Raw genomic sequence first — 56,030 nt, forward strand, 5'->3', positions numbered from 1 at the left:
AGCGCCCGCCGGATCACCTGCCGCAGCGCCCCCAGCGCGTCCGCGCTCCCCGGCTCGGCGACCGCGTCCGCCACCGCCTCCGCCAGCGACTGACGCCCCCGCTCGTCGGCCCGGTGGTGCGTGGCCCACAGGATGCGCCGCCCCACCTCGGCCGGCCCGCTCCCGAGCGGCACCCCCTCGCTGTCCAGCACCCGCTCCCCGTGCACCCCCAGACCCTCCCGCAGATAGGGCGTCATCCCGTCCACGAACCCGGCGTCCGCCATCCCGGCCCCCACTCCCTCGTCCATGACTCTCCTCGCTCCTACGAGGATGCCGTCATCCCGGCAGTAATACAGGCAGTGGTGCAGGCCCGGGCGGGAAGAGCCCAATCCGCACGGTTCCGTTACGACAGGCACCCTTGACAGCGTGCGTACTGTTTCGCGACGTTTGAGCCCCACCGCACAATGGGCACGGGAGCCGACGGGCACATGGCGGAGGAAGTGGCGGGACGCGGCCGGCGCGTCATGGGGGAACTGGGGGGAGCGATCGCCCATGCGATCCACGAGCAACTCCATGAGAAACCAGATCACGATCCACAGACCGGAGGAGCTCAGCGGCACGCTCCGCGCTGCCTGGCACCGGGTGATGGACGAGTCGCCCGACTTCGGAAACCCCTTCCTGGCCCCGGAGTTCGCCGCCGGGGTGGGCCGGTACCGGGGCGGGGCGCGGGTCGCGGTGCTGCACGACGGCGTGGAGCCGGTCGGCTTCTTTCCGTACGAGAGGGGGGCGTTCGGCGTCGGGCGGGCCATCGGGCTCGGGCTCTCCGACTGCCAGGCCCTCGTCCACCGTTCCGGAGTCACCTGGGACACCGGCGAGCTGCTGAAGGCCTGCGGGCTGTCCGTGTTCGAGTTCGATCACCTCGTCGACGAGCAGAAGCCTTTCGGCCGTTATGTCACGGGGACGTTCGCCTCGCCGGTCGTCGATCTGAAGGCTGCCGAGGGCAGTTACCCGGAGTGGCTGCGCGCCACCTACCCGGGCCTGGCCAAGACGGTCCTGAAGAAGGAGCGCCGGCTCGCGCGCGACCACGGCGAGGTGCGGTTCGTCTTCGACGAGCGGGACCCTGAGGTGTTGCGGCAGCTGATGCGCTGGAAGTCCGCCCAGTACCGGCGCACGGGCCGTATGGACCGGTTCGCCCGCCCCTGGATCGTCGACCTCACCGAACACCTCTTCCGGGTCCGCGAGGACCACTTCACCGGCGTGCTGTCCGTCGTCTACGCCGGTGACCGCCCGGTCGCCGCCCACTTCGGCCCGACCTCGCGCACCGTCTTCGCCGCCTGGTTCACGGCGTACGACCCCGAACTGCGCTACTACTCCCCGGGCCTGCTCATGCATCTGCGGATGGCCGAGGCGGCGGGGCGAGAAGGGGTGCAGGTGCTCGATCTGGGGCGCGGCGACAAGGAGTACAAGGACTGGCTCAAGACCCGCGAACTGCGGGTCGGCGAGGGCTTCGCGGTCCGCCCGCACCCGGTGGCCGCCGCCCACCGCATGTGGCGCCGGCCGGTCCGCGGCCTGCGCAACACGGTCAACGCCCACCCCTGGCTCCGCGATCCGGCCGACCGCCTGCTGAAGACGATCGGCGGCCTGCGTACGTCATCACCGGTCAGGTAAGACCCCTCCGCCCCTCCACACACGAGGTGACGATGCCGTACGGATCGCGGCTCGCCGCGACGATGACGCGGCGGCTCGGCCGGGAGTGCGTCTACACGCCCTCGGCCCGGCTGGCCCTGTACCTGGCCCTGCGGCGCTGGTGCCGCCCCGGCGGCCGGGTCCTGATGTCCCCGGTCAACGACGACGTGATCCTCTTCGTCGTCCTCGCCGCCGGCCTGCGCCCCGTGACCGCTCCGGTCTCCCCCTGGGACGGCAACATCGACCCGGCGGCCGTACCGGAGTCCACCTGGCGCTCCCTGGACGCCGTCCTGACCACGAACCTCTACGGCATCCCCGACCGCGCCGGCGAACTCCGCCGCCGCTGCGACCAGTTGGGGATCCCGCTGATCGAGGACGCGGCCCACGCCATCGGCACGCATGTCGCCGGGCAGCCCGTGGGCACCTTCGGCGAGGCCGCCGCCTTCAGCCTCTCCAAGCACGTGGCGGCGATGGCCGGCGGCTTCCTGGCGGTCCAGGACGCCCGTACCAGGCGGGAGCTGGAGAGCCTGCGCGACGACCTCCTCACCCCGGCCCGGCTCCGCGCCGACCTGTCCGTCACCCTGCGCCCCCTGGCCCGTTCGACGGTGAAGGCCCTGCATCTCGTACGCCCCACCTGGCGGGCCATGCAACGCCTCGGCCTGCTCGAACGCGACCCCGGCTCCTACCGGATGCCCCTGCACGCGCCGCGGCTGTCCCTGGCCGCGCGCGAGGCACCGAGCCTGCCGCCGTACGACCCCTGGATACGCGTCGACCTGAACGACTACCGCGTCCGCCACGGGGCTTTCGTACGGGCCCAGTTGACCCTCCGCCTCAACCGCCTGGACACCGGCCTCGCCCACCGCAGGGCGGGCGTCACGCTGCTCGCGGGCACCCCCTGGGCCTCCCCGGCGGTGCGTGATCACGGCGGCCCCTTGCCGCTCTTCCGGGTGCCGTTGCTGGTGGACGACCGGGACGTGCTCGTGGACCGTCTCGTCGGACACGGCGTGGTCTCCGGGTATCTCTACGACCCGCCGCTCGACGACTACGCGGGCGCCGAGTTCGTGGACCCGGCCCCGGACCCGGAACCCGCCCGCTGGTTCGCCTCCCATGTGCTGCCGGTGGACCCGCTGCTGGCCCGCCGGGTCACCAAGGCGCTGACGAAGGAGCGGACCCGGGCGGCCGAGCCGGGGGCGTCGCTCACGGCACGAGCGGCGTGGCGCGACCGTCGTACCCGACCTGTATGACTACTCACTGTCATGGGTGACGTCGGTGGTCCTCGCGCTTGTCCAGGTCAGGGCGGGGAAGGCAGCGTGAGCATCCTCCAGCCGCCGTCCCCAGAGGTCCCCCTTGCGACGCTCCGTCACCCTTGCCCTCGCCCTGTCCGCCGCGCTCACGGCGCTCACCCCCACCCCGTCCGCCTCCGCCGCCGCCCTGCCGGGCCATGTGTGCTTCTGGCCGCAGCCGGGGGAGATGGGCGGCGGCTGGTGCTACGACGCGGGCCGCGGCGGATACGCCGAACTCGACGCCACCGTCCGCAGAAACGCGAAGTCCTTCAGCTCCCAGGTCGACCGGACCACCTACGTCCTGCACTTCCCCCGCTCGGGCGGCTGTCTGCAGCGCACGGTCTACGGCGGTGACTACTCGGAGAACTGGGAGTGGGCCGACAAGGCCGACGCGATCGACGCCGTCCCGCACTCCGACTGCCAGCCGGGATGAGCCGCCGCACCCGGCGCGCACTGGCCGCGCTGTGTCTGGCCGCGTGGGCGACCGGTTGCGGCGGGCCGCGTGAACCGGCGGTGTCGCTCAGCCCCGACGACACCCTCAAGGCGGCCCAGGTCCTGCTCACCGACCGCTGCCTGACCCGGCAGGGCCTCACCCCGCCGCGTCCGGGCGGGCCGCCCGCCTCCACCGCCGTGGACCACGCCCTGTTCGGCACCGGCCGCGCCGAGCTCACCCTCGAACTGCCCGGCGGCCATGTCGTCGGGCAGCACACCGACGGCTGTCTCGCCGCCGCCGAGCGCCGCCTCTACGGCGACCAGCGGCGCTGGTTCCGAGCCGCCACGCTCGTGAACAACCTCAAGTCCCGGGCGCCGCGCGAGGAGCGCGCCGCCTACCGCGAGCTGCGCGCCCACGGCCTCACCGAGGCACGGGCGTTGCTCAGCGCGTCGTACAACCACCTTTAGAAAGGCCCTGATTGTGAAGCAGTACGTCTCCCTGCTCGTCGCCGCCCTGCTCGCCACCGGTACCGGGCTTGCGACCGCCTCGCCCGCGGCGGCGGCCGAGTGTCCGAGCGGCAACTTCTGCGTCTGGACGGACGCGAACTTCGGCGGGCAGCGGATGAACGCGTCCGGTGACGACGAGTGGTGGGAGAGCTGGATCGCCGACAGCGACTCGTCGTGGGCCAACCACGGCATCACCGGCCCCGGCATCAAGGATCACGTCAAGGTCTACGAGTCCGCCATCCAGTTCCCGTCCACGGGCGGGGCCGTGACCATCTGCCTGTCACCGGGCCAGGAGGTCGGCTACAACGGCGTCGCCAACGACCGCGGCGACGCCCATGTGTGGGCGATGGGCTGCTAGGGCCGTCCGGGGAGAAAGAGGAAGGCGCGGCGACCGTCGGCGTGGTCGCCGCGCCTTCGGGCGTCAGGCCGTACTGCAGGTGACCGTCGGCCAGGTGGTGTTGCCGTTGTGCTGGATGGTGACGCCCCAGTTGTTGCCGCTGCCGTTCGGTCTGGCCGTCAGCACCTGGGGGCTGGGGTAACTGGCGGCGATGTTCCAGGTGGAGAGGATCTTCGCGGGCGAGGGCACGGTCATCGTCACGGTCCAGGTGCTCGACCCGGACACCGAGACGTTGAGGTTGTACCGGTCGCTCCACGAGGACCCGGCGGACAGGGTGGCGGTGCACGAGCTGCCGCTGCCGCCGCCCGGTGCCACGGCCCGGCCCGTGGCCGGCGAGATCATCCCGGCGCACAGTCCGCGCGCCGCCAGCCCCTGCGCTATCCGCGGGATCGCGGCGAGCGTGTTGGCGGACCAGTCGTGCAGGAGGATGACCTGGCCGTCGGTGAGCCGTCCGGCGGCCGCCACGATGGCGTCCGTACTGGCGCCGTTCCAGTCCTGCGAGTCCACGTTCCACAGGACCTCGGTCAGCCCGTACTTGGCCTCGACCGCCTTCACGGTCGCGTTGGTCTCGCCGTACGGCGGCCGGAACAGCTTCGGCGTGCCACCGCCGGCCGCGGCGATCGCCGACTGCGTGCGGGAGATCTCCGACTCGATCTGGGCCTGGGAGAGCGAGGTCAGGTGGGGGTGGGTGTAGCTGTGGTTCCCGACCCACATCCCGGCGCTGACCTGGGCCTTCACGAGCGACGGATTGGCTGCGGCGTACTGGCCCTCGTTGAACATGGTGGCCCGCAGCCCGTTCTGGGTGAGGGCGTTCAGCAGGGCCGAGGTGTTGCTCGACGGCCCGTCGTCGAAGGTGAGGCCGACGTATCCGGTGCAGGCGGCGGCGTGCGCCGGGGCGGCGGCCTGGACGGTGAGGGTGCTCGCTGCTGCCATGGCGAGGACGGCCAATCTGCTGAACAGGGAACGGACGGAACGGCAAGCCTTGCGGCCCATCCCGTCACCCGCTCACGGTGATGTTGGAGCTGCCGCTGCTCTGGTAGCCCTCCGTCGCCATGATCATGTAGTACTTGAAGCTGCCGAGCGGCATCCCGGCGCGCGACCAGGCGTCGAAGTGGTTGCCGGTGGTGATGGTGCCGCCGGTGCGCCGCTGCTGGCGCACGCTCCAGTACTGGTTGAAGGTCTTGTTGCCTTCCACGGACGGGGCGTTGTAGCGGGTGGTCTGGTAGATGTCGTACGTGCCGCCGTCGCTGTAGACCGTGCCCCGGTAGTTGCCGGTGGGCCGATAGGTGCCCCAGTTGTCGACGATGTAGTACTCGACGAGCGGGTTCGAGGTCCAGCCGTAGAGCGCGAGGTAGGCGTTGCCGGACGGGTTGAAGCTGCCCGAGTACGTCACGTTCCGGCGGGAGCCGTTGCCCCAGCCCTTGCCGGCCACGAAGTTGCCGGTGTTGCGCCAGGAAGTGCTGTAGTTCCCACCGGAGTTCAGGGTCATCGAGACGGTGCCCTGGGCGTCGGTCCAGAAGGAGTAGTAGAAGCCGTTGTCGTAGCCGGTCTGGTTCGTGGTGACGACCGTGGCGGCGTGCGCGGTGCCGACGGCTCCCGGCAGCGCGAGCGCGGCGCCGGTACCGAGCAGCAGGGCGCAGACGTTGCGGCGGGTGGGTGCGGGGGTGTTGCTGGGTGCGGGTGCGTCGTTCATGGACGTGTTCCTCCTCGTCCTCGCAGAGGGCGGTGGGGGGCCGGAGGGGGGGAGCCCCGTCAACGCATGCAGTGTTGGTCTGTCCCCGACAAGTGTCAACAGTTTCGGCAGGGTTGACGAAACAATCGCAGGTGGCTGAAGTGCGACGGGTTGAAACAAACGGCTGCTAAGGGAGATCAACTTTCGATCGATGGCGTCGAATGTTTCGGTCTCTCCTTTCACGCCTTTCTGTAACCATCCCTGTTCGCACCGTTGACACCATGCGCACCTCCCCTTAACGTCACGCCAACATTCCGCACATCTGTCGAGATTTCGAACGCTCGAAAGGCGCGTGCCCTGTGCATTGCCGGGATCGGCCCGTAGGTGACCTGAACGCCGTGGCGCCGTCAGACGTACGGGTGGGTGCACACCCGTCGGCACTTCAACCGGCAACGGGAGCAAGGGAGTTGACGACCCCCCTCCGCTCCGCCGCGGCCCGGCACTGATCGGCGGCCCGCAGGGCGCCGAGGCACCAGAGCACCGACTCGGGCGACGTCCCGGCGGACCGGCCTGCCCCGCACCTCCGGGCCTGCCCGGCCAGTTGTGCACCACCTTGGAACCCGCGCACCAGCACCCCGACGACCTCGGCGGCGGTGCGCGGCTCGGCGAGGGCTCGGCCCAGGCGCCCGCACCACACCCCCCTCGACACCTGATACGCCGTCATCCCCTCAACGACGAGAAGGACAAGGAACCCTCACCGTGTTGGATCGAAGAGCCCTGCTGGCCGGAGTAGCCTCCCTGGCCCTCACCTTGTCCGCCTGCGGCCTCGAGAGCGATGCCTCCGAGGCCGGCTCGGGAAGCGCTGCCGAGGGCGCCACCGTCGGCGTCGCGATGCCGACCCGGTCCTCCGATCGCTGGCTCACCGACGGCAAGAGCGTCGTCAACGACCTGAAGACCAAGGGGTACAAGGCCAAGCTGGTCTACGGCAACGACGACCCGAAGACCCAGGTCGCCCAGATCGAGACACTGATCGAGCAGGGTGTCTCCGCGCTGATCATCGCGGCCATCGACAACAGGTCCCTGAACGGCGTGCTGCAGAAGGCCGCCGACGCGAAGATCCCGGTGATCGCCTACGACCGTCTGATCCTCGGCACCAAGAACGTCGACTACTACGTGTCGTTCGACAACGAGATGGTCGGCCGGATGCAGGCCCACTACATCATCGAAAAGCTCGGTCTGGAGGACGGCAAGAAGGGCCCGTTCACCATCGAGCTGTTCGCCGGTTCTCCCGACGACAACAACACCAAGTACTTCTTCGCCGGTTCGATGGCGCTCCTGCAGCCGTTCCTGGACAACAAGCAGCTGGTGGTCCCCTCCGGCCAGACGGGGCTGGACAAGATAACCACCCTGCGCTGGGACGGCCCCACCGCCGAGAAGCGCATGAGCAAGATCCTCGCCCAGTACGGCAGCCGGCGGCTCGACGCGGTCCTCTCCCCGTACGACGGCATCTCGCGCGGCGTCCTGGCCGCGCTGCACTCCGACGGCTACGGCACCGCCGTCAAGCCCCTCCCGATCGTCACCGGTCAGGACGCCGAACTCGAGTCCGTGAAGTCGATCATCGCGGGCCAGCAGGCGCAGACCGTCTACAAGGACGTCCGCCGGCTCGCCGACGCGGCCGTGACCGTGGTCGACGACATCCTCAACGACCGGCTGCCGTGGGTGGACAACTCCGTCGGCTACAAGAACGGCGTCAAGGCCGTCCCCGCCGTCCTCCTCCAGCCCACGAGCGTCGACAAGTCCAACTACGACGTCCTCATCAAGGACGACTACTTCACCGAGGACGAGCTGAAGTAACGGCACGGCATCCGCGTACGACGCCGAAGAGCGCCCACGACCTCCGTGGGCGCTCTTCCCGTGCGTGCGGTCACCGCCCCGGCGGCCTGTGCGAGGGCTGTGACGTGTCTCACCGGAACTCGACCGCACCGAACGTCAGTGCAAGACGTGACCACAGATATGCGAACCCGGGTGCGAAACGGAGATCCGGACGCCTTCGCGGAACTCTTCGACGCGTGCGCCCGCGCGGTGTACAACCACGCCTTCCGGCTGACCGCCGACTGGGCGCTGGCCGAGGACGTGATGGCGACGACCTTCATGGAGGCGTGGCGGCGCCGCGCCTCGGTCGAGGCCGAAGGCGGCTCGCTGCGGCCGTGGCTGCTGGGCATCGCCACCAACGTCGCCCGCTCCCACCACCGCAGCAACCGCCGCTACCGCAACGCGGCGAGCGCCGCGGCCGCCGCGCACGCCGCCGAGGAACAGGTCGAGGACCACGCCGAGGAGACCGCCGGACGCCTGGACGACCGTCGCCGTATCGCCGCCACGCTCGCCGCCCTCAGCCTGCTCAAGCGCCCCGAGCGCGAGGTCCTGACGCTGTGCCTGTGGGAGGGGATGGAGTACGCCGAGGCGGCCCGCGCCCTCGGCATCCCGGTCGGCACCGTCCGCTCCCGCCTCTCCCGGGCCCGCGCGAGGCTGCGCAAACTCACCGACGCCCAACTGCTCGCAGAAAAACGGGAACCCACCCGCACGAACCGGCAGATAACAGGTGATCGCGGATACGCGGTCCGGTCCGCACAGGAAGGAAACCGATGAACGCCAGCCCCTCCCACCGGCCCCACCCGGCCGAGTGGACGGAGACGCAGAGTCTGCTGCCCTCCGCCGAGCGGGATCTGCCGGCGGGCCGCCACCAGTTCCACAAGGAGCAGATGATGGCCCGGATCCACGAAGACCTCCGCACCTCCTCCCGTACGTCCGCCACCTCTCCGGGCGCGCCCGTGCAGCGCTACAACCCGTTCCTGCGCCGTGCGGTCCTGCTGCCCGCCGCGGCCTTCGCCCTGGCCGGCGCCGTCGTGGGCGGCCTCGCCCTCACCGGCGGCGGGACCGACGGCGGCAAGACCGCCCTGGCCACCGGCCCCGCACTGACCACCAGCATCGGCGTCGCCGACCCCAAGGGCGCCCCCCAGCTCCTCGACCGCATCTCCCTGGCCGCCGCCGACACCTCCGCGCCCACCCCGCGCAAGGGCCAGTACATCTACATCGCCTCGAAGGTGGCCGACACCTACATCAAGACCGTCGGCGACAAGAGCGAGGCGGTCAGCAACGAGCTGCACTCCCGCCAGGTCTGGAACTCCCTCGACGGCAGGGACGGCTGGCTGATCGAGGCCGGTGAGACCGGTGACAAGGGCATCACCCTGAAGAGCGACGTCCCGTTCAGCGGCGCCTACAACGCCCTGGCCGGGCTGCCGACCGACCCCGACGCGCTGCTGCGGAAGATCTACCAGGAGTCGGACGCCGTCCGGGACCCCGAAGTCCCGCGCGACCAGGCCGCCTTCGTCGCGATCGGCGATCTGCTGTTCGAGAGCTACCCGCCCGCCGAGGTCGGTGCCGCGCTCTACAAGGCCGCGGCCAAGATCCCCGGAGTCGTCTCGGTGGATGACGCGGTCGACGCCACGGGCCGGCACGGGGTCGCGATCGCGCGGGAGAACGACGGTGAGCGCACCGAGTGGATCTTCGACAAGAAGACGCTGCGGTTCCTCGGCGAGCGCATCGTGGTGGTCAAGGCCACGGCGGGCGACCCCCTCAAGGTCGGTACAGTCACGCACACCAGCGCGATCACCGAGCGCGCGGTCGTCGACGCCGCCCAGCAGGTCCCCGGGCAGGCGAGCTGAATGCGCGACAGAACCACGAGCGCCTCGCTGGCCGCCCTGCTGGTGGCGGGGCTGATGACGGGCGTCTCGGTGGCCGCCACGGGATCCGGCCTGGGCGTACGGACGCAGGACACCGCCACGGTCGCGTCGCCCGGCAGCCCCGGCCTCGGTGTACGGACGCAGGACACCGCCACCGTCGCGTCGCCCGGCAGCCCCAGCCTCGGCGCGCGGACCGCCGGCTCCGCCTCCGCGGCCGGCCGGTACGTCACCCTCCTCACCGGCGACCGGGTCCGGCTGGACGCCCGGGGCCGGGTGACGGGTGTTCAGCGTGCCCCGGGCCGTGAGCACGTCCCGGTGTCCGTGCGCGGCGTCGGGGGCGATCAGTACGTCGTGCCCGCCGACGCCGCCGCCCTGATCGGCCAAGGCGTCCTGGACATGCGGCTGTTCGACGTCAGCGGCCTGATACGCGCAGGCTACGACGACTCCCGGCGCCGCACGCTCCCGCTGATCGTGTCGTACGAGGGGAAGTCCGCCCAGCGCGGCAGCACCCAGAAGTCACTGGTCGCGGACAGCGACGCCATCGTGCGCCGGGAGCTGCCCAGCGTGGCGGGCGCGGCCATCACCCTGCCCAAGGCCGGGGCCGACGACATGTGGCAGACCCTCACCGAGGGGAAGGGAGTCGCGCGGGTCTGGCTGGACGGCCGCTTCAAGGCGCCGGCGGACGAAGACGGGGCGAACGCCGGGGAATTGGGCGGCAGCGTCACTCAGATCGGCGCCCCGGCCGCCTGGGCTGCCGGATACGACGGCAAGGGCGTCAAGGTCGCCGTCCTGGACACCGGCATCGACACCACCCACCCGGACCTCGCCTCGGCGGTGACGGCGGCGAAGGACTTCAGCGGCACCGGCAGCACCGACGACAAGGCCGGCCACGGCACGCATGTCGCGGCGACGGTGGCGGGCTCGGGGGCCCGCTCCGGCGGGCGCTACAAGGGTGTCGCACCCGGTGCGGAGATCCTCGACGCGAAGGTGCTGAACGACGACGGCGAGGGCACCGACTCGTCCGTCATCGCCGGCCTGGAGTGGGCCGCCGGGCAGGGCGCCAAGGTGGCCAACCTCAGCCTGGGCCAGACCGACACCCCGGGGGAGGACCCGGTCGAGGCGGCGGTGAACGCCCTCTCTAGGAGCACCGGCATGCTCACCGTCGCCGCGGCCGGCAACGAGGGCCCCGACGCCGGAACCGTCGGCTCCCCGGGGGCCGCGGAGTCGGCGCTCACCGTGGGCGCCGTCGACGGCGAGGACCGGCTCGCCGAATTCTCCAGCACCGGCCCGACCGCCGACAACGCACTGAAACCGGACCTCACGGCGCCGGGCGTGGACATCGTCTCGGCGAGGGCGGCGCACGGCCACATGGGCGACCCGGCGGCCGACGGCTACGTCTCCATGTCCGGTACGTCGATGGCGACGCCGCATGCCGCGGGTGCGGCCGCGATCCTCGCCCAGCGGCACCCCGACTGGACCGGAGCCCGGATCAAGCAGGCGCTCACCGCGTCCACCACCCCGACCACCGGCGCGACCGGCTACCAGCAGGGGACGGGCCGGCTCGACGTGTCCCGGGCACTTCAGGGGGAGGTGGCGAGCGAACAGACCTCCGTCTCCTTCGGCAAGCAGCTGTGGCCCCACACCGACGACCGGCCGCTCACCCGGCACATCACCTACCGCAACGACGGCGACCACCCCGTCACCCTGGACCTGACGGCCGGCGCGACCGGCCCCGGAGGCAGCACGGCCCCCGAAGGCATGTTCACGCTGAGCACCACACAGCTCACCGTCCCGGCGGGCGGCACCGCCGGCGTCGACCTCACCGCGGACACCCGCGTCGAGGCGGCGAACGGCACCTACTCGGGCACGCTGGTCGCCACCGCGCGGAACGGCACTGACCCCACGACCGCCGCCCCTACGGCCGTACGGACCGCCTTCGGTGTCATACGCGAGGCCGAGGCACACGACCTCACCCTGAAGTTCCTCGACCGCGGCGGCCGGCCCGTGAGCGCGCCGCTGACCGAGATCCTCGCCTACTCGGGCACGTACTGGACCACGAACCTCAGGGACTCCGAGCAGATCTCCAAGGGCGTGTACCGGGTGCGGGTCCCGCGCGGCGACTACGTCGTGGACACCGTGCTGGAAGGCGCCGAGGGCACCTCCGCGCTGGTCCGGCCCCGGCTCTCCGTCACCGGGGACACCACGGTCGTCTTCGACGCGCGCAGGGCGAAGCCGGTCGGGATCACCGCGCCGCGGGGCGCGAAGATGTCGGACGGCCAGCTCAACGTCGCCGTGGGCACCGGAAGCGGTTCGCACAACAGCACCCTGTTCTGGGGGACGTTCAAGAACCTGCGCACCGCGACCCTGGGACCGGCCGCCCCGGCCGGGAGGCTCAGCACGCAGCTCGGCGGCCTGTGGCAGAAGGACAGCACCACCTACCACCTGCTGTACAACCTGCCCGACCGCTTCCCCACCGGCTACCGGCACACCACGCGCATGGCCGAACTGGCCCTGCTGAAGCGGAACTTCGGCTCGTCCGCCGCCCACCGCAAGGGCATCGTCAACGTCCTGTGGAGCGGCCCCACCCTGTCGCTGGGAACGGTGAGCGACCCCTTCCCGCTGCCGACGACCGCGAAGATCTACGTCACCACGCCCAAGGGCTTCCAATGGACGGCCAACCTGGGCCAGCGAAACGCCTCCGGAGACGAGGATGACGTCTTCTACGGCACGGAGCGCGCGAGGTCGTACCGGGCGGGCCGGACCTACGCGGCCACGTACAACGTCGGTGTCTTCAGTCCGGTCACCGGCGGCCCGTACGGCGCACGGCGCGACGGCGACACCCTGGAGCTGTGCGTCCCCGACCTCGCCGACGGGGCCGGTCATCCCGCCTCCTCCGTCGCCGAACGCCGCACCACGGTCACCGCGGACGGCGGCACCCTGCTCGACAACGACGGCGACCTCTGCCAGACCGCGGAGAAGCTCCCGCCCGCCCCGGCCCGCTACACGCTCCGCACGGACCTGACCCGCCCGCCGGGCGTGGCCACGACCACGACCCGCCTGACAGCGGCCTGGACCTTCACGTCCAGCCCGTCCGACTCCGGCTCGCTGCCCCTCTCCACGGTCCGCTTCCATCCGAAGCTGACCCCGACCGGCACGGCCCCCGCGGGCCGCCGCATCACGATCCCCCTCTCCCTCCAGGGCCCGGCGGCCACCCACCTGAAGTCCCTGACGGTGAAGGTCTCCTACGACGCCGGCAGGACCTGGTCCCCCGCCCCGGTGACCACGACCCACGGCAAGAGGACCCTCACCCTGACCCACCCGGAAGACGCCCGCTCGGTCTCCCTCGCATCCACCCTGACCGACACCACCGGCAACACCTACGCGGTGACGATCCTGAAGGCGTACCTCCTGACCTGACACGGTCCGGCACGCGCGCGGCACGACGCCCGAACGGCCAAGGGCCGGCCCGGGAGGAAAACCTCCTGAGCCGGCCCTTCAGTCTGTGCCCCCGGCAGGATTCGAACCTGCGACACCCGCTTTAGGAGTCCGTACGGGGCAATGATCTGACCTGCGATCTTGGGCTCATAGGCCGATTGACCTGCGGAAACGGCATCTTGCCGTATCCCAAGTTATCCCGGCCTCTCCCGTCCTCATGTGTACGGCATACGTACGAGAAACGGGGCGGCGCCGCCGCATGCGGAGACATGGTGGCGGCGCCTACGGCCGGACCCTTCCATACAAGGAGTCCAGACCGTGAACCACACCGTATCCGCGATCGATTGGCCCGTCGACCAGCCGATTCCCTACACCGTGACCCCGCTCGCGCTCGACGGCATCCCGTCGCCCCGCAGCGCCTGCCCGTCCTGGTGCAGCGCCGAGGCGCGCATCGAGCTCGGCGGCGCGGCCGCACTCGGCGTGATGCTGTTCAACGGGGACGACGGCCCGTCCGTCGGCGTGTTCAGCGACGACGCGACCGGCGCCGACCTCGACGTCGACGGCGTCGACCAACTGATCGAGGACGTCGAGGCGTTCCTGCCGAAGCTGCGCGGCATGCGCAGGCGGCTCGCCAAGAGCAGCCGGCAGGCAGACGAGACTCGTGTGCCCCTGTATGGCGCGGCCGCCGAGAGCGTGCGCGATCGGCTGCGTGAGCCGAGCGACCTCGACGTCGCCGCCCGCATCGCCCGACGTCTGCTCGCCGATTACGCCGACGTCGACCACGGCGACTCGTTCGCCCTCAACCAGGCGCACGGCGCCATCCGCGAGGCTCTGCGCATTCTGCTGCGGGCCGTCGACGTCGAGGCGGGTGAGCGCTCGTGAGCGTCGACGACTCCCGCACGTGGATCCGGCGGATGTCGACCGCGGCCGGGCTCGCGTACACCGCGATCGCCGAGTACGAACTCGCGCGCCGGCTCGGCGCGCGGCCGCCGATCGCCGTCATGCTGCCGCTGTCGATCGACTGCTACGTGATCGCCGCGCTCAAGTGGTTCCGGGCACTCGACGTCGCCCTGTCGCTGGTGCTCATGGGTGCCGCGCAGGTCGCCGCACACGCGCTTGAGGCGGGCGTCGTGCACGTGACCCTGCGGCTCGTCACGGTCGTCTCGCTGCTCGTGCCGGTCGCCCTGTGGCGCACTCACGCACTGGCCCGCAGCGAGCACGACGTGCCCGAGCCCGTCGTCGAGCGGGTCGTCGAGTACGCCGAGCCGGTCGAGGTCGAGCGCGTACCCGAGGCGCGACCGGAGCGTGCCGCGCTGCCCCGTCCCGTACCCGAGGTCGTACCCGACGGGGTGCGGCTGCTGCCGATCGTCACCCGGCCCGAGCCGGTCGAGGTACGGCAGGCGTTCGCCGCCGAGCGGCCGCGTACCCGCGCCGAGGTGCACGCCGAGTACGTGCCCGAGGCGCCCGAGCCGGGCGTACCCGACGTCGAGCCCGACCCGCTCGCAGCGTTCGGGCTCGGCGAGAGCGCACAGCAGTTCCGCGCCGAGCTGCTCGCCGGCGACGTGCCGTCGATCCGCAGCATCAAGGCTGGACTCCGGTGCGGGCAGGCGCGCGCCGAGGCGCTGCAGAACGCGTTCCGCGCGTTCGTCGACGACCAGGCGCGGCAGGGGGTGCGGGCATGAAGCCGCTGTTCCTGGGGGCCCTGCTCGGGCTGCTGCTCGCCTTCCCGCCGCTGCTCGCGCTCGTCGGCGACCTGGTCGCCGTCGTCGCGCAGCCGGTCGTCGTCGCGGTCAGCGCCGGACTCATGGCCCGCCGGGTACGCCGCGGCGTGCGGAGGTGGGCGCGGTGAACGAGGACCTCGTGAAAGCGGCCCGCGACGCCGTCGAGGCGGCCGACAACACCGAGTTGACCCGACAGATCGCCGCGATCCTCGCCGCGCAGCAGCTCCTCAACCAGCAGCCGCAGCAGCCGCCAGCCGCACCGCCGCAGCCGTTCGACGCCCGCAAGTGGCTCGTGATCGGCGGCGTCGTGGTCGCCGGCGGCGCCGCGGCCGCGTTGTTCGCCGCGGCCCTCGCACTCGTCGCCGTGGCGGTCGCCGTCGGCGGTGTCTGCGCAACCGCCTGCCTGCTCATCCTGCGCGGCCTGTACCGCGACTACCTGAGGGGGAAGTGACCATGCCGGTCTCTAAGCACGACCCGTACAGCGCCCGCGAGTTGGCGCAGATCATCGCGCTCGGTCTCCGTATCGAGCGGCGCCGCGCCTACGGCAAGTCGACCGCGGCCCTGGAGCGGCAGGCCGACCGCATCCGCGAGCGGGCAGAAGCCCGCGAGGCTGCCCGCAGCAAGCGCAAGTAGGTACGCCACGGGGCGGCCGTACCCGGCAAGGTACAGCGGCCGCCCCGTGTCCTCCGATCACCCATGACAGCAACCGGAGTGACCAGCATGACGGATATTGAGGTACCCACGACAGACACCCGATCGAGTACACCCGTACCCGAGTCGCGCGAGGCACCGAGTACACCGAGTACGCCCGCGGTCGAGACCGGACCGCAGCCGACCGCCGGCCGGGTACGCGCCCGCCGTCGGATACGCGTCGACTCGCTGCGCCGGGTCGTCGTCGAGGCGCGCGAACACACCGCATATCGGGTCGTCGTCCGCCACGGCGCCTATGTCGTCGGCGGCGCCCGCATCCTCGGCCGCCGTACCTGGGACGGCCGCACCGCCGCCCGGTACGAGCGGCTGCTGCGCATCGCCGAGGCCGCGGGCAACGAGGACGCGATGCGGGAGTGGGAGGCGCGCGGGCACGCCTACCGGGCCGCGCGGCACAAGCGGCGTATGGAGCTGCTGCAGCTCGTGCTTACCGCACCGAAGGCGATCGCCTCGGCACTCGCGTCCGCGGCCGCGCTGCTGCTGTTCGCCGGCGCTCTGCTCGCCTACGCCAACCACGACGTGCACGACGTGCTGACGCCGATCAACGGCGTGATCGAACTCGTGCAGTGGGTCGCGTTCATCGCCGGCGTGGTCTGGGAACCGCTGCTCGTGTCGCTGCCGTGGCTCGCCCTCACCGCGGTGTGGGCGACCGGCCGGGCACGGAACACCGCGCCCCTGTGGGCGCTGCCCGCGGATGCAGCGCAGCGCGACGTCGTGCCAGACGAGGGCGCGATCCTCACGGCCCTGCAGCACCTCGGCGTCGCCCCGCTGAACAAGGCATTCAAGGAAGGGTGGCAGGCGCGATGGGTGTCGCCGACAACCCGGCTCGGCAACGGGTGGCACTCGCAGCTGCAGCTTCCCCTCGGCGTCACGGTCGAAATGGTCAACGACAGGAAGAACGTGCTTGCGCACAACTTGCTGCGTAAGCCGATCGAGGTATGGCCGACCGAGCCGAAGAACCAACCCGGCGTCCTCGATCTGTGGGTCGCCGATCAGGGCTCGCTCTCGGGTGCTGTGCCGCCGTGGCCACTGCTCGCCGAGGGAACGACCGACTACTTCAAGGGCGTGCCGCTCGCCGTGTCGCAGCGCGGCGACCAGGTCGTCGGCAAGCTCATGGCCGCGAACTACCTGGTCGGCGGCATCATGGGCTCGGGTAAGTCGTCGCTGGTCATCGCCCTACTGCTCGGCGCGATCCTCGACCCGCTCGTCGACATCGAGGCGTACGTCATGGCGTACAACGTCGACTACGACCCGCTGCGCCCGCGGCTGCGGACGCTGGTCAAGGGCGACGAAGACGAACAGATCGAGGCGGCGCTGCACGCGCTGCGGAACCTGCGCGACGACGTCACCGAGCGCGGCAAGCTGCTCGAATCACTCGGCGGCGACTCGGTGCGGCTCACCCGCGAACTCGCCCAGCGCGACCCGCGGATGCGGCCGAAGGTCGTCGTATTCGACGAGTGCCACGAGCTGTTCATGCACAAGAAGTACGGCGCCGAGGCGGCCGAACTCGCCGTCAAGGTGATGAAGAAAGCGCGCAAGGTCGGGATCACCCTGATCTGGGTCACGGTGTCGCCGACCGCCGACAGCATCCCGCGCGACGTCACCCGCAACACCTCGCACCGCGTCGCGTTCGCCGTCGGCGACCACGTCGCCAATGACGGGCTGCTCGGCTCGGGCAAGCACAAGGCCGGCATCACCGCGACCACGCTGATTCCCGGCGAGGACATCGGCACGGCCGTGACGGTCGGCTTCACCAAGAACCCGTTCGAGGTCGTGCGCTCGTACTACGTCCGCAAGGACGAGAGCGCCGACGAGGTGACGCCGGTCGTCGCGCGAGCGATGGAGCTGTACGCCGGCGTCGACCACGCACCGCAGCGCACGTTCGAGCCCGTCGACCAGCTCGCCGACGTCGCCGCGGTGCTCGGCGACGAGACACGCGTGCGGACGCAAGAAGTGCTGCAGCGGCTCGTCGAGCGCAACCCGGCCGCCTACCGCGGGTGGACGTTCGCCGACCTCAAGAGCGCACTTGAGCCGTACGGCGCACAGCCGTACAAGTCCAACGGGGTGCAGGTCGTCTCACGCGAACGAGTCCAGGACGCCATCCTTGAGCGGCTCGCCGAGGACGTCGACGAGCCCGACGACGAGTAGGGAGGCACCTCGACCTCGGGGAGTTCTCCCCGACGGCATCCCTGCCCCTGCCTCCCCCGGCCGACCTGCGGCAACGGTGCCGTAGGGAGTCCAGGGAGGCGGGGGAGCAGCGGGCGTCGACACCCTCAATCGGCGGCCGATCGCCCACCGCCTCGCCTCCCTCCCCGGACACACGAACGGCCCCCGTCCACCATCGGACGGGGGCCGTCGTCATGCTCAGCCCTCGGGCCGCCGGCTGTACTCCGCCAACGTCGCCTTGCTCGTCGACGCGTCCATCAGCCGCAGTTCCCACGGCCCCGTGTTCACGTCGAATTCCTTGCCGAACCCGACCCACTTCCCGGCCATACGCCGGCCCGTCGGCTCGACGAGCATCTGCAGCGCGCCGAAGTAGCGGGCGCCCCGGTAGTAGCCGTCCGCGGCCGTCTGCTCGGTCCACGTGCCCGTGACCGTGTTGCCGTCGAGCTGCAGATCGAGCGACAGCGGGCTGTCAGGGTTGAGAGACGCGCCCGGCAGGCTCTGCGCCGTGAGCCGGTTGCCGTGCTGCAGCAACACGACGTAGTGCTTCCCGACGAACGTGTCGCCCCGACCCGACGAGTAGAACTCGTACGTCGACAGCCATACGCCCGAGTAATTCCCGCGCGCAGACGCAGGCTGTGCCGTCGGGGCGCCGGCCGCGGCCGGGACGCCGACGGGTGAGTCTTCGAGGTCGTGCCCGCCGTGGCCGTCGTCGGCGACGCGAGCGACCGGCACGGGCAGGGTGAAGCCGAGCGCCTCGATCGGCAGGCCCGTGACCGCCTGCAGAGCGCGGGCGTACACCGGCCGAGGCGCGGCCGTGTCGCCGCTCTCCCAGCGCTGCACAAGCCGCTTCGACGCGTCGTTGGGCTGCCCGGCCTGGTCTCCCGCCTCGCGGATGGCTCGGGCGAACTCGTCCTGTGACATGAGCAGCCCCATGCGGACCGCCCGAAGGGTGCTGTTCGGTGTGGACATGCGATCAACGGTAGACCTTCCGCCTGCGGAATGACACCGGAATGTCGTCCTGTCGGACGCCGAAATGACACCGCGTACGACGCCGCGCAGGGCGACGTTGCGGCGACATTCTGTGACCATGACCACACGTCAGATCGTGAGCGACCGGGTCGCAAGTCTCTTCCCGCTCGAAGAACCGGAGCCGCCGACCGGCTGCGACGTCTGCGGAGCGCTCGCCCGGCAACGAACCGAGGCGCGAGCAGCGGGCGACCTGTCGAGAGTGAGCGACCTCAACGTCGAGATCCGCAGCCATCACGGCAGGGGCAGGACGTCGTGAGCGAACAGCGGAGCACACTCGACGAGCTTGGCGTCGACTGGACCGAGGTCTACCGAGCCATCCTCGACCACGGCTCGCAGTGCGCCGTCTGCGCCACGGCCGCCGCCGGCTGCGGCGTGCATCGTGTGCTGTGGCGCCTCTGCCGCGCGCTTCGCAGGTACAGGGCATCAGCCGGTTGACCGTGCTCACCGTGACCCGCAAGTGCGCCGAGAGGGGTGGGGGGTGACTCCCCCCGCCCCCCGATCTTCGCCCCGGGAGGTGCTGTGGGCGTCGTTCTGTACGGGTCTGGGGAAACCGGCGCAGCGCCCTTTCCCGCTGCGTAGCGCCCTGCTGTGGCCTTGATCGCCGCCGTCCGGAGTGATTCGAACCCCCAACCCGGCAGGCGCCCGCCTATCACTTCGGCGTGTCGCCGATTCGCATCGTGCCTGGTCAGGGACCTAAAAGCGTTCCACGCACAGCAGAGCGCCCCGCCGGCCGGGATGGCGACGGGGCGCTCGGGGTGGCGCTGGACAGTCAGGGCACCATGCGCAGTGCTCGTGTCCATGGCTCCCAGCTCGCCGGAACTGACCGAACAGCGGGCGGGGTGACTTTGACGCCTGGTCTGTCAGGCGGCCGACGAGTCGCCGGCCTCCCACTTGTCGAGCTGGGCACGGGCCGCTCGGCCGCGTTCGCCGCCGCGCGCGGCCGCGTTCGCGAGGACCATGCGGTTCACGCGGGTGTCGTCGAGCCTGGCGAACTCTTCGGCCGGGCCGTCGCCGGCGAGCGGGCCGATGTACTTGCGGTACAGGGCCCTGCCGTCGGCGAGGCTCCGGGGCGTGCGCTCTGCGTTGCTCATGGGTGTATCCCTTCCTGGTCGTGAGCGCCGTGGTCAGGCGCTGCGGTACTCGCTCCACTCGGAGCCGTCGCCGCCGCGGACGCGCACCGGGCGCTTGCCGCGATGCTCGACTCGCTCGCTGTCGCCGGCGTCGCCGCGGGCCGCGGCGTCCTCGCGCTGCGTGGTCCACGCCTTCTTGAGTTCGCCGATGGTGGGCACCCACAGCCGAACCTGCGGGGTGGACAGCAGCCACATGACCCACTCGCGGTCGTGGCGCACCTCGAACGGGCGCTGCTGGTAGACGACCGGCCACGGCGGTCGGACGGTCGAGTCGCCGCCGGGCGTCCACTCGGGCCACAGCTCGGCGACGTTCTCGATCTCGGACCAGACGTTGAACACAGAGGCGAACCCGACGCTGCCGAACTTCGTGCCGAGGCTCTCGCCGATCGCCATACGAGCGACTGTCTTCTGTGCGTCCCGGATGGCTTTGTAGCGCGTCACGATGGCGGCCATCCCCGACCAGGCGGCGACGGCATCCGGGCCGCGATCGATGGCGCCTTGTGCGTCGTGCACGCCGTGCAGCGCTGCCACCATCGGCCGCGCCTGGTCGAGCAGCTCGTCGAGGACGGGGCGCAGAGCGCGCAGGCCCTCGTCGGCACCTGCCTTGACCGTGTTCTCGCCGTGGTTCTGCAGCCGGCGTTCGATGCCCGTGAGGATCTGCAGCTCGGCCGCACGGAACTCGCCGGCCTGCTGCGCTTCCCACGCGCGGCGCCCGAGGTCGTCGGGTACGGGCTTGCCAGAAATGAGCGCGGCGAACGCGTCGGCGCCGAGGTCGACCGGCTGCGCGCCGCTCCCCGAGCGCAGTTCCTTGAGACGCTGCTGCAGCGCGGCGTCCGCGGCCTGTACGGCGCGGAATCCGGGGATGGCTTCGCGCGTGATGTCGAGCGGGTCGCGCTCGGCGTTGGTCTCGGTCATGGTCGTGCCTTCCGTAGTCAGGCTGCGGCCGGGCCGCAGGTGGGATGTGTGGTCTGTCCGGGCTCGATCCGAGCCATAGGGAACCCGCACTCGTCGCACAGGGCGGTCAAGGAATCAGAGAGTGGCTGCGAACTAGCGCCCGCAGCGCCCGTAGCGCCCGCAGGCCCGTGTTCGGGCACGTCAGGCAGGGTGTCGGCTGCGGGTGCTGCGCTGAGGTGAGCGCCCGCACGAGCGCCCGCAGCGCCCGCCGAGCGCCCGCTGCGGGTGCTGCGTTCGCTGCTGCGGGTGCTCGCGTTGACCGCAGCGCCCGCGCGTTCCTGCTGATCAGACCCGGTTGCGGGTGCTGTGGGCGCTGCGGGTGCTGTCTTGCGCCTACTCTCTGATGACGTGAGCCGGTAGAGACGCGATCGGTTACCCCTCGGCTGTCGCTGCGAGTCGTCGACGTTGACGCCGATCGTCCGCAGCGCGGGGGCGAGCCGCTTGAGTTGGCCGGCCGCGCGGGTCGAGTCCTTCGGCCACTTCTTCGGCAGCCGCTCGGGCGTCTGCACCGCATCGAGCAGTTCCTGCGCCGTCAAGGTCACGCCGTCCGCCCCGGCCGTGTCGACCAGGGCGACGACCGCCTGCGCGAACGGCTCGCCGTCGAGGACGTCGGCGACGGCGTCACGGGCGCTCGACTTGTACGAGTGAAGGGTGTCCCAGCCCTGCACCTGGTCGACTGCGGCGAGGATCCGCGCGAAGTCCGCCATGCGCGGGCGCTCCGTGAGGTGCACCTCAGGCAGCACCTTGAGCACCTGCGCGAGCAGATCGAACAGCGACGCAAGGATCGAGGCGTGAGCCTCGGCGTACACCGCGTCCAACTCAGCTTCCTCGCGCCGCTTGTGGTCGGGAATCAGGTTCAACTCGATCGTCAGCAGCCGCTCGGCGAGGTCGCCCGCGAGCGCGCCGGCGTCGATCGTCGTCATCGCCAGGACGCGCCGGAACTCCAGCACGACGACGTCGTCGTCGGTGTAGAGCGCGCGGTCGACGATGCCGTCGCCGGTCACCGCCCGACACAGCGCGTCGGACAGCCAATCGGCGATGATCGAGACGTTGTCGAGGCACAGCGCCCACGAGTTGAACGCCTGCGTCGCCCATGCCTTCACGTCGCGCGGCGCCGTCCGCTTCGGGGCGCCGGACGGGTCGATGATTCCGATCACCATCGCCGCGCCCTTCGACTTCCCGGTGCCCTGCTCGCCGCGGAACGTCAGGATCGGGTGCGGCAGATCGGGAATGAACGAGGCGACCAGCCATGCGACGAGCAGCCGGAACCCCTCCTCACTGGTGTTGAGCAGCTCGCGCAACTTCGTGAGGCCGTCGCCGTCGGCGAGCGGCTCGGGCAGCGGTTTCATGGCACCCGACCGGCGGAACAGAATCGGCGAGCGCGGCTCACGGCGCCATCCGTCCGGCCCGATGATGACGCAACGGCCGTCCGACGTCGCCAGGTCGACGACGATCTCGTCGCCGTGCCGGGCAACCCGCAGGTGGGGCACTCGCGGGTCGGCGGCCGCCGCGACACCCTCAAGCACGGTCATCGCGTCGGCGAGCGCCGACTGCGACGGCACCGAACCGTCGTTCTCGTCGGTGTAGATACGGGCGAGCTGCGAACGCAGGCCAGCTTTCCCGCGCAGCGGCAGCGCGATGTTCGGCCCGTCTTGCTTCACGCCGTAGGGGCGTCCGTCCTCGGACATGAACAGCTCGTAGCGCTCGCGAGCGAGGGCGACGAGCTGCGACGCCTGCGACGGGCCGCGCCCCTTCCCCTCGTCGGCGAGGCCGGCGCGCCGAAGGATCTCGCGCGCCTTCTCGTCGATGTTGTCGTCGTCGTCCTTGCTCATGCGCGCTTCCTTGTCGGTGCGTTGCGGGCGCTGCTCACCGTGCGCTCGGCGGCACGCTCGGGGTGCCCGAGGGACACCGCGGCGTCGATCAGGGCGCGCGCGACGGCGTCGGGGTCGACGCCGGTCTCGAACGCGCGGCAGGCTGCCCAGTACAAGCGGTTGTTCAGCTCGCCCTCGGGCGCCTGCAGCACGAACTTCACGAGCCCGGTGAGTACGGCGGACCGGTGCCGCCCTGGTGCCGGTCGACGAGCGGTCGTTGCGAGCCGCTGTACGGGTGTGGGAGTCATCAGGTCGACCAGGGCGAGCGGCGCCTGCGCGACGCGATGCATCGCGGCGACCCGGTATACGCCCTTCGGCGTCCATGAGCCGGGGCCGACGAGGTACCCGCCGTATCCGCGGACGTCGATGCCCGGTGCGAGCTTGCTCGCGCTGTTCTGCACCGCGGCGCCGGCCGGGCCGATGAACCACAGGTGCAGTCCGCCCGAGGGCGTCGCGATGACGATCGTCTCGGGCACGGCGAACCCGTGCTCGTCGGCGAGGTCGCGCAGCGCCTCGACGCCGTCGACGCCGTTCTTCCGGTCGAGGTCGACACCCAGTAGCGGGTGTTCGCCGCGGCCGCAGGCGATGCCGTATCCGGTGGCGTGTGGCGCGGCGGCGAACAGCTCGGCGAGCCGGTGCTCGTCGTCGGTGGCGTCGTACACGCCGTGTCCGGGGCGGCCGCACTCGCCGCGGCACTTCGGGGTGCCGGGTGGGTCGTCGCGGTGCGGCGAGCGGATCGCCGGCATCTTGGTCCGCCCGATCGGGAAGACGTGCAACCCCCGGTGTGTGGCTTCCGTGGCGGCAACGAGTGCCTGCCGCCATGCGGCGCCGTGTGGCACCATGTCCGGTGACGCGCCCCGCAGGCAGTCATCCGCCCCCGCGACCTGTTCCCGCAGGCCGGGGGCGCTGTCGTTGTCGTTGTTCACGCCGCTGCTCCTGTTGCGGTCGTGCGCTCGTTCAGCCACGCCTCGACCGCAGAGCGGGTGTAGCGGATCCGACCGCCACGGCCGGGCGTGAGCTTGATGTACGCCGGCCCGATGCCGAGCCATCGCCAGTTGGCGAGGGTCTGCGGACTGACGCCCATGAGTTCGCCCGCCTGAGCGGGCGTGAGCCTCTCCGTTCCCATGAGAACCCCTGTCGAGATTTTCGCGATGAAGACTTGCATCATCGCGGGATAGTCCGTGATGATGTGGAGCGTAACCGGGATGATCCCGGTCCGCAAGATCCGGGGTTCTGTCGAGAAAAGCTCGACTGATAACGTCCGGATCATGACGACAGGACGTATCGAGTTGGGACCGACCGGGCGGACTGTGGCCGCCAATGTGAAGCGTCTGCGGGAGGCGCGAGGGCTCACCTTGCGTGCTCTGTCCGCGGAGTTGAAGGAGCGCGGACGGCCGCTCAGTGCCGATGCGCTCAACAAGATCGAGAACGGTGCGCAGGATGACGGCCGCGCTGTGCGGCGAGTCGATGTCGACGACCTGGTCGCTCTGTCGGCTGCTCTCGGCGTCGGACCGCTCGCGCTGCTGCTGCCGGTAGACACCGAGGCAAACGACACGATCGAGGTAACCGGCACCGCGGCGCTCAGCGCTCTGTCGGCATGGCATTGGGGCATCGGCGAGGGGCCGATCGAGCTGCCGAAGGAGCGGGGCACAGCGGCGGCCGGCCGTGCGCTGTACGCCGTGACGGCGCACTACCGGCTGCACGGATTGCCGCACTGGCTCGTCGAGCTGCAGGACGAGCAGCGAGACGACCACTCGCGATCGACGGCTGCGCAATACGAGCGGGAGCAGCAGAAGGACTCTGGGGGTGCCGATGGCTAGGGTCTGGATCGAGGACCGAGCCAACCATGCCGACTATCAACAGGCTGTGGAGAAGTGGCAGGCGGCGAAGCGCGAGGGCAGCAAGCGGCAGGCTCCGGGCCGGTGGCGGGTGCGGTGGTATGGCCCGGACAACAAGCCGAAGGCGAAGACCTTCGCGAAGCTGCCGCAGGCCGAGGCGGAGAAGGACGCGATCACGCAGCGGCTCGGCAGGGGTTCGTACCGTGATCCACAGTCGGCGAAGACCGCGCTACGAGTGGTCGCCGAGGAGTGGCACGGCTCGCTGCGGAAGCAAGGGCGCCGGACGAAAGACGACTACCGCGAGCTGCTCGACCTGTACGTGCTGCCCAAGTGGGGTGAGTGGCAGGTCGGCGCGATCCAGTGGGCCGACGTGAACGAGTGGGTCAACGAGCTCTGCACCATGCCCGGCGCGGCTGGCCGCAAGCTCAGCCCGGCCCGCATCACAAAGGCGTACTACGTCCTCAGCGGCGTCATGAAGCACGCCGTACGGACGCACCGCATCGCGGCGAGCCCGGTCACGAATCACGACCTGCCCCGGACGGACGACGACGAGGATCACGTCTATCTGTCGCACGAGCAGCTCGAACAGCTCGCGCACGCCGCCGGCCGTTACCGGACGTTCGTCCTGGTGCTCGGGTACTCCGGCATCCGGTGGGGCGAGGCGATCGGCATCAAGGTCGGCCGTCTGCAGCTCGAACAGCGGCGCATCCGCATTGTGCAGGCGTACAGCGACGTCGACGGGAACCTCGAACTCGGGCCGGTCAAGAATCACGAGAAGCGCTCGGTGCCGCTGCCCCGCTCGTTCGCCGACGAGCTGCGGCCGCTCGCAGTCGGCCGCGGCCGCGACGAGCTGCTGTTCACCGCGCCCGAGGGCGGACCGATGCGATACCCGAACTTCCGCCGGCGCGACTGGGACAAGGCCGTCAAGGCGGCCGGGCTCGGCGACCTCGGCATCACGCCGCACAAGCTGCGCCACACCGCGGCGTCACTGGCGATCGCGGCCGGCGCCGACGTCAAGGTCGTGCAGACCATGCTCGGGCACAAGTCGGCGGCGATGACGCTCGACGTGTACGGCCACCTGTTCCCGGATCGGCTCGACGAGGTCGCCGACGTGCTCGACCAGGGCCGCGCCGCCGCTGTCGCGAAGCTGAAAGCGTCACTCACGACCGGAGCGTGATCGAAACCATGTGTACAAAATGCGTACTGCCCGCTCGGGCATCTCCGAACGGGCAGTGACCAACTGGCCTATGACCAGCGCTTTTCAGTTGTGCCCCCGGCAGGATTCGAACCTGCGACACCCGCTTTAGGAGAGCGGTGCTCTATCCCCTGAGCTACGAAGGCTGGGTTGCGACGAGGATCTCGGTGAGATCCGCGACCAGCCTAGCGGATAAGGGATGGGGGATGGGAAGGTCAGGCGGTGGGGACGCGGGTGAAGCGGTCCGCCGTGTGGAAGTCCTGCTCGATCGCCGTCGCGGTGGCCCGGAGTTCCGGCAGCAGGTCGCTCACGCACTCCGCGGGGGTGCGACGGGTGGTGTGCATGGCGGTGTTCAGTGCCGCGACCACCCGGCCCCGGTGGTCGCGGACCGGCACCGCGATCGAGCGCAGGCCCGCCTCCAGTTCCTCGTCGACCAGGGCGTACCCCTGGGCGTGAGCCTCGGTCAGGAGCCGGTGGAGGGCCGCGGGGTCGGTGACGGTGCGCGGGGTCAGCGGGCGCGGTTCGCCCAGGGTGCGGCGGCTCCGCGGGAGGTCGGCCAGCAGGACCCGGCCCATGGAGGTCGCGTAGGCGGGGAGCCGGGTGCCGACGGTGAGGTTCACGCTCATCACACGGTTGGTGGCGACCCGGGCCGTGTACTGGATCTCGTCGCCGGCCGGGGTGAGCACCGCCAGGGACGCCGACTCGTGGATGCGGGAGGCGAGGTCCGCCAGGTGCGGGGTCGCGATCTCGGCCAGTGAGGTCCGGGCGAGCGCCGGGAAGCCCAGGCTCAGCACCCGGGGGGTGAGGGTGAAGGTGCGGTGCGCGGTCGCGGTGACGAGACCCAGGTGCTCGTAGGTGATCAGGGCGCGGCGGGCCGTGGCCCGTGCCAGCCCCGTCGCCTTCGCGACCTCCGTCAGGGTCAGCGCGGCCCGGCCCTCGCCGAACGCCGTCAGCACGGTCAGGCCCCGTGCCAGGGACTCCACGAACCCCCGGCCGAGCTCCTGCTTGGAGGCCCCGGTCCAGACCGCCAGGCCCGACGGACCGGCCCCCGGCTCCGGCGCGGACGGCGGCCGGCGCAGTTCCCGCTCCATGTCCGCCACCGCCACCCGCAGCCGCGGCAGCAGCGTCTCGCGCAGACCGGCCGCGGTGTGCCGGCTGGTGTGGCTGACCACGCTCGCCGCGCACGCGATCCGTCCGGTGTGCGGGTCGCGCACCGGCACCGCGACCGCCACCAGACCCGGTTCGATCAGCTGGTCGTCCAACGCCCACCCGTCGACGGCCGCTTGCGTCGCCCGGAGCTCGAACTCCTCGTCCGGCCAGGGGTGTTCGCGGGGCGGTACGGCGGGAAAGCCCCGGTCCTCGGGGTCGGCCGCCCGGCGTTCCCGCCACGCCCGCCGGTCCGCGTCCGTCCACTCCGTCGCGAACAGGGCGCCGGGCGCGGTGCGTTCGGCCGGGAGCAGGTCGCCGATGCGGAAGCTGAGGGACATCGCGCGGCGCCGGGTGGCCTGGTGGATGAAGCGGATGCCGTCGCGGTCGGCGACCGCCAGGGACACCGACTCGTCGAGCTCGTCGGCCAGTTCGTCGGCGCGCGCGTCCAGCAGCGCGGGCAGTCGCAGGGCGGCCAGATAGGCGTTGCCGAGTTCCATCAGCCGGGGGGTGAGGACCACGTCCCGGCCGTCGAGGCGGACGTACCCCATGCGGGCGAGGGTGGCGGTGATGCGGTCGACCGTGGAGCGCGCGAGCCCGGTCGCCCGCTCCAGCGCGCTCGGGCTCAGCGTCCCGCCCGCCTCGGTCAGCTCCCGCAGCACGGCGACGCCACGGATCAACGGCGCGACCGCCTCCGCCGGGACGGCGGCGGGGTCCCTCACATCCACGGCGTCATCCATGGTCGGGGTCGTCTTCGCGGGCATCGGCTCTCCGGTACGGCAGTCACAGGAGCCCTACGGTAATCCGGCGAACGCCGTCCGGTCCGTACCGCGTCCGAGGCCCCCCGCCCCTCAGCCCCGCGTGACCCGCACCCGGTAGTCCCCGGACAGGTCCACCCCCGTCACCTCGATCCGGATGTGTCGCTTCCGGTCGCGGAAGACCTGGCCCGGGGTGAAGGGCGCGTCCGAGAGTTCCGCGTGGACGTTGGGGCTGCGGGTGCAGCCGCCGCTGTCGCGGCGGGCGTCGTAGACTGTGACCGGGCCCATCCCGGTGTCGACGTCCGCGTTCACCTTGTAGATCAGCGCACCCGGCCGGCACACCGCCTCGTCGTTGCCCTCGCGGGTGCGCAGCTCCACGGCGTACCCGGTGCGGCCGCTGACCGGGACGAAGAGCAGCTTGGAGCCGCCGGCGCGGGCCATCGGGGTGAGCGTGTACTCGGTGGGCCCGGGGGTCGTCACACAGGTGACCTGTGAGGCGTCCAGCCAGCCCAGCTTCCATTTGTGCCAGCCGAGGAGGTCGTTGTTGGCGCCCCAGTCCTCACTCATGATGTCCCAGTGCCCGACCGCGCCGCCGCCGTTCGCCGTGTAGAGGTCGGGCAGGCCGAAGACATGGCCGTTCTCGTGCGGCAGCACCCGGTAGCCGGTCTGCGCGAAGGAGCCGGAGCCGTCGTCCTGCCGGGAGTAGACGAAGGACGCGTTGGCGACCGGCACGCCGTCGGCGACCGGAGCGTCCGGGTTGCCGGCGAAGGTCACCGACAGCACCGTGTCCAGCGCCGAGGGCCCGGCGTCCGGGGTGACCAGCACGTTCAGGAAGTCGTACGACCGGAAGTCCACCTTCGGATCGGCCGCGGCCACGATGTCCTGGACCAGCTCCCGGTAGCCGGGGTCGAAGGGCGCGCCGCGCTCTATGCCGTAGGACGCGAAGGGCTTCGGCATCCGCAGCCAGGTCGGGATCGGCGTCTCGGGGCGGTAGTCGAGGCGGCCGTAGGAGCTGGTGCGGAACCACTCCCGGGTCTGCGGGAAGAACTCGCGGAAGCGGTCGAGGGCGGGGCCGCGGCCCGGGGCGTCGGAGAAGTCGATCATCAGGGTGAGGGCGCGGACGGTGCCGGTGGAGCGGGAGTAGCCGCCGGTGGTGGGGACGCCCTCGGACATCTGGATCGCGGCGCCGCCGCGGATCAGACAGGGGCCGTGGGCGGAGGTGCGGGCCAGGGCGATCGGTCCGGCGCCCGCGGGTGCGGGGGCCGCCGTGCGGTGGCCCGTGCCTGCCGAGGTGCTGACCACCAGGGTCAGCGCGGTCACGGACATGAGAGCGGCGACGCGGCGCGGGCGTATCCGACGGCTGGTCTGCGTGTGCTGCATGCACGGCCCTCTCCGTCCACGGCAGCCGTCTGACCACGGACTGCGCCCTTTCGCTCACCCTGGGTCGAGGGCTGCGCGGGCGCGCGCTGGAGGGGCCGAACGTGGGTTTCTCGGAGGAGAGGATGTGACTCAGGTCACATCAAATCTTCCTCTCAACCCGAAATAACCGGGGAGCGTCTCCCCGTTTAGAAGGGTGTTCGCGTGAAACGGGGAGCACTTCCCCGGATCGCAAGAGCCAGCAGATCCAGCCGAAGCAACCCCCCACTCCGAGGAGTACGCCGTGACCGCGACCACTGTGCAGAAGAAGGTGACCCGGCCCCGCGCCGACGCCCTGCGCAACCGGGAGCGGATCGTCACCGCCGCCCGGGAGATGTTCACCGAGTTCGGCCCCGATGTGCCGCTCGACGAGATCGCCCGCCGCGCCGGCGTCGGCAACGCCACGGTGTACCGGAACTTCCCCGACCGCGACGCGCTGGTCCGCGAGGTCGTCTGCTCCGTCATGGACCGGACGTCCGAGGCGGCCGAGGTCGCGCTCGCCGCGACCGGGGACGCCTTCGAGGCGCTGGAGCGCTTCGTGCACGCGTCCGCCGACGAGCGGATCGCCGCCCTGTGCCCGATGGTGCAGAGCACCTTCGACCAGCACCACCCCGACCTGGTGGCGTCACGGGAACGGATCGAGCACCTCGTCGAGGAGCTCATGGACCGGGCCAGGAAGGCCGGCCAGCTCCGTGCCGACGTGAGTGTCGGTGACGTGATGGTCGCCGTGTCCCAGCTGTCCCGGCCCCCGGCCGGCACCGGCTGCGGCGTCGCCGACCGTTTCCTGCACCGCACGCTCCAGCTGTTCCTCGACGGATTGCGGGCCCCGGCCCGCTCCCTCCTGCCGGGCACGGCCCTGAGCATGGAGGACCTCCGCCGAGCCTGACCGATCAGTCCTGACCGACCGTCCTGAGCGATGAGTTCAGGGCGCCGCCGCAGTCCACATCCACATCACCACGACTCGTCCCGGCCGTCACCGATGACCGGCCGTCCCCTCACCACTCCTTTTTCCGTCACGCAGTCCCGAAGTGGGTACCCTCATGTCCGAAACAGCCTCCAAGGCTCCCGGCGCACCGGCCACGTCCGGTGACGCCAACCGCTGGAAGGCGCTCGTCTTCATCGCGCTCGCCCAGCTGATGGTCGTCCTCGACGCCACCATCGTGAACATCGCCCTGCCGTCGGCCCAGACCGACCTCGGCATCTCCGACGGCAACCGGCAGTGGGTCGTCACGGCCTACGCCCTCGCCTTCGGTGGCCTCCTCCTCTTCGGCGGCCGGATCGCCGACCTGTGGGGCCGCAAGAACGCCTTCGTCGTCGGCCTGATCGGCTTCGCCGCCGCCTCCGCGCTCGGCGGCGCGGCCCAGAACCAGGGCATGATGTTCGGCGCCCGCGCCCTCCAGGGTGTCTTCGGCGCGCTGCTCGCACCCGCCGCGCTCTCCCTGCTCGCCGTGATGTTCACGGACGCCAAGGAGCGCGCCAAGGCGTTCGGCATCTACGGTGCCATCGCCGGTGGTGGCGGTGCCGTCGGCTTCATCCTCGGCGGTGTGCTGACCGAGTACATGGACTGGCGCTGGACGTTCTTCGTCAACATCCCGTTCGCCATCGTCGCCGCGCTCGGCGCCTACTTCGTCATCCGTGAGCCCGAGGGCGGCCGCAACCGCAACCCGCTCGACATCCCCGGCGTCCTGCTCTCCACCCTGGGCCTGGTCGCGCTGGTCTACGGCTTCACCCGCGCCGAGTCCGACGGCTGGGGCGACTCCGTGACCGTGGGCATGTTCGTCGCCTCCGCGGTCCTGCTGATCGCCTTCGTCGTCACCGAGGCCAAGGTCAAGGCCCCGCTGCTGCCGCTGCGCGTGGTGACCGACCGCAACCGCGGCGGCATCTACCTCTCGCTCGGTATCGCGATCATCGCGATGTTCGGCACGTTCCTGTTCCTGACCTACTACCTCCAGGTCGTGAAGGGCTTCTCGCCGATCAAGACCGGCTTCGCGTTCATGCCGATGATCGTCGGCATGATGGTCGGCTCGACCCAGATCGGCACCCGTCTGATGACCCGGCTGCCGGCCCGCCTGCTGATGGGCCCCGGCTTCCTGGTCGCCGCGGTCGGCATGCTGCTGATGACGCAGCTGGAGATCGGCTCGTCGTACGCCTCGACGATCCTGCCCGCGATGCTGCTGCTCGGTCTCGGCATGGGTACGGCGTTCATGCCGGCCATGTCCCTGGCCACGCTGGGCGTCGAGCCCCGGGACGCCGGTGTCGCCTCCGCGATGGTCAACACCTCGCAGCAGGTGGGCGGCGCGATCGGTACGGCCCTGCTGAACACGATCGCCGCGTCCGCGACGACCGCGTACATCAAGGACCACATCGGTTCCGCGACCTCCAAGTCGCAGCAGCAGCTGGTCGCCCTCGAGGGCCAGGTGCACGGCTACACCAACGCGATCTGGTTCGCGGTCGGCATGCTGGTCCTCGCCGCGGTCATCGTGGTGACCCTGGTCAACGCCGACCGCCCGGACACGGGTGCCGTGGCCGGTTCCGGTGAGGGCGCCGAGGACGAGGTGCCGGTCCCGGTCGTCGCCCACTGACGACGACGACCGTCCGGTCGTACCCCTTCGTGCTCGTCGTACGTGCGGGGATGGGGACGCTCCGCACGTACGACCTCTGAGGACCTGTCCTGGCTCAGCGGAGCCAGGGCAGGTCCGCACCCGCTTCGTTGGGCTGGAGTCCCTCGGCGACGATCTCCATGATCTCGCCGAGGGACTTCTGCTGTTCCGGGGTGAGCCGCTCGAACAGTGCCTGGCGGACGGCGCCCACGTGGCCGGGGGCGGTGCGGCGCAGCACCTCGTGGCCGTCGTCGGTGAGGATCGCGAACTGGCCGCGCTTGTCGGAGGGGCAGTCCTCGCGGCGGACCCAGCCGTTCTTCTCCAGGCGTGCGATGGCGTGCGAGAGCCGGGAGCGGGTGATCTTCGCCTTCATCGCGAGCTCGGTCATCCGCAGCCGGCGCTGCGGCGCCTCGGCGAGGCCGACGAGCAGCCCGTAGTAGACGTGCGGCATGCCCGCGTCCCGCTGCAACTGGCGGTCGAGGTGGTCTTCGAGAAGGGTGGTGGCGTGCAGGTAGGAGCGCCAGATGCGCTGTTCCTCGGCGGTGAGCCAGACGGGTTCTTCGGCCATGTCTTCCACTGTACGAGACGGCTCCTTGAAAGTTAAACAAGTTGGAGGTAGGTTCAGGGGACCAGAAGTTTTAGACTTCAAGTAAAGATCGCAAAACTGTGTTCATGTAACACCTTTCGGAGGGAGCAGCGCCATGCCGGCCGCAACCCAGGACGCAAGCCACAAGGCGACCAGGGAGCGTATGCCCGCGCTCTACCTCAGCCACGGCGCTCCGCCGCTCGCCGACGACCCGGTCTGGCCCGGTGAACTCGCCGCCTGGTCCGCGGACCTCCCGCGCCCCAAGGCGATCCTCATGGTCTCCGCCCACTGGGAAGAAGCCCCGCTCGCCCTCGGCGCGGTCGAGACGATCCCCCTCGTCTACGACTTCTGGGGCTTCCCCGAGCACTACTACCAGGTGCAGTACGCCGCCCCCGGCGCGCCCGCGCTCGCCGAGTCCGTGCGCAAGCTGCTGCGCGCCCCCGGCACCCCCGTCCAGGACATCCCCGACCGCGGCCTCGACCACGGCGCCTACGTCCCGCTCGTCGAGATGTTCCCCGAGGCCGACATCCCCGTCCTGCAGATCTCCATGCCGACCCTCGACCCCGTCAGGCTCATGGAGATCGGCCGCAAGCTCGCACCGCTGCGCGACGAGGGCGTCCTGATCGTCGGCTCCGGCTTCTTCACCCACAACCTCGCCGCGCTCCGCCACACCGGCGGGGGAGTGCCGACCTGGTCCTCCGAGTTCGACGACTGGGGCCGCCGGGCCCTGGAGGCGCGCGACTGGGACGGCCTGCTCGACTTCCTGCACAAGGCCCCGGCCGGTCGCTACGCCCACCCGCGCACCGAGCACTTCGCACCCCTCTTCGTGACGATGGGCGCCGCCGAGGTCTCCGGCGAGCTGGACGCGCAGAAGTCGGTGATCGACGGCTTCTGGATGGGGATGGCCAAGCGGTCGGTGCAGTTCGGCTGAGCCGCCCCGCCGCGCGCACGGGCTGTAAGGGCTGGATGTGGTGTCGCTGTGAATTCCCTGGGAGTCCGCTGACCTGGCAACCATCAAGGGGCGTCGGCCGTCTTCTGGGGCAGAGGGCGGCCGGGGACGGCGGCCTTCGCGGGGGAGTGGGAGCGCGTCCGGGTGTGACGGGCGTCTCGCGACGCGGAGGTGGGAGGGGTTCATGAGAAGCCCGGGATCGGTCTCGACTCACGGCCTGACCTGCACCTCTGCCGGGCCGCTCGGCGCCTCCGCGGACCGTGTGGCCGCGCAGGATACTGCATGATCAGAAAAATAGGGGGACGGGTTGGGAATTCTGTCCTGATTCCAGTCGTTGTTTCCTTCGGAAGCAGGGCACCCGAGGAGAGTCCGGACCGGACAGTGCCGGACCGTATCGGGACCAGGCCTCCAAGGACCACCCGCCAGCCCACATCGCAAGGGAGCACACGCATGGCAACCCGTGCCGTCGCCCGTCGTCAGTCCGCCTCCGGCGAGGCCGTCGACAAGGCACGCAGCGTTCGCGCCCACGCCGGCGAGATCGCCGACCGCGACCTGGTCGGCATGTACCTCGACGAGATCGCGCGCACGCCGCTGCTCGACGCCGCCAAGGAAGTCGAGTTGTCCCAGATGATCGAAGCGGGTGTGTTCGCGCGGCAGGTCCTCGACGGGTACGAGGAGTCCAGGGCGGACGCCACCCGTGAGGAGCTCGAGGCGCTGGTCGCCGAGGCCGAGCGGGCCAAGGACATCTTCATCCGGTCCAACCTCCGCCTGGTGGTCGCGGTGGCCCGCCGCTACCCCCGCAGCGGCCTCCCCCTGCTCGACCTGATCCAGGAGGGCAACGCGGGCCTGGTGCGCGCGGTGGAGAAGTTCGACTACCGCAAGGGCTTCAAGTTCTCGACGTACGCGACCTGGTGGATCCGGCAGGCCATCACCCGCTCGATAGCCGACCAGTCGCGCACCATCCGGCTCCCCGTCCACCTCGTCGAGGAACTCGGCCGCATCCGCCGTGTCCAGCGCGAGTTCAACCGGGAGAACGGCCGCGACCCGGAGCCCGCCGAGATCGCCAAGGAGCTCGGCTCCACCCCCGAGCGTGTGACCGACGTCCTGGACTGGGCCCGCGACCCGGTCTCGCTGAACATGTCGGTGGACGACGACGGCGACACCCAGTTCGGCGACCTGCTGGAGGACACCTCCGCGGTGTCGCCCGAGCAGTCCGTCCTGACGCTGCTGCGCAGCGAGGAACTGGACGGCCTGATCGGCCGCCTCGACCAGCGCACGGCCTCCATCATCAAGATGCGGTACGGCATCGAGGACGGCCGGGAGCGCACGCTCACCGAGGTCGGCAAGGAGCACGGCCTGACGCGCGAGCGCATCCGCCAGATCGAGAAGCACGCCCTGCTGGAACTGAAGAAGCTGGCCCGGGACACCGGGTTCGACGCGGCCGCATAAGGCTGCCCCCGGCGCGCGTGTGCCCGCGTGCGCCGGGTGTCTCAAGGCGGCGCAAACATGGCGGAGTTGGGCCGCTTCAACAGGCAGGACCCTGGGAACAACCTTTCAGGGCCCATGAGTTCGAACACATGAAGCAAGCTCCGGGCAAGCGCCTGAGCTTCACGAGCCAAGTCCCGACGCACTCCCCCCGGCGCCGGGACTCTCCCGAGAGCCGGACTCCGGCGCCCTCCCCCCGGGTGCTGGGGTCCGGCTCTGCCTTGTGGCCGCCCCACGAGGCTCGCGGGGCCCGGAGGACAGATGGGCTGACGGGCTGACGGCAGGGCATGCCGGACGGCAAGGCATGCTGGACGGCGGGCCACCCCGTACCTGAACCCCGGGGTGGCCCGCCGGATGGCAGATTGTGTCACATGGGCATAGCCTGCCGATGTGAGCAGCCCCACCCCAGCACCGCGTTCCACCTCCCGGTCCGCCTCCAGGTCCGCCTCTGGTTCCACCTCCCGGTCCGCCTCCGGTTCCACCTCCCGGTCCTCCCGGTCCGTGTCGGCCTCGCTGACCGAGCGACGAAAAGCCGAGACGCGGATGGAGATCGCCAAGGCGGCGGCAGGGCTCTTCGTCAGTCGCGGGCTGCGCGCCACACGCGCCGAGGACATCGCCCAGGCCGCGGGAATCGCGCCGCGCACCTTCTACCGCTACTTCGCGACCAAGGAAGAGGCCGTCGCCCCGCTCTACGCGGCAGGCGCCCAGCGCTGGGCGGAAGCGGTACGGGAGGCACCGGCGGAACTGTCCGTGCCGGAGGCCCTGGAACACGCGGTACGGCACACGCTGACACCGGGCGCCGGCGTCTCCGCCGCGTCCTGGGAATGGGTCCGCACGCTGATCCGCCTCGCGGACTCCAGCCCGGCGCTGGGGAAGGTGTGGGCGGAGGTGTGCCGGGATTCGGAGCGGGTGCTGGGGGAGGTGCTGGCGGAACGGGTGGCGCGGGAGCCTCACCGTACCGACAACGTTGCCGCCCCCGTCGACAGCGTCGCCACTGTCGACAGCGTCGCCACCGTTGTCGCCGCTGAGCTGCGGTTCGCCGCGGCGGTCGCGAGCGCGGCGGTGCGGACGGCGGTGGAGGCATGGGTGGCCGGCGACGCGCGGGCGAGCGGCCCGGGGGGTCCGGCGGAGTTGGCGTTGCGGAATCTGGGGGTGTTGGAGGGGTTTCCCTGGGAGGCGGGGTAGCGACGGGCGGGGCCGCCGTCTCCGCCTCGGCTCGGGGCGTGGCACCCGGCGTCGTACACCTCACCCACCCGCGGCCCGGACCAGCCGATCCCCCAACCCCCGTACACACTCCACCAGTTCCCCCGGCGACTCCACCGTGAAGTCGACCCCCGTCATCGCCAGCCGAACGGCCAGCCACTCCACCGCGTCACCCGACTCCCCCCGCAGCCGGCAGTGCCCCTCACCCACCGCCTCCGGCACCCCCACCCACGTCGGTACGCGCGCCGCGACCACCTCCGCCGGGGCGGCGAACGTGACGGCGAACTCGTACGTCTCCTGCCGCCGGTACATCGACTGCCGCAGGTACTCCGCCGCACTCCCCGTGGGCAACTCCCGCGGAGCGAACCGCGCCCCCGTCGCGAACGGCTCGCTCACCCGGTCGACCCGGAACGTACGCCAGTCCTCGCGGTCGAGGTCGTACGCCACGAGGTACCACCGCCGCCCGGTGGAGACCAGCCGATACGGCTCCACGACCCGTCGCGATCCGGTCCCGTCCTTCGTGCGGTAGGCGAACCGCAGCCGCTCGTGCCCCGCGACGGTCGATGCCATGACCGTCAGCGTCTCGGGCGCGATGCTCGCCCCGTCCCCGCTGGTCAGTGGAGTCGTCGCGGCCTGGAGCGTGGCGACCCGGTGCCGCAGCCGGGAGGGCAGCACCTGCTCCAGCTTGGCCAGCGCCCGCACCGACGCCTCGTCGACCCCCTCGACCGCGTGTCCGGCGCCCGCCCGCAGTCCGACCGCGATGGCGACCGCCTCCTCGTCGTCGAGGACGAGCGGCGGCATCGCCTTGCCCGCGACGAGCCGGTAGCCGCCGTCGGACCCCTTGCTGGCCTGCACGGGATAGCCCAGCTCCCGCAGCCGGTCGATGTCACGCCGGACGGTACGGCGGGACACCCCGAGCCGGTCGGCGAGCTCGCCGCCGGGCCATTCCCGCGGGGTCTGGAGGAGGGAGAGGAGCTGGAGAAGCCGGGCCGGAGTATCCGTCGTCATGAGTTCGAGGATGCCGTAGATCTAGGACACGATCTGACCTAATGGGGTCTTAGCTTAAGAACATGACCTCCACCGAAACCGTGGTTTCCACGCCGACGTCCGTGCCCACGCCGACGTCCTCGCCTGTATCGGCGTCCTCGCCCGCGCCGGCGTCCTCGCCCGTGGCGGCGCCCGACCGGCGTCGCTGGCTCGCCCTCGCGATCGTGATGACCGCGGCCTTCATGGACCTCGTCGACGTCACGATCGTCAACATCGCCATCCCGTCCATCCAGGCCGAGGCGGGCGCGAGCGTCAGCCAGATCCAGTGGATAACGGCCGGCTACGCCCTCGCCTTCGCCGCGGGCCTGATCACCGGCGGACGCCTCGGCGACATCCACGGCCGCAAGCGGCTGTTCCTCATCGGCATCGGCGGCTTCACGCTCGCCTCCGCGCTGTGCGGCCTCGCCGCGAACCCGGAGATGCTGGTCGCCTCCCGGTTCCTGCAGGGCGGCATGGCGGCGCTGATGGTGCCGCAGGTGCTGTCGATCGTGCACGCGACCTTCCCGGCGGAGGAGCGCGGCAAGGTCTTCGGCCTGTTCGGCGCGATCGTCGGCCTGGGCGCGGTGTCCGGCCCGCTGCTGGGTGCGCTGCTGACGGAGTGGAACCTCTTCGGCCTGGAATGGCGCCCGATCTTCCTCATCAACCTTCCGGTCGGCATCGCGGGCCTGATCCTCGGCAGCCGCTACATCACCGAGTCCAAGGCCCCGCGCGCCCTGAAGCTCGACCTGGTCGGCGTCGCCCTGGTGACCCTGGGCCTGCTCATGCTGCTCTACCCGCTGACCCGCGGCCGTGAGCTGGGCTGGCCGCTGTGGGGGTACGTGTCGATGGCCGGCTCGCTCGCCGTCCTCGCCGCGCTGGTGACGTACGAGAAGCGCAAGACCGCCCGTGACGGGTCCCCGCTGATCGAGCTGTCCCTGTTCCGCGTGAAGAGCTTCGCCGCGGGCGTCGCCGTCCAGACCGTCTTCGGCATCGGGCTCGGCATCTTCTTCCTGGTGTGGACGCTGTACATGCAGGTCGGACTGGGCTGGCGGCCGCTCAAGGCGGGCCTGACCGGGGTGCCGTTCTCGATCGCCGTCTCCACCGCGGCGGGCCTGTCGGTGCAGAAGCTGGTCCCGCGCGTGGGAGGCCGTACGGTCCTGCAGTCCGGCGCGCTGACCATGGTCGCGGGTGTCCTGATCTACCTCTGGGAGGCCGGGCGGTACGGCACCGCCATCGCCCCCTGGCAGATGGCCCTCCCGCTGGTCGTGATGGGCCTCGGCATGGGCCTGATCTTCGCCCCGCTGACGGACATGGTGCTGTCGGGCGTACCGCGCGAGCACGCGGGCTCGGCGTCCGGCCTCATCAACACCGTGCAGCAGATGGGCAACGCGCTCGGGCTCGGCCTGGTCTCGGTCGTCTTCTTCAACGAGATCCCGGACGTGCTGCGCCGCGAGCAGGTGGGCCCGGTCTTCGTGGACGCCTTCCAGCACGCGCTGGGCTGGGTCGCGGCGATCATGGCCCTGATCTTCCTGCTGATGTTCGCGCTGCCCAAGCGGGGGGCGCAGCATCTGGAGGGGGCGGGGGAGGAGGAGCCCGAGCTCGTCTGACCCTGGAAGGTGGAGAAAGGCCCGGCGCCCTGTGTGCGCCGGGCCTTCCGCGTCTCTGGTCCGGGTCTTCCGCGTCTCTGGTCCGGGCCTTCCGTCTCTCTGGTCCGGGCCTCCGTCTCTCTCTGGTCCGGGCCTTCCGTATGCCGTCACCTGGTCGGAGGGCCTGTCCGGACCCGATCCGGACAGAGCCGGAAGTCCGTTCATGCCCGAATAAGGCCCGAACCTGTTTACTTTCCGGAAATCCGGGCGTAGCCTCCCAGCGAAACCACAAGTTCGGGCACTGGCCGGACATGGCCAGGCATGGCCAGACATCGAGTCGGAGGCGAGCGGACATGTACGCACCGGAGCGGCAGCAGGAGATCCTCCGGCTCGCGCGTGACGGCGGGCGAGTGGACGTGGTGTCGCTGGCCGAGGAGTTCCAGGTCACCGCGGAGACGATCCGCCGGGACCTCAAGGCCCTCGACCGCGCCGGCCTGCTGCGCCGGGTGCACGGCGGTGCCATCCCGGCCGGGCGCCTCGACTTCGAGCCGGACCTCGCCGAGCGCGAGACGACGGCGGCCGACGAGAAGGACCACATCGCCAAGGCGGCCGTCGCCGAACTGCCGACCGAGGGCACCCTGATCCTCGACGCCGGCACCACGGTCGCCCGCCTCGCCGGCGCCATCCCGCTGGAGGCCGCGCTCACCGTCGTCACGCACAGCCTGCCGATCGCGGCCCGCCTCGCGGACCACCCCGGCATCCAGCTCCACCTCGTCGGAGGGCGCGTACGACACCGCACGCGCGCCGCCGTCGACGCCTGGGCGCTCCGCGCGTACGGCGAAATCCGGGCCGACGTCCTCTTTGTGGCGGCCAACGGCTTCTCCGCCGACCATGGCCTGACCACCCCCGACCTCGCCGAGGCCGCGGTGAAGCGGGCGGCGATCGCCGCCGCCCGCCGGGTCGTGCTGCTCGCCGACTCCTCCAAGCACGGCCAGGAGCACTTCGCCCGCTTCGGCGACCTGAGCGACGTGGACCTGCTGATCACCGACAGCGGGCTGAGCCCCGAAGACGCCACCGCCATCGAGCGCGGCGGCACGGAAGTAGTGCGCGCATGATCCTCACCGTCACCCCGAACCCGTCCCTCGACCGCACCTACGAGGTTCCCGCACTGGAGCGCGGCGAGGTCATCCGCGCCACCGGCGAACGCATGGACCCGGGCGGCAAGGGCGTGAACGTCTCGCGCGCCGTGGCGGCCGCGGGCCGGCGCACGGTCGCGGTCCTGCCCCTGGGTGGTGCGCCGGGGGCGCTCGTGGCGGATCTGCTCGACGCGCAGGGCATCGAGGTCGCGCCGGTCCCGGTCGCGGGCGCCACCCGCTCCAACATCGCGCTGGCCGAGTCCGACGGCGTACTGACGAAGATCAACGCGCCGGGTCCCGAGCTGTCGGAGGAGGAGCAGGAGCTGCTCTTGGAGACGGTGCGGGCGCAGTCGCGGGACGCGGACTGGATCGCGTGCTGCGGGAGCCTGCCGCGGGGGCTCGCGCCCTCGTGGTACGCCGATGTCGTCGCGCGGGCGCACGCCGGGGGCGCGCGCATCGCGCTGGACACCTCGGGGCGTGCGCTCCTGGAGGCGCTGCGCGAACGCCCCGACGTGGTGAAGCCGAACGCCGAGGAGCTCGCGGAAGCCGTCGGGCGCCCCCTGTCCACGGTGGGCGACGCCGTGAAGGCGGCCGAGGAGTTGCGCGAGATGGGCGCACGCGCCGTGCTCGCGAGCCTGGGCGCCGACGGGCAGCTCCTCGTGGACGGCTCGGGCACCTGGTTCGCGAGCGCCCGCGTGGACGTCGTCCGCAGCAACGTGGGCGCCGGCGACTCCTCCCTCGCCGGCTTCCTCATCGCCGGCGGCAGCGGCCCGGAGGCCCTCGCCTCGGCGGTCGCCCACGGCGCCGCCGCCGTACAACTCCCCGGCAGCGTCATGCCGACCCCGTCCGACCTGGACCCGGCCGCGGTGACGGTGACGGCGGAAGTACCGGCGGACCGCGTACTGAAGGAGCCGGTGTCATGACGGGCCGTGTCGCTCCTACGAGGGCGAGGGCGCCGGAGGCGCGCGGCTCGGCCTCTGCTTCTAGCACGGCGGGGGCGCCGGAGACATACGGCTCTGGCTGCGTCTCCAGGGCGCTGAGGGCGCCGGGGGCACACGACTTCACGGCTGCCGCTACGGCGGTGGGGGCGCCGGAGGCACAGGACTTCACCTCTGTCGCTGCGGCGCCGGCGGCGCCCCGCCCGGATCGCTCGGCGCCGTCCACGCCCCCGGCACTCCCCGGTGGACCGGCCATGAAGCGGCGAGGCTCCCCATTACTCGTCGCGGCCTGCGGGCAGCAGGGCCACCTGAGCCGCCCTGCCGCCCGGTGGGGGCGGGGCTTCCCCGGCCTTGCCCCCACCACCCCGGAGCTCACTCCCGAGCTCACCCCCATGACCCCCCACCGCACCCCCGTCCCCACCTCTGTCCCCGCCCCCGCCCACTCCACTCCCCGGGCGATACGCGTGCGAAGGAGCCCGCGATGAGCGACATGATCACCGCGGACCTGGTCGATCTCGACCTGTCCGCCGACACCAAGGAAGCGGCGGCGCGTGCCCTCGCCGAGCGCATGGTGGCCCTGGGCCGGGTGACCGACCTGGACGGCTTCCTCGCCGACGTGGCCGCCCGCGAGGCCCAGATGCCGACCGGCCTCGACGGCGGCATCGGCATCCCGCACTGCCGCAGCGCGCACGTCACCGAGCCGACGCTCGCCTTCGGGCGCAGCGCCGCCGGGATCGACTTCGGCGCGGCGGACGGCCCCGCCGACCTGATCTTCCTCATCGCCGCACCGGCCGGCGCAGACGACGCCCATCTGACGATCCTGTCGTCGCTGGCGCGGCAGCTGATGAACACGGAGTTCACCGACGCACTGCGCGCGGCGGGCGACGCGGCGGCTGCGGCGGCGCTCATTCGCGGGGACGCGCCGGAGGCGGACGCGTCGGGCTCATCCGCGAGCGCATCCGCAGGCGCATCCGCGGGCACCTCTGCGGGTGCCTCTTCCGACTCCGTGGCGGGGTCGGCGGCGGCCTCCGCCGACCCCGCCACGGGAACCACGGCCCCGGCGCCGGACGGCGCGACCGCTCCGGCGCCGGGCGCCACGGACGCGAGCGGGGCGGACGCCGCCGACGCGCGCCCCTTCCGTATCGTCGCCGTCACCTCCTGCCCGACCGGCATCGCCCACACCTACATGGCGGCCGAGTCCCTGGAGAACGCGGGCCGTGAGGCGGGTGTCGAACTCGTCGTCGAGACGCAGGGCTCGGCCGGCTTCACCCGGCTCGACCCGGCTGTCATCCAGGCGGCGGACGGCGTGATCTTCGCCCACGACGTCCCCGTACGCGACAAGGACCGCTTCGCCGGCAAGCCGACCGTCGACGTCGGCGTGAAGGCGGGCATCAACCGCCCCGCCGAGCTCATCACCGAGGTGCGCGGCAAGGCGGCGCGCGGTGAGGTCACGGGCGCCCCCGGGACCGGTTCCACGCCGGTCGAGCGCGCGGGCGACGCCGGCGACAGCTACGGCACCAAGCTCCGCAAGTGGCTGATGACGGGCGTGAGCTACATGGTCCCGTTCGTCGCGGCCGGCGGTCTGCTGATCGCCCTCGGCTTCGCGATCGGCGGCTACCAGATCAACGAGGCGAAGCCGGTCATGGACCACTTCGACTGGGGCCAGGTCGACAGCTGGGGCGCCCTGCTCTTCCAGATCGGCGGCGTTGCCTTCGGCTTCCTGATCCCCGTCCTCGCCGGCTACATCGCCTACGGCATGGCCGACCGCCCCGGCCTCGTGCCCGGCTTCGTCGGCGGCATGATCTCCGTCAACATCGCCGCCGGCTTCCTCGGCGGTCTGGTCGCCGGTCTGCTGGCCGGTGGCGTCGTCCTCGCCATCCAGAAGATCAAGATCCCACCGGTGCTGCGCGGCATCATGCCGGTGGTGGTGATCCCGCTGATCTCGTCGATCGTCGTCGGCTTCCTGATGTTCATCGTGATCGGCAAGCCGATCGCCAACGCGCAGGAGGCTATGACCGACTGGCTCAACGGCCTCTCCGGCACCAACGCCATCCTCCTCGGCATCCTCCTCGGCCTGATGATGTGCTTCGACCTGGGCGGACCGGTCAACAAGGTCGCCTACGCCTTCGCCACCGCCGGCATCGCCGTGCAGGACCCGAGCGACTCCGCGATGAAGGTCATGGCCGCCGTGATGGCCGCCGGCATGGTGCCCCCGCTGGGCATGGCCCTCGCCACCACCGTCCGCAAGAAGCTGTTCACCGAGACCGAGCGCGAGAACGGCAAGGCGGCCTGGGTCCTCGGCGCCTCCTTCATCTCCGAGGGCGCCATCCCGTTCGCCGCGGCCGACCCGCTGCGCGTCATCCCCGCCTCCATGGCGGGCGGCGCGGTCACCGGCGCGCTGACCATGGCCTTCGGCTCCACCCTGCGCGCCCCGCACGGCGGCATCTGGGTCACCTTCCTCATCGGCAAGCCGTTCCTGTACCTGCTGGCCATCGCGGTCGGCACGGCCGTCACGGCGGGCCTGGTGATCCTCCTCAAGGGCCTGCGCAAGACGGCCCCGGGAGGCGCGGCCCCCGCCTCCGGCGACCCCGCGTCCGCTCCGGCGGCCGAGCAGAAGCAGCCGGTGGCGGCGTAACGGAGGCACCGGCACTCACGGCGGTCGGCCGCAGCCCTGGCGGGACGGGGCTGCGGCCGACCGCAGCCGTTTACGCCCTGCCGCATGTCCCTTTGGGGTGCTGTGAGTTGTTCACGGCACCTGCGAGATACGTCACGGTCCGGGACCAAAGTCCCGGACCGTGGTGTCTACTGGGGCGCATGCCTGAGCACGTCTCGATCTTCCAGCTCGCGGGCATGGCCGTCCTCGCCCTGGCGACCGTCGTCTGGGCGATCGGCCTGACCCGAGTCCTGCGCCGCGGCCGCGCGGCCGCCCTGTGGGGGCCCGCCCGCCCCGCCCAGGGCCTTCCGTACCAGCGGCAGACCGGCCCCGACCTGGAGGCCGTCCAGCTGACCCCAGCGGAACGAGACGCCTTCGCGGGGCTGGTACGACAGCTCAGCGACGGCCGCTGACGCCCTCGCGCTCACCCGCTCGCCACGCCGGCGCACGTCAGGAGACGCGCGCCGCCCGCCGCTCCATCGCGTCCCGGGCGGCGTCCTCGGAGACGTAGACCTCGCACATGTGCCGCCCGTCGGGCGTGGCCGTGTGCTCGACCTCCCACAGCGACACCTCCTCGCCGTCGCGCAGCAGGAACGCGTGCTCGTAGAGCGAGAAACACAGCCCGATACGTCCCGCACGGCACGGCCGCCCGAACGCCTGCGTGATCTGGTGCGCGAACGCGTTCGCCAGCAGCGCCGCCGTCTCCGCGCCCGGCCGGTCCGGGTTCTCGGCGCGGCGCAGGAGCCGGCGCGCGTGGTCCGCGGAGTCGTCGGGCATGTACGCGTGCCGGGGCGCGGGGATCGGCGACAACTGCACCGTCACCGGAAGCTCGAAGTCGGGGGTGTCCGCGGGCAACGGCAGCCGCGCCGTGGCCGCGCGCAGCTCCTCCTCGTCGACATACACCTCGTGCTGCGGCTCGCTGCCCGGTGCGGTGTTGTGGACGAGCTCCCACAGCGTGAGCGCGGAACCGTCGGCGAGCAGCCAGGCGTGGCGGTACGTCTCGCGGTGCAGCCCCGCGCTGTGGTGCGCGGAGTGCAGCGAGCTGTCGTGCGCCAGCGCGCAGTCGAGGCGCTGTATCACCTCGTCGGGGAGCTCGAAGGAGTTCAGCGCGCGGCCGAGGAGTCGCGCGAGGTGCTCCTCCGGAGACTCGGGCGACTCGCGTGGTTCGTACGCTGCCGTCTCGTACGGAACGCTCAAGGTTTCTCCCGGCGTTGCTGCATGTCACCTTGTGGGTGCATACCGTAGCCCCTCGGTCGGACATCATGTCCGGGAACCGAGAAAACGTGCGCACAGAAAACTCCCGGGCCGCGTGAGAAGTTCCCACGCGGCCCGAAGATCCGTCAAAAACAGCCGGTCAGACGGCACTTGGCGTGCAGCGGCAGCCGGACGGCGCACGGGCGCCCGAGGGGCGCCCAGGTGCCCCGTCGGCGCTCACACGGCGCTTCCCGCGGTCCACTCGCTCCACGACAGGTTCCAGCCGTTGAGCCCGTTGTCCGGCGCCACCGACTTGTCGGGGGAGTTCTTGACGATCACGACGTCCCCGAGGATGGAGTTGTCGTAGAACCACTTGGCGTTCGTCGCCCCCGAGCCGCCCTGCACGTCCTGCAGCCCCACGCAGCCGTGGCTGGTGCCGGTCCGGCCGAAGGGCGGATTGGACTTCTTGTACCAGTAGTTGCCGTGGATGAACGTCCCCGACTGCGTCAGACGCATCGCGTGCGGCACGTCCGGGATGTCGTAGGCGTTCTCGAGCCCGACCGTCCGGCTGTCCATCCGCAGCTTCTTGAACTTCTCGGAGATCACCATCTGCCCGTTGTAGGTGGTGAACTCCGGGCTGCCTGCCGAGATGGGCACCGACTTGAGGGTCTTGCCGTCGCGCACGACCGTCATGGTCTGCGTGTTCACGTCGACCGTGGAGACCTGCGACCGTCCGATCGTGAAGCTGACGGTCTTCTTCTGCACTCCGACGACGCCGTTCGCGCCCTTCACGCCGTCCAGGTCGATCTTCATCGTGACCTTGGAGCCGGCCTTCCAGTACTCCTGCGGCCGGAAGTCGAGCCGCTGCGACCCGAACCAGTGCCCGACCACCTGCTGCCCGCTGCTGGAGGAGACCGTGATGTGCGACTGCACGGCCTTCTTGTCGCTGATCGCCTTGTCGAAGCTGAACGACACCGGCATCCCGACGCCCACCGTCGTCCCGCCGTCCGGCGTGTACGTCCCGATGAAGCTGTTCGCCTTGCTGACCGTCGTGAACGTCGAGTCCGCTGAGACGGCGCGACCATCGGCGTCCTTCGCGGTCGCCGATATCTCGTACTTCGTGCCCCGCTCCAACTGCTCCTTCGGCTTCCAGCTCTCCCCGCCCGCGGCGAGCGTGCCCGGCACGTCCTGGCCCGTCCCCGCCACCTTCATCTTCACGCCGGTCAGCGCGCCCCCGCTGACCTTCACCCCGGTGGTGTTGATCGACGCGCCCGTCGAACCGTCCTTCGCCGAGATGACGATCTTCGCCGCCGACGTCTTCGGGGAGTCCCCGGCGCCCTTGCCGTCGTTCTTCCCGTCGGCGCCGCCGCCACAGGCGGTGAGGGTGAGGGCGCCGACCGCCAGGACGGCACAGGCCCCCAGTGCGCGCCGCTTTGCTATGTCCGGCGTTGTCACGAGCTGCTCCCGTTTCATGTGATGTGCGTGATCCGCTCCAGTGCGTGGACAAAGAGCGCATCCATGGCCGGTCGGGTTCCCTGCGAGCGCGCTGAACGCCATCGCGTGACACAACCGGGACAATCACCACACGAAATGAGCCACCCGCCGAGGCGCACCTCGCCACTGCGGCCGTGGGACGCCCCGCGCACCGGCGCAGCGGCGCACCCGCGCGGCGGCGCGGCGGCTCACACCCGAGGGCGCGGGCGACCACCCCCGTCACCGACCCCCGTACAACTCCCCGTACGACAGCCACTCCCCGCCCGGCCCGCTCACCGACTCGGCCGCCCGCACGGCGCGCACGATCGCGCGCGTCACCATGTCGGCGCCCGCCGCGAGAAGTTCGTTCAGCGCCAAGGGGTGCTCGGCGTCGAGCGCGCGCTGCCCCGTCGCCAGAGTGAACACCGTGTCGCCGTCGTTCAGGAGGTGCACCGGCCGCACAGCGCGCGCGATCCCGTCGTGCGCCGTGCCCGCGAGCTTCTGCGCCTGCGCCTTCGACAGGTCCGCGTCGGTGGCGACGACCGCGAGCGTGGTGTTCAGGAGGGGAGGCGCGTTCTTCGCCGCGATCTCGGCGAGGCGCCGACGTGCGGCCTCGTGGACGCGCGCCTCCGGGTAGTCCACGCGCCCCTGGAACAACTCCCCGTACAGAACGCCCGTTTCCGGATCCATCACGGACCCCGCCGCGTTCGCCACCACCAGCGCGGCCACCGTGATCCCCGACCCGAGCACGACGCTCGCGCTGCCGACCCCGCCCTTCATCGGCCCGACAGCGGCGCCCGTACCCGCGCCCACGCCCCCTTCCCGTACCCGCGCCCCGGGTGCGCTCGCCGCGGCCGCCTCCACCGCCGCCCGCCCCAGCGCCGCATCCGGCCTCGCCCGGAAGTCGCCGCCCCGCCCGAGATCGAAGACGCAGGCGGCCGGTACGACGGGAACGACATGCGTCGGGTCCGCCCCGACCCGCACCCCGCGCCCCTGCTCCTCCAGCCACGCCATCACGCCGGTCGCGGCGTCGAGCCCGTACGCGCTGCCGCCGGTCAACACGATCGCCTCGGCCTTCTGCACGACGTTGCGAGGGTCGAGGGCGTCGGTCTCCTTGGTGCCGGGCCCACCCCCGCGCACATCCACGGCGGCGACGGCGCCGCCTTCCGGGGGGAGCACCACGGTGGTGCCGGTCAGCCAACCGTCGCCGGTGCGCGTCGCGTGTCCCACGCGCACACCGGCGACGTCCGTCAGAGCGTCAACTGTCATGCCACCAGTCTCGTCCAGGCCGCACCGGCACCGCCCCATCCGCACCCGCACTGGCCCATCCGCGCGGCACCGGCACCGACGCCCGTACCAACGCCGGCACCTCACCCGACCGGTGCCGCTGCCGCCTCCCGGCTCTCCCGGGCCGCCATGCGCGCCGTCAGTGTCGTCCCCGTCGCCACCGCGATCGCCGAGACGACGCCGGCCGCGAGGACCGCCCAGTCGCCCAGGAACGTGCAGGCGATGACCAGCAGCGCCGTGACCGGCAGCACCAGCTGCTGCGCGGTGCCCACCTTGAAGTAGCGCGAGTGCAGGGCCCAGACGGTGAGGAGATACAGCGCCGTCGGCAGCGTCACGGCGGCCGACGCGGCCAGCGTGGAGATGTGCGCCTTGCCGACCGCCTGCTCGACCGCCACCTCCAGCCCGGCACCGATCGCGGCGGCGGAGGCGAAGATCAGGTAGTGGCCGTAGCCCCACAGGAACGCCTGCTTGTTGCTGCGCAGCCTGCCGTGGATCGGCACGACGAAGTAGATCCACCACGCCGCGAACACGATCAGCAGCCCGCCCGTGGCGATCGGCAGCAGTTCGCCGAGCGCGTCGTTCTCGTCGACGGCGGACTTCACGGCGATCGTCGCCGCGGCGATCGTCTCGCCGAGGACGATGATCGTGAACAGTCCGTACCGCTCGGCGATGTGGTGCGGATGCCAGGAGGTGTTGAAGTCCTTCTCCGCGTACACCGGCACGCACATCTCGATCACCGCCATCACGAGGAACACCCACGGCCTCGCCCCCTCGGGCAGAACCACAAGCCCCGTCCAGCCGACCATGCAAAGCAGCACGCCGGTGGCGTACCGCAGGGCCATCGTCCGCTCCGCGCCCTCGCTGGACAGCGCCACGCGTATCCACTGCGCGGACAGGGCGAGCCGCATGATCACATAGCCCAGCCAGACGGCCAGGAAGTCGTGATCCTCGAAGGCACGCGACACCCCGGCCGCGAGCACCAGCACGCCGGCGATCTGGACCAGGGTGACGACGCGGTACAGGACGTCGTCGTTGTCGTACGCCGAAGCGAACCAGGAGAAGTTCATCCAGGCCCACCAGATGGCGAAGAAGACCATGGCGTAGTTGAGGATGCCCTCACCGGCGTGCCCCTCGGCGATGGAGTGCACCAGTTGCACTCCTGCCTGGGCGATGGCCACCACGAAGCACAGGTCGAAGAAGAGCTCCAGGGGAGAGGCGACCCGATGGGCCTCGTCGCGCCCGCGGGCGCTGAGCCTCCGCAGAGGACTACGGGGGGCGTGCGCGTCGGAGGGCGCGGGGGACGGAGTCGAACTGGACGTCATGCGTCCAAGCACACCAGATACCGGCCAGAAATTCTTGTGAACAGATTCACAAGCAGTCTGAGGTCCAAAGGCCCGGAGGAAACGCCAGGTCAGCCGACTCTGCCGTCTTCCGGAGCGGGCGGGGTCGGGACGTTGGTCCCGAGGATCGGGACCAACGCGGCCCGCGGAGCCGCCCGCGCGGGCGTGCAATGGAGCCGTACCGACGAAGCGATGTGGAAGGTGCGGGCCATGACTGCCACCCCTGCGGAAACCACGACCGTCACTCCTGCCGAGGAAACGGCGCAACACACCTCGGCGCCGACGGACGCCTGGGCCGGCTTCCGCGGTGGGCTGTGGCGCGACGCCATCGCCGTCCGCGACTTCGTCCAGAGCAACTACGCCCCCTACGAGGGCGACGCCTCCTTCCTCGCCGGCCCGACCGAGCGCACCACCAAGGTCTGGAACAAGCTCCTCGCGATGTTCCCCGAGGAGATCGCGCGCGGTGTCCACGACGTCGACGTCAGCACCCCGTCCCGCATCGACGCCTTCGCGCCCGGCTGGATCGACCCCGACCTCGATCTGATCGTCGGCCTCCAGACCGACGCCCCGCTCAAGCGCGCCATCATGCCCAACGGCGGCTGGCGCATGGTCGAGAGCGCCCTGGACGCCTACGGGTACGAGGCCGACCCCGCCGTCCGCGAGATCTACACCAAGTTCCGCAAGACCCACAACGACGGCGTCTTCGACGCCTACACCCCCGAGATCCGCGCCTGCCGCTCCTCCGGCATCATCACCGGCCTGCCCGACGCGTACGGCCGCGGCCGCATCATCGGCGACTACCGCCGAGTCGCCCTCTACGGCGTCGACCGGCTCATCGTCGCGAAGCGAGCGGACAAAAGCGCTCTCGAAGTCGAGTGGCCGAGTGCGGAGGTGATCCAGGAACGCGAGGAAGTCGCCGAGCAGATCCGCGCCCTCGAAGAACTCAAGGCCATGGCCCTCTCCTACGGCCACGACATCTCCGGCCCCGCCCGCACCGGCCGCGAGGCCGTCCAGTGGCTCTACTTCGCCTACCTCGCCGCCGTCAAGGAGCAGAACGGTGCCGCCATGTCGATCGGCCGCATCGACGCCTTCCTCGACATCTACCTCCAGCGCGACATCGAACGCGGCCTGCTCACCGAGACCGAGGCCCAGGAACTGATCGACGACTTCGTCATCAAGCTCCGCATCGTGCGCTTCCTGCGCACCCCCGAGTACAACGAGGGCTTCTCCGGCGATCCCACCTGGGTCACGTGGTCCATGGCGGGCCTCGGCGAGGACGGGCGCCCCCTGGTCACCCGCACCACCTTCCGCGCCCTCAACACCCTCTACAACCTCGGCCCCGCGCCCGAGCCCAACCTGACCGTCTTCTGGTCCCCGCGCCTGCCCGACGCCTTCAAGAAGTACGCCGCCCAGGTCGCCATCGACACCAGCGCCCTGCAGTTCGAGTCCGACGACCTGATGCGCCCCAAGTACGGCGACGACACCGCCATCGCCTGCTGCGTCTCCGCGATGGCCATGGGCAAGCAGATGCAGTTCTTCGGCGCCCGCGTGAACGTCGCCAAGGCCCTGCTGTACGCCATCAACGGCGGCCGAGACGAGGTCTCCGGCAAGCCGGTCGTCGAGGGCTTCGAGCCCATCACCGACGAGTACCTCGACTACGACACCGTCCTCGCCCGCTACGACGCCATGCTCGGCTGGCTCGCGAAGACCTACGTCCACGCGCTCAACGTCATCCACTACATGCACGACAAGTACGCTTACGAGCGCCTCGAAATGGCCCTGCACGACCGGAAGATCCTGCGCACGATGGCGTGCGGCATCGCCGGCCTGTCGGCCGCAGCCGATTCCCTGTCCGCGATCCGGCACGCGCGCGTGAAGGTCGTCCGGGACGAAACGGGCCTCGCCGTCGACTACGTCGTCGAGGGCGACTACCCGGCGTACGGCAACAACGACGACCGGGCCGACGAGCTCGCCCGCTGGATCGTCCACGAATTCATGGAGAAGGTCCGCCGGCACCCGACGTACCGCGACGCCGTGCACACGCAGTCGGTGCTGACGATCACCTCGAACGTCGTCTACGGCAAGAAGACCGGCCACACCCCCGACGGCCGCCGCGCGGGCGCCCCTTTCGCGCCCGGCGCCAACCCCATGAACGGCCGCGACGAACACGGGTACATCGCCTCTGCGCTCTCCGTCGCCAAGCTCCCCTACGACGACGCGGAGGACGGCATCTCGCTGACCAACACCATCACCCCGGACGCCCTGGGCCGCGCCCCCGAGGAGCGCGTCGCCAACCTCTCCGGCGTCCTGGACGGCTACATGGCGAGCGGCGGCTTCCACATGAACGTGAACGTGCTCGACAAGGCGACCCTCGAGGACGCGATGGAGCACCCCGAGAAGTACCCGCAACTGACCATCCGGGTCTCCGGATACGCGGTCAACTTCATCCGCCTCACGCGCGAGCAGCAACTCGACGTGATCAACCGCACCTTCCACGGGTCGCTGTAAGGGAGCAGGGCGATGACCACGCTTCTTCCGCCCGCGCCGACCACGCCGGCGCCGGGCGGCGGCGCCTGCGCCGCGGCGGCCGCCCCCGCCACCCCCGCCGCCGCGGCGACGCGGCGACGCGGCGCCCGGCGATCGGCTCGGTCCACTCGTGGGACCTGTCGACCGGCGTCGACGGGCCCGGCACCCGGTTCGTCACGTTCCTGTCCGGCTGCCCCCTGACCTGCCTGTACTGCCACAACCCCGACACCTGGCGGATGCGCGACGGCAAGCGCACCACCGCCGACGAGGTGGTCGCCGAGGCCGGCAAGTACACGCGGTTCATCGCGGCGGCCGGCGGCGGTGCCACCGTCAGCGGGGGAGAGCCGCTGCTCCAGCCCGTCTTCACGGGCGAGCTGCTGCACCGCTTCAAGCACGAACTCGGCCTGCACACCGCCCTGGACACCTCCGGCTACCTCGGCGTCCGGGCCACCGACGCCCTGCTGCGCGACACCGACCTGGTCCTGCTCGACCTCAAGTCCTGGGACCGCGCCACCTACCGCAAGGTCACCGGCCGCCCCCTCGACCCCACCCTGGACTTCGCCCGACGCCTGGCCGCCCTCGGGAAGGAGATCCACGTCCGCTTCGTCCTGGTGCCCGGTCTCACTGACGCACCCGAAAACATCGCCGGCGTCGCCGCCTTCGCCGCCACGCTCGGCAACGTCAGCCGCGTCGACGTCCTGCCCTTCCACAAGCTGGGCGAGGCCAAGTGGCAGGCACTGGGACGGCCTTTCTCCCTGCACGACACCCCCTGCCCCACCCCGGAGCAGGTCACCTCGGCCAAGGGCGTCTTCGAAGCCCACGGGCTGTACGCCGTGTGACCCCGTACGGCGAGCGGAGCGGCCGGGGCGGGCGCCGCCGGGGCCGTACCCTGGACGCATGAGCACCGCCCCCGACCCCGAGCCGCGCGCCCCCAAGCCGTCGCTGATCTTCGACGACCCGCTGGACCAGCAGTCCTCGGACGACACGGACCGCGGCTGGGGCGAGCGCCCCGGTACGGACGGCGCGGCGGACCTGAAGCGGTTCCTCGACGAGAAGCCGCCCCACCACCTCTGAGCCGTCCGCCGCACGGCCCGCCACAGCCGGCGGGCCCTGGCGGCAGCTACCGCTCGTCGTGGCCCGAGCCGCGCTGCGCGACCAGCGCGTCGCGGATCTCCTTGAGCACCTCCAGCTCGGTGACCTCGATGATCTCGTGCGTCCCCTCCTTGGCCTTCCTGCGGGCCTCCTGGCGCGCCAGGTACTTCGACATCGGCAGCACCATCAGGAAGTACACGACCGCCGCGGTGATCACGAAGCTCAGCGTCGCGCCGAGCACGGTGCCCCACATGATCGGGATACCGCTCTGCACCGTGCCGTCCGCCGCGACCTTGCACGGGTCCTTCAGGCACGAGCTGTAGTTGTCGAGGTTCTTGGTCCCGATCGCCCCGACCAGCGGGTTGATCACGCCCTTCACCACCGAGTTGACGATGTTGGTGAAGGCCGCGCCGATGACCACCGCCACGGCCAGGTCGACGACGTTCCCGCGCATCAGGAAGGCTTTGAAGCCATCCCAGACGTTCGGCTTCTTCTCGCTCACCTAGGGGACTCTCCTCGCACGAACAGGTTGTGGAACAAACAGCTCCGCAACCTACGTCAACCGGAGGTGACCCTGTCCACTTGGGGAGCTCGAAAGGGGGACTTGACAGAAATCCGCGCAACAGGCGGATCACATGGCTCAACACAGCGTCACCGCCAGCCGTGCCGTCGCGCTCGCGCCCGCGAGGCGCGCCGCGACGGGCCGCGGCACCGAGAGCACGACCAGCGCCCCATTCTCAGCGGCGCCCTCCAGCGGCTCCGGCACCTTCTTCACCCGCGCCCCGCGCGCGATCACGTGCGCTTCACCGCCCGCCGCCGTCGACTCGGCGGCGATCACGTCGACCCGGTCGCCCGGCCGCAACAGCAGCACCGTGGCCCCGTCCGCGATACGCACCGGTGCCGTCACCATCTCGATGGCGCGCTGCTCCCGTACCGGCGCGGCCGCCGGGTGCCCGCGCGCCCCGTCCGCCTCGCCCGGGCCGGTGGCCAGCAGCGCGGCGGCCGTGACGGCGAGGCCCGCCGCGACGGCCCGCCTGCGATGCCGTACGAGCCTGGCCAGTGGATAACGCCCGCCCCGGACCCGCACGGGAGCGAAATGCGGCACCTCGCACGTGGCCGGGGCATCGGTGCCCGGCGGGCGCGGAACAAGAGGAGAAGGAGAAGGAGCGAAGGACACGGGACCACCACCTGTGACGAGGGACCGGTTTGCAAGGCCACGATGAGGCCTCGCGCCGAATCCAGCCGGGACAGGTGGACCACCGACTCGTTGTGGACAACTCCCTCACCCGAACGGGCAGTTCCGCCCTTCAGGCGCACGGGCCGTGCCGCGTCAGGGCAGTACGAAGCCCGGATCCATCCCGCCGAGGGCCGTTGTGCACAGGCAGTCCCGCTCCTCGTTCGCCGGCAGTGCGGCCACCGCGTCGAACAGCACGCCCCGCAGCCGGTCGACGTTGGCCGCGAAGACCCGCAGCACTTCGTCGTGCGAGACGCCCTCACCGGTCTCGGCGCCCGCGTCGAGGTCCGTGACCAGTGTCAACGAGGTGTAGCAGAGCTCGAGTTCGCGGGCGAGCGCCGCCTCCGGGTGGCCGGTCATGCCCACGACCGACCAGCCCTGGGCCTGGTGCCACAACGATTCGGCACGGGTCGAGAAGCGCGGCCCCTCGATCACGACCAGCGTCCCGCCGTCCACGGCTTCCCAGTCCCGCCCGCGCGCCGCCTTCAGCGCCGCCGTCCTGCCGGCAGGGCAGTACGGGTCGGCCAGCGACACATGCACCACGTTGGGCACATCGCCGCCGGGCAGCGGAAGCCCGTCGAAGTACGTTCCCGCCCGGGACTTCGTACGGTCGACCAGCTGATCTGGTACGAGCAGCGTGCCGGGCCCGTACTCGGGGCGCAGCCCGCCCACGGCGCAGGGACCGAGGATCTGGCGGGCGCCCACCGACCGCAGCGCCCACAGATTGGCGCGGTAGTTGATCCGGTGCGGCGGAAGATGGTGGCCGCGCCCGTGCCGGGGCAGAAAGGCGACGCGTCGGCCCGCCACGTCACCGAGGAAGAGGGAGTCACTGGGCGGGCCGTAGGGGGTGTCCACCTGGATCTCGGTCACGTCGTCGAGGAACGAGTAGAAGCCCGAGCCGCCGATTACGCCGATCTCTGCGTTCGCCATGACCAGCACAGTAGCTGCCCCCGGCGGTGGGCCGGACCGGGCTCAGGAAACACCGAGGACCCCGCCGTCGTACGACGACAGGGTCTCGCGTGAGGAGTCCTTAAGCGGCGGAGCTGCTGCTGGAGGAGGTGCCGCTGCTCGACGGCTTCGAGTCCGAGGACGACGTCGAGGTGGACGAGGACGACGTGGTGGACGTCGACGGCTTCGACGACGCCGGCGAGCTGCTCGACGAGGAGCCGCGGCTGTCGTTGCGGTAGAAACCGGAGCCCTTGAAGACAATGCCGACCGCGGAGAACACCTTCTTCAGGCGGCCACCGCAGTTGGGGCACTCGGTCAGGGCGTCGTCGGTGAACTTCTGCACCGCCTCGAGGCCCTCGCCGCACTCGGTGCACTGGTACTGGTAGGTCGGCACTTGTCTTCCTCCTGGCACTCTCACTCAATGAGTGCTAACGACGGTCCATAGTGACGTATTCCTGAGGATCAGTCCACCGTCACCGGCACGCGGTGACCGACGCCACGTGCGACCGTACGGCTCCGAGGGCGCGCCACGAGCCGTGAACGCAGGGTCAGAAGCGTCGCCAGGGCGAGCAGTGTGCCGATCATCGGGACCAGGAATCCTGCACCGTCCCAGAAGCGGTCCTCCAACTGCCCGGCGACCGTGACGGCGCCGGCCTGGCCGAGCGCCACCGCTCCGGTCAGCCAGGTGAAGGCCTCGGTCCGGGCGCCGGCCGGCACCAGGCTCTCGACCAGCGTGTAGCCGGTGATCAGCGCCGGCGCGATGGACATGCCGACCAGAAGGCCGAGCCCGGCCAGCGCGAGCACGGAGTGCGCGGCCCACAGGCCGGAGGCCGTCAGCGCGAGCGCCGCGTACCCGAGCACCAGGCGCCGCTGCGGAGCGACCTTCCACGCGATGGCGCCGCACGCGATGCCGGAGAGCATGTTGCCCGCGGCGAAGACGCCGTACAGGACACCGTTCAGGCCGGGCTCGCCGATCGACTCGGTGAACGCGGCCAGTGAGACCTGCATGCCCCCGAAGACCGACCCGATCCCCAGGAACGCCACGATCAACACGCGCACGCCGGGGACGCGCAGCGCGGAGGCGTGCTCCACGCGCGCGTGCCCGTCCACCGCGACCCGGGGCTGCGTGCCCTTCTGCGCGGCGAACAGCAGACCGCCGACCAGGGTCAGCGCGGCCTCCGTCATCAGGCCCGCAGCCGGGTCGACCGCGGTGCAAAGGGCGGTGGCCAGGAGCGGGCCGACGACGAAGGTCAGCTCGTCCGTCACGGACTCGAAGGCCGCCGCGGTGCTCATGAGGGGGGAGCCCTGGAGCTTCACGCCCCAGCGGGCGCGCACCATGGGGCCGATCTGGGGCACCGAGGCGCCCGTGGGAACGGCGGCGATGAACAGCGCCCACAGGGGCGCGTGGGAGAGCGCGAGCGCCGTCAGGGTCAGACCCGACAGCGCGTGCACCAGCACGCCGGGGATCAGTACGGTGCGCTGGCCGTAGCGGTCGGCGAGGCGGCCGCTGTAGGGCGCGAACAGCGCCATGGAGACACCGGTGACAGCGGCCGCGGCGCCCGCGGCGCCGTACGAGCCGGTGGTGTGCTGCACGAGCAGCACGATGGAGATCGTCAGCATCGCGAAGGGCTGGCGTGCCGCGAAGCCGGGGAGCAGGAACGTCCAGGCGCCGCGCGTGCGCAGCAGTTGCCCGTATCCGGGGCGGGAGGAA

Annotated in this window: 54 protein-coding genes and 1 tRNA gene (2 of these 55 only partly in view); 31 read left to right on the forward strand and 24 right to left on the reverse strand. The window is 71.1% G+C overall.

Translation table 11 applies throughout. The annotated features are described in order from the left end of the window. Positions 1-287, reverse strand: the 5' portion of a protein-coding gene (locus tag ACFUO4_RS28805; protein ID WP_383490360.1) for a hypothetical protein. Its footprint begins 154 nt before the window's first position; the window shows 287 of its 441 coding nt (coding positions 1-287); it begins with the start codon at positions 285-287; the stop codon falls past the left edge of the window. Between the two features lie 244 nt (positions 288-531). Between ACFUO4_RS28805 and ACFUO4_RS28810 the strand changes: the two genes are divergently transcribed. The 5 genes from ACFUO4_RS28810 to ACFUO4_RS28830 all read left to right on the forward strand — a co-directional run bounded on the left by ACFUO4_RS28810 (position 532) and on the right by ACFUO4_RS28830 (position 4,245). Beyond that, the gene (locus tag ACFUO4_RS28810; protein WP_383490363.1) at positions 532-1,647 is read left to right on the forward strand and encodes a GNAT family N-acetyltransferase; all 1,116 of its coding nucleotides are present in this window, start codon (positions 532-534) and stop codon (positions 1,645-1,647) included. A 32-nt stretch (positions 1,648-1,679) separates the two neighbouring features. Then, the gene (locus tag ACFUO4_RS28815; protein WP_383490366.1) at positions 1,680-2,909 is read left to right on the forward strand and encodes a DegT/DnrJ/EryC1/StrS family aminotransferase; all 1,230 of its coding nucleotides are present in this window, start codon (positions 1,680-1,682) and stop codon (positions 2,907-2,909) included. Positions 2,910-3,012: 103 nt separating this feature from the next. Continuing rightward, positions 3,013-3,381 (forward strand): hypothetical protein, encoded by a 369-nt coding sequence (locus tag ACFUO4_RS28820; protein WP_079310918.1) that lies wholly within the window; start codon positions 3,013-3,015, stop codon positions 3,379-3,381. After that, positions 3,378-3,848, forward strand: a complete 471-nt coding sequence (locus tag ACFUO4_RS28825; RefSeq protein ID WP_383490369.1) for a hypothetical protein — start codon at positions 3,378-3,380, stop codon at positions 3,846-3,848. The genes ACFUO4_RS28820 and ACFUO4_RS28825 overlap by 4 nt, the downstream gene beginning before the upstream one ends. Positions 3,849-3,861: 13 nt before the next feature. Beyond that, complete coding sequence (locus tag ACFUO4_RS28830) at positions 3,862-4,245, forward strand: peptidase inhibitor family I36 protein (protein WP_079310920.1); 384 nt, start codon at positions 3,862-3,864, stop codon at positions 4,243-4,245. Positions 4,246-4,308: 63 nt separating this feature from the next. On the opposite strand, the gene ACFUO4_RS28835 is transcribed toward ACFUO4_RS28830, so the two are convergent. From ACFUO4_RS28835 to ACFUO4_RS28845, 3 genes are all read right to left on the reverse strand, one after another. Then, positions 4,309-5,217, reverse strand: coding sequence for a polysaccharide deacetylase family protein (locus ACFUO4_RS28835; protein ID WP_383490375.1), 909 nt, complete (start codon positions 5,215-5,217; stop codon positions 4,309-4,311). A gap of 64 nt (positions 5,218-5,281) precedes the next feature. After that, positions 5,282-5,977, reverse strand: coding sequence for a glycoside hydrolase family 11 protein (locus tag ACFUO4_RS28840; RefSeq protein WP_079310922.1), 696 nt, complete (start codon positions 5,975-5,977; stop codon positions 5,282-5,284). A gap of 421 nt (positions 5,978-6,398) precedes the next feature. Next, positions 6,399-6,680, reverse strand: coding sequence for a hypothetical protein (locus tag ACFUO4_RS28845; protein ID WP_383490378.1), 282 nt, complete (start codon positions 6,678-6,680; stop codon positions 6,399-6,401). 35 nt (positions 6,681-6,715) lie between these two features. On the opposite strand from ACFUO4_RS28845, the gene ACFUO4_RS28850 reads away from it, so the two are divergent. The 10 genes from ACFUO4_RS28850 to ACFUO4_RS28895 all read left to right on the forward strand — a co-directional run bounded on the left by ACFUO4_RS28850 (position 6,716) and on the right by ACFUO4_RS28895 (position 17,708). Continuing rightward, on the forward strand, positions 6,716-7,810 hold the full coding sequence (locus ACFUO4_RS28850) for a substrate-binding domain-containing protein (protein ID WP_383490381.1): 1,095 nt from the start codon (positions 6,716-6,718) through the stop codon (positions 7,808-7,810). 147 nt (positions 7,811-7,957) lie between these two features. Beyond that, positions 7,958-8,602, forward strand: coding sequence for an RNA polymerase sigma factor (locus ACFUO4_RS28855; protein ID WP_079310925.1), 645 nt, complete (start codon positions 7,958-7,960; stop codon positions 8,600-8,602). Continuing rightward, positions 8,599-9,678 carry a CU044_5270 family protein gene (locus ACFUO4_RS28860; RefSeq protein ID WP_383490385.1) on the forward strand — a complete coding sequence of 360 codons (1,080 nt, stop codon included), beginning with the start codon at positions 8,599-8,601 and terminating at the stop codon, positions 9,676-9,678. The genes ACFUO4_RS28855 and ACFUO4_RS28860 overlap by 4 nt, the downstream gene beginning before the upstream one ends. Further along, a complete protein-coding gene (locus tag ACFUO4_RS28865; protein ID WP_383490388.1) occupies positions 9,679-13,113 on the forward strand; it encodes a S8 family peptidase in 3,435 nt (1,144 codons plus the stop codon). Between the two features lie 336 nt (positions 13,114-13,449). After that, a complete protein-coding gene (locus tag ACFUO4_RS28870) occupies positions 13,450-14,013 on the forward strand; it encodes a hypothetical protein (protein ID WP_383490391.1) in 564 nt (187 codons plus the stop codon). Further along, positions 14,010-14,813: a hypothetical protein gene (locus tag ACFUO4_RS28875; RefSeq protein WP_383490394.1), complete on the forward strand. Its 804-nt coding sequence runs from the start codon at positions 14,010-14,012 to the stop codon at positions 14,811-14,813. The genes ACFUO4_RS28870 and ACFUO4_RS28875 overlap by 4 nt, the downstream gene beginning before the upstream one ends. Further along, positions 14,810-14,980 carry a hypothetical protein gene (locus tag ACFUO4_RS28880; protein WP_383490397.1) on the forward strand — a complete coding sequence of 57 codons (171 nt, stop codon included), beginning with the start codon at positions 14,810-14,812 and terminating at the stop codon, positions 14,978-14,980. Before ACFUO4_RS28875 ends, ACFUO4_RS28880 begins: the two co-directional genes overlap by 4 nt. After that, positions 14,977-15,303: a hypothetical protein gene (locus ACFUO4_RS28885; protein ID WP_383490400.1), complete on the forward strand. Its 327-nt coding sequence runs from the start codon at positions 14,977-14,979 to the stop codon at positions 15,301-15,303. Before ACFUO4_RS28880 ends, ACFUO4_RS28885 begins: the two co-directional genes overlap by 4 nt. Before the next feature lie 2 nt (positions 15,304-15,305). After that, complete coding sequence (locus tag ACFUO4_RS28890) at positions 15,306-15,485, forward strand: hypothetical protein (RefSeq protein ID WP_383490403.1); 180 nt, start codon at positions 15,306-15,308, stop codon at positions 15,483-15,485. An 87-nt stretch (positions 15,486-15,572) separates the two neighbouring features. Next, on the forward strand, positions 15,573-17,708 hold the full coding sequence (locus ACFUO4_RS28895; RefSeq protein ID WP_383490406.1) for an FtsK/SpoIIIE domain-containing protein: 2,136 nt from the start codon (positions 15,573-15,575) through the stop codon (positions 17,706-17,708). Between the two features lie 216 nt (positions 17,709-17,924). Here ACFUO4_RS28895 and ACFUO4_RS28900 read toward each other — a convergent pair whose 3' ends face one another. Then, positions 17,925-18,695 (reverse strand): helix-turn-helix domain-containing protein, encoded by a 771-nt coding sequence (locus ACFUO4_RS28900; protein WP_383490409.1) that lies wholly within the window; start codon positions 18,693-18,695, stop codon positions 17,925-17,927. Between the two features lie 118 nt (positions 18,696-18,813). Between ACFUO4_RS28900 and ACFUO4_RS28905 the strand changes: the two genes are divergently transcribed. Next, entirely contained in the window at positions 18,814-19,011 is a 198-nt protein-coding gene (locus ACFUO4_RS28905; protein ID WP_383490412.1) for a hypothetical protein, read from the forward strand. Between the two features lie 604 nt (positions 19,012-19,615). On the opposite strand, the gene ACFUO4_RS28910 is transcribed toward ACFUO4_RS28905, so the two are convergent. From ACFUO4_RS28910 to ACFUO4_RS28930, 5 genes are all read right to left on the reverse strand, one after another. Continuing rightward, positions 19,616-19,846 carry a hypothetical protein gene (locus ACFUO4_RS28910; RefSeq protein ID WP_383490415.1) on the reverse strand — a complete coding sequence of 77 codons (231 nt, stop codon included), beginning with the start codon at positions 19,844-19,846 and terminating at the stop codon, positions 19,616-19,618. A 33-nt stretch (positions 19,847-19,879) separates the two neighbouring features. Further along, positions 19,880-20,800, reverse strand: coding sequence for a hypothetical protein (locus ACFUO4_RS28915; protein WP_383490418.1), 921 nt, complete (start codon positions 20,798-20,800; stop codon positions 19,880-19,882). A 17-nt stretch (positions 20,801-20,817) separates the two neighbouring features. Beyond that, a complete protein-coding gene (locus ACFUO4_RS28920; RefSeq protein ID WP_383490421.1) occupies positions 20,818-22,671 on the reverse strand; it encodes an ATP-binding protein in 1,854 nt (617 codons plus the stop codon). Further along, positions 22,668-23,552, reverse strand: a complete 885-nt coding sequence (locus ACFUO4_RS28925; protein ID WP_383490747.1) for a bifunctional DNA primase/polymerase — start codon at positions 23,550-23,552, stop codon at positions 22,668-22,670. Before ACFUO4_RS28925 ends, ACFUO4_RS28920 begins: the two co-directional genes overlap by 4 nt. An 80-nt stretch (positions 23,553-23,632) precedes the next feature. Beyond that, positions 23,633-23,836 (reverse strand): helix-turn-helix domain-containing protein, encoded by a 204-nt coding sequence (locus tag ACFUO4_RS28930; RefSeq protein ID WP_383490424.1) that lies wholly within the window; start codon positions 23,834-23,836, stop codon positions 23,633-23,635. A gap of 55 nt (positions 23,837-23,891) precedes the next feature. Here ACFUO4_RS28930 and ACFUO4_RS28935 point away from each other — a divergent pair, with 55 nt between their 5' ends. Together ACFUO4_RS28935 and ACFUO4_RS28940 are read left to right on the forward strand one after the other, a co-directional pair. Beyond that, complete coding sequence (locus ACFUO4_RS28935) at positions 23,892-24,530, forward strand: helix-turn-helix domain-containing protein (RefSeq protein ID WP_383490428.1); 639 nt, start codon at positions 23,892-23,894, stop codon at positions 24,528-24,530. After that, positions 24,523-25,725 carry a tyrosine-type recombinase/integrase gene (locus ACFUO4_RS28940; RefSeq protein WP_383490431.1) on the forward strand — a complete coding sequence of 401 codons (1,203 nt, stop codon included), beginning with the start codon at positions 24,523-24,525 and terminating at the stop codon, positions 25,723-25,725. The genes ACFUO4_RS28935 and ACFUO4_RS28940 overlap by 8 nt, the downstream gene beginning before the upstream one ends. 91 nt (positions 25,726-25,816) lie before the next feature. Here the strand turns inward: ACFUO4_RS28940 and ACFUO4_RS28945 are convergent. The 3 genes from ACFUO4_RS28945 to ACFUO4_RS28955 form a co-directional block, all read right to left on the reverse strand. Then, positions 25,817-25,889, reverse strand: a tRNA-Arg gene (locus ACFUO4_RS28945). A 69-nt stretch (positions 25,890-25,958) separates the two neighbouring features. Next, positions 25,959-27,653, reverse strand: a complete 1,695-nt coding sequence (locus tag ACFUO4_RS28950; RefSeq protein WP_383490434.1) for an IclR family transcriptional regulator C-terminal domain-containing protein — start codon at positions 27,651-27,653, stop codon at positions 25,959-25,961. 87 nt (positions 27,654-27,740) lie between these two features. Beyond that, positions 27,741-29,027 (reverse strand): M6 family metalloprotease domain-containing protein, encoded by a 1,287-nt coding sequence (locus ACFUO4_RS28955; protein WP_383490437.1) that lies wholly within the window; start codon positions 29,025-29,027, stop codon positions 27,741-27,743. Between the two features lie 280 nt (positions 29,028-29,307). Between ACFUO4_RS28955 and ACFUO4_RS28960 the strand changes: the two genes are divergently transcribed. Both ACFUO4_RS28960 and ACFUO4_RS28965 read left to right on the forward strand, forming a co-directional pair. Next, positions 29,308-29,949: a TetR/AcrR family transcriptional regulator gene (locus tag ACFUO4_RS28960; RefSeq protein WP_383490439.1), complete on the forward strand. Its 642-nt coding sequence runs from the start codon at positions 29,308-29,310 to the stop codon at positions 29,947-29,949. Positions 29,950-30,103: 154 nt separating this feature from the next. Then, positions 30,104-31,645 carry an MFS transporter gene (locus tag ACFUO4_RS28965; protein WP_383490442.1) on the forward strand — a complete coding sequence of 514 codons (1,542 nt, stop codon included), beginning with the start codon at positions 30,104-30,106 and terminating at the stop codon, positions 31,643-31,645. A gap of 94 nt (positions 31,646-31,739) precedes the next feature. Here the strand turns inward: ACFUO4_RS28965 and ACFUO4_RS28970 are convergent, their stop codons facing one another. After that, positions 31,740-32,231, reverse strand: a complete 492-nt coding sequence (locus ACFUO4_RS28970) for a MarR family winged helix-turn-helix transcriptional regulator (RefSeq protein WP_079310930.1) — start codon at positions 32,229-32,231, stop codon at positions 31,740-31,742. 181 nt (positions 32,232-32,412) lie between these two features. On the opposite strand from ACFUO4_RS28970, the gene ACFUO4_RS28975 reads away from it, so the two are divergent. The 3 genes from ACFUO4_RS28975 to ACFUO4_RS28985 all read left to right on the forward strand — a co-directional run bounded on the left by ACFUO4_RS28975 (position 32,413) and on the right by ACFUO4_RS28985 (position 35,868). Then, the gene (locus ACFUO4_RS28975) at positions 32,413-33,180 is read left to right on the forward strand and encodes a dioxygenase (protein WP_383490749.1); all 768 of its coding nucleotides are present in this window, start codon (positions 32,413-32,415) and stop codon (positions 33,178-33,180) included. Between the two features lie 468 nt (positions 33,181-33,648). Further along, positions 33,649-34,647, forward strand: a complete 999-nt coding sequence (locus tag ACFUO4_RS28980) for an RNA polymerase sigma factor RpoD/SigA (protein ID WP_079310932.1) — start codon at positions 33,649-33,651, stop codon at positions 34,645-34,647. Positions 34,648-35,226: 579 nt separating this feature from the next. Next, positions 35,227-35,868 carry a TetR/AcrR family transcriptional regulator gene (locus tag ACFUO4_RS28985; RefSeq protein ID WP_383490751.1) on the forward strand — a complete coding sequence of 214 codons (642 nt, stop codon included), beginning with the start codon at positions 35,227-35,229 and terminating at the stop codon, positions 35,866-35,868. Between the two features lie 60 nt (positions 35,869-35,928). On the opposite strand, the gene ACFUO4_RS28990 is transcribed toward ACFUO4_RS28985, so the two are convergent. Beyond that, positions 35,929-36,894 carry a helix-turn-helix transcriptional regulator gene (locus ACFUO4_RS28990; protein WP_383490444.1) on the reverse strand — a complete coding sequence of 322 codons (966 nt, stop codon included), beginning with the start codon at positions 36,892-36,894 and terminating at the stop codon, positions 35,929-35,931. A gap of 62 nt (positions 36,895-36,956) precedes the next feature. Between ACFUO4_RS28990 and ACFUO4_RS28995 the strand changes: the two genes are divergently transcribed. The 5 genes from ACFUO4_RS28995 to ACFUO4_RS29015 all read left to right on the forward strand — a co-directional run bounded on the left by ACFUO4_RS28995 (position 36,957) and on the right by ACFUO4_RS29015 (position 43,638). Beyond that, the gene (locus tag ACFUO4_RS28995; RefSeq protein WP_383490445.1) at positions 36,957-38,519 is read left to right on the forward strand and encodes an MFS transporter; all 1,563 of its coding nucleotides are present in this window, start codon (positions 36,957-36,959) and stop codon (positions 38,517-38,519) included. Positions 38,520-38,851: 332 nt separating this feature from the next. Then, complete coding sequence (locus tag ACFUO4_RS29000) at positions 38,852-39,613, forward strand: DeoR/GlpR family DNA-binding transcription regulator (RefSeq protein ID WP_059196035.1); 762 nt, start codon at positions 38,852-38,854, stop codon at positions 39,611-39,613. Continuing rightward, complete coding sequence (pfkB, locus tag ACFUO4_RS29005; RefSeq protein ID WP_383490447.1) at positions 39,610-40,557, forward strand: 1-phosphofructokinase; 948 nt, start codon at positions 39,610-39,612, stop codon at positions 40,555-40,557. Before ACFUO4_RS29000 ends, pfkB begins: the two co-directional genes overlap by 4 nt. Before the next feature lie 496 nt (positions 40,558-41,053). Then, positions 41,054-43,207, forward strand: coding sequence for a fructose-specific PTS transporter subunit EIIC (locus ACFUO4_RS29010; protein WP_383490449.1), 2,154 nt, complete (start codon positions 41,054-41,056; stop codon positions 43,205-43,207). Between the two features lie 179 nt (positions 43,208-43,386). Continuing rightward, positions 43,387-43,638, forward strand: a complete 252-nt coding sequence (locus ACFUO4_RS29015; RefSeq protein ID WP_383490451.1) for a hypothetical protein — start codon at positions 43,387-43,389, stop codon at positions 43,636-43,638. Positions 43,639-43,675: 37 nt separating this feature from the next. Here the strand turns inward: ACFUO4_RS29015 and ACFUO4_RS29020 are convergent, their stop codons facing one another. The 4 genes from ACFUO4_RS29020 to ACFUO4_RS29035 all read right to left on the reverse strand — a co-directional run bounded on the left by ACFUO4_RS29020 (position 43,676) and on the right by ACFUO4_RS29035 (position 48,501). Then, the gene (locus ACFUO4_RS29020; protein WP_383490452.1) at positions 43,676-44,422 is read right to left on the reverse strand and encodes a DUF6227 family protein; all 747 of its coding nucleotides are present in this window, start codon (positions 44,420-44,422) and stop codon (positions 43,676-43,678) included. Positions 44,423-44,656: 234 nt separating this feature from the next. Next, positions 44,657-45,874: an Ig-like domain-containing protein gene (locus tag ACFUO4_RS29025; RefSeq protein WP_383490454.1), complete on the reverse strand. Its 1,218-nt coding sequence runs from the start codon at positions 45,872-45,874 to the stop codon at positions 44,657-44,659. Between the two features lie 258 nt (positions 45,875-46,132). After that, positions 46,133-47,161: a P1 family peptidase gene (locus tag ACFUO4_RS29030; protein ID WP_383490456.1), complete on the reverse strand. Its 1,029-nt coding sequence runs from the start codon at positions 47,159-47,161 to the stop codon at positions 46,133-46,135. 101 nt (positions 47,162-47,262) lie between these two features. Then, positions 47,263-48,501: a low temperature requirement protein A gene (locus ACFUO4_RS29035; RefSeq protein WP_383490458.1), complete on the reverse strand. Its 1,239-nt coding sequence runs from the start codon at positions 48,499-48,501 to the stop codon at positions 47,263-47,265. 228 nt (positions 48,502-48,729) lie between these two features. Here ACFUO4_RS29035 and pflB point away from each other — a divergent pair, with 228 nt between their 5' ends. The 3 genes from pflB to ACFUO4_RS29050 all read left to right on the forward strand — a co-directional run bounded on the left by pflB (position 48,730) and on the right by ACFUO4_RS29050 (position 52,119). Further along, complete coding sequence (gene pflB / locus ACFUO4_RS29040; protein WP_383490460.1) at positions 48,730-51,027, forward strand: formate C-acetyltransferase; 2,298 nt, start codon at positions 48,730-48,732, stop codon at positions 51,025-51,027. 155 nt (positions 51,028-51,182) lie between these two features. After that, positions 51,183-51,884, forward strand: coding sequence for a pyruvate formate-lyase-activating protein (pflA, locus tag ACFUO4_RS29045; RefSeq protein ID WP_383490753.1), 702 nt, complete (start codon positions 51,183-51,185; stop codon positions 51,882-51,884). A 58-nt stretch (positions 51,885-51,942) separates the two neighbouring features. Next, positions 51,943-52,119, forward strand: a complete 177-nt coding sequence (locus ACFUO4_RS29050) for a hypothetical protein (RefSeq protein WP_097265274.1) — start codon at positions 51,943-51,945, stop codon at positions 52,117-52,119. A gap of 46 nt (positions 52,120-52,165) precedes the next feature. On the opposite strand, the gene mscL is transcribed toward ACFUO4_RS29050, so the two are convergent. The 5 genes from mscL to ACFUO4_RS29075 form a co-directional block, all read right to left on the reverse strand. Then, positions 52,166-52,639: a large conductance mechanosensitive channel protein MscL gene (gene mscL, locus ACFUO4_RS29055; RefSeq protein WP_079312673.1), complete on the reverse strand. Its 474-nt coding sequence runs from the start codon at positions 52,637-52,639 to the stop codon at positions 52,166-52,168. Between the two features lie 138 nt (positions 52,640-52,777). Beyond that, the gene (locus ACFUO4_RS29060; protein WP_383490463.1) at positions 52,778-53,314 is read right to left on the reverse strand and encodes a hypothetical protein; all 537 of its coding nucleotides are present in this window, start codon (positions 53,312-53,314) and stop codon (positions 52,778-52,780) included. A 153-nt stretch (positions 53,315-53,467) separates the two neighbouring features. After that, a complete protein-coding gene (locus ACFUO4_RS29065) occupies positions 53,468-54,301 on the reverse strand; it encodes an S-methyl-5'-thioadenosine phosphorylase (RefSeq protein WP_383490465.1) in 834 nt (277 codons plus the stop codon). 100 nt (positions 54,302-54,401) lie between these two features. Continuing rightward, positions 54,402-54,713, reverse strand: a complete 312-nt coding sequence (locus ACFUO4_RS29070) for an FmdB family zinc ribbon protein (RefSeq protein ID WP_079312671.1) — start codon at positions 54,711-54,713, stop codon at positions 54,402-54,404. 68 nt (positions 54,714-54,781) lie between these two features. Continuing rightward, positions 54,782-56,030: the 3' portion of an MFS transporter gene (locus ACFUO4_RS29075; protein WP_383490467.1), read on the reverse strand. Its footprint extends 44 nt past the window's final position; only the last 1,249 of its 1,293 coding nucleotides appear in the window; the start codon falls outside the window, past its right edge; its stop codon occupies positions 54,782-54,784.

The sequence above is a fragment of the Streptomyces sp. NPDC057280 genome (assembly GCF_042668605.1).
In the GTDB taxonomy this organism is placed as follows: Bacteria; Actinomycetota; Actinomycetes; order Streptomycetales; family Streptomycetaceae; genus Streptomyces.

Coding starts and splice junctions, on each gene's coding strand:
- ACFUO4_RS28995 (WP_383490445.1), top strand. CDS start 36,957: ATGACCTCCACCGAAACCGTGGTTTCCACGCCGACGTCCGTGCCCACG.
- ACFUO4_RS28910 (WP_383490415.1), bottom strand. CDS start 19,846: ATGAGCAACGCAGAGCGCACGCCCCGGAGCCTCGCCGACGGCAGGGCC.
- ACFUO4_RS28880 (WP_383490397.1), top strand. CDS start 14,810: ATGAAGCCGCTGTTCCTGGGGGCCCTGCTCGGGCTGCTGCTCGCCTTC.
- ACFUO4_RS28905 (WP_383490412.1), top strand. CDS start 18,814: ATGACCACACGTCAGATCGTGAGCGACCGGGTCGCAAGTCTCTTCCCG.
- ACFUO4_RS29000 (WP_059196035.1), top strand. CDS start 38,852: ATGTACGCACCGGAGCGGCAGCAGGAGATCCTCCGGCTCGCGCGTGAC.
- ACFUO4_RS28925 (WP_383490747.1), bottom strand. CDS start 23,552: ATGGTGCCACACGGCGCCGCATGGCGGCAGGCACTCGTTGCCGCCACG.
- ACFUO4_RS29030 (WP_383490456.1), bottom strand. CDS start 47,161: ATGACAGTTGACGCTCTGACGGACGTCGCCGGTGTGCGCGTGGGACAC.
- ACFUO4_RS28955 (WP_383490437.1), bottom strand. CDS start 29,027: ATGCAGCACACGCAGACCAGCCGTCGGATACGCCCGCGCCGCGTCGCC.
- ACFUO4_RS28970 (WP_079310930.1), bottom strand. CDS start 32,231: ATGGCCGAAGAACCCGTCTGGCTCACCGCCGAGGAACAGCGCATCTGG.
- ACFUO4_RS28920 (WP_383490421.1), bottom strand. CDS start 22,671: ATGAGCAAGGACGACGACGACAACATCGACGAGAAGGCGCGCGAGATC.
- ACFUO4_RS28815 (WP_383490366.1), top strand. CDS start 1,680: ATGCCGTACGGATCGCGGCTCGCCGCGACGATGACGCGGCGGCTCGGC.
- ACFUO4_RS28930 (WP_383490424.1), bottom strand. CDS start 23,836: ATGGGAACGGAGAGGCTCACGCCCGCTCAGGCGGGCGAACTCATGGGC.
- ACFUO4_RS28985 (WP_383490751.1), top strand. CDS start 35,227: ATGGAGATCGCCAAGGCGGCGGCAGGGCTCTTCGTCAGTCGCGGGCTG.
- ACFUO4_RS28825 (WP_383490369.1), top strand. CDS start 3,378: ATGAGCCGCCGCACCCGGCGCGCACTGGCCGCGCTGTGTCTGGCCGCG.
- ACFUO4_RS28940 (WP_383490431.1), top strand. CDS start 24,523: ATGGCTAGGGTCTGGATCGAGGACCGAGCCAACCATGCCGACTATCAA.
- ACFUO4_RS28915 (WP_383490418.1), bottom strand. CDS start 20,800: ATGACCGAGACCAACGCCGAGCGCGACCCGCTCGACATCACGCGCGAA.
- ACFUO4_RS29015 (WP_383490451.1), top strand. CDS start 43,387: ATGCCTGAGCACGTCTCGATCTTCCAGCTCGCGGGCATGGCCGTCCTC.
- ACFUO4_RS28980 (WP_079310932.1), top strand. CDS start 33,649: ATGGCAACCCGTGCCGTCGCCCGTCGTCAGTCCGCCTCCGGCGAGGCC.
- pfkB (WP_383490447.1), top strand. CDS start 39,610: ATGATCCTCACCGTCACCCCGAACCCGTCCCTCGACCGCACCTACGAG.
- ACFUO4_RS29050 (WP_097265274.1), top strand. CDS start 51,943: ATGAGCACCGCCCCCGACCCCGAGCCGCGCGCCCCCAAGCCGTCGCTG.
- ACFUO4_RS28895 (WP_383490406.1), top strand. CDS start 15,573: ATGACGGATATTGAGGTACCCACGACAGACACCCGATCGAGTACACCC.
- ACFUO4_RS28965 (WP_383490442.1), top strand. CDS start 30,104: ATGTCCGAAACAGCCTCCAAGGCTCCCGGCGCACCGGCCACGTCCGGT.
- ACFUO4_RS28990 (WP_383490444.1), bottom strand. CDS start 36,894: ATGACGACGGATACTCCGGCCCGGCTTCTCCAGCTCCTCTCCCTCCTC.
- ACFUO4_RS28890 (WP_383490403.1), top strand. CDS start 15,306: ATGCCGGTCTCTAAGCACGACCCGTACAGCGCCCGCGAGTTGGCGCAG.
- ACFUO4_RS28860 (WP_383490385.1), top strand. CDS start 8,599: ATGAACGCCAGCCCCTCCCACCGGCCCCACCCGGCCGAGTGGACGGAG.
- ACFUO4_RS28865 (WP_383490388.1), top strand. CDS start 9,679: ATGCGCGACAGAACCACGAGCGCCTCGCTGGCCGCCCTGCTGGTGGCG.
- ACFUO4_RS28975 (WP_383490749.1), top strand. CDS start 32,413: ATGCCCGCGCTCTACCTCAGCCACGGCGCTCCGCCGCTCGCCGACGAC.
- ACFUO4_RS29010 (WP_383490449.1), top strand. CDS start 41,054: ATGAGCGACATGATCACCGCGGACCTGGTCGATCTCGACCTGTCCGCC.
- ACFUO4_RS28810 (WP_383490363.1), top strand. CDS start 532: ATGCGATCCACGAGCAACTCCATGAGAAACCAGATCACGATCCACAGA.
- ACFUO4_RS28835 (WP_383490375.1), bottom strand. CDS start 5,217: ATGGCAGCAGCGAGCACCCTCACCGTCCAGGCCGCCGCCCCGGCGCAC.
- pflB (WP_383490460.1), top strand. CDS start 48,730: ATGACTGCCACCCCTGCGGAAACCACGACCGTCACTCCTGCCGAGGAA.
- ACFUO4_RS28900 (WP_383490409.1), bottom strand. CDS start 18,695: ATGTCCACACCGAACAGCACCCTTCGGGCGGTCCGCATGGGGCTGCTC.
- ACFUO4_RS28840 (WP_079310922.1), bottom strand. CDS start 5,977: ATGAACGACGCACCCGCACCCAGCAACACCCCCGCACCCACCCGCCGC.
- ACFUO4_RS28845 (WP_383490378.1), bottom strand. CDS start 6,680: ATGACGGCGTATCAGGTGTCGAGGGGGGTGTGGTGCGGGCGCCTGGGC.
- ACFUO4_RS29065 (WP_383490465.1), bottom strand. CDS start 54,301: ATGGCGAACGCAGAGATCGGCGTAATCGGCGGCTCGGGCTTCTACTCG.
- ACFUO4_RS29035 (WP_383490458.1), bottom strand. CDS start 48,501: ATGACGTCCAGTTCGACTCCGTCCCCCGCGCCCTCCGACGCGCACGCC.
- ACFUO4_RS28950 (WP_383490434.1), bottom strand. CDS start 27,653: ATGCCCGCGAAGACGACCCCGACCATGGATGACGCCGTGGATGTGAGG.